The organism is Lysinibacillus phoenicis (assembly GCF_047238325.1).
Taxonomy (GTDB): domain Bacteria; phylum Bacillota; class Bacilli; order Bacillales_A; family Planococcaceae; genus Lysinibacillus; species Lysinibacillus irui.
Genome location: NZ_JBDFMP010000002.1, coordinates 2,657,501 through 2,715,171, shown reverse-complemented (window position 1 = coordinate 2,715,171; position 57,671 = coordinate 2,657,501). Strand labels below are relative to the sequence as shown.

At 38.3% G+C, this 57,671-nt stretch carries 55 protein-coding genes, 3 tRNA genes and 2 rRNA genes (2 of these 60 running past the window's edge); 55 read left to right on the top strand and 5 right to left on the bottom strand.

Features of this window, described 5'->3' with window-relative positions:
- The 10 genes from ABC382_RS14995 to rsmI form a co-directional block, all read left to right on the top strand.
- Positions 1–574: the final stretch of an aminotransferase class I/II-fold pyridoxal phosphate-dependent enzyme gene (locus ABC382_RS14995; RefSeq protein WP_445928398.1), read on the top strand. It extends 851 nt beyond the left edge of the window; only the last 574 of its 1,425 coding nucleotides appear in the window; its start codon lies off the left edge, out of view; the stop codon is at positions 572–574.
- A gap of 17 nt (positions 575–591) precedes the next feature.
- Positions 592–1,221: a dTMP kinase gene (gene tmk / locus ABC382_RS14990; RefSeq protein WP_274795142.1), complete on the top strand. Its 630-nt coding sequence runs from the start codon at positions 592–594 to the stop codon at positions 1,219–1,221.
- Between the two features lie 158 nt (positions 1,222–1,379).
- Positions 1,380–1,709 (top strand): cyclic-di-AMP receptor, encoded by a 330-nt coding sequence (locus ABC382_RS14985; protein WP_155594094.1) that lies wholly within the window; start codon positions 1,380–1,382, stop codon positions 1,707–1,709.
- A 141-nt stretch (positions 1,710–1,850) separates the two neighbouring features.
- Complete coding sequence (locus tag ABC382_RS14980) at positions 1,851–2,291, top strand: YaaR family protein (RefSeq protein ID WP_274795143.1); 441 nt, start codon at positions 1,851–1,853, stop codon at positions 2,289–2,291.
- 156 nt (positions 2,292–2,447) lie between these two features.
- On the top strand, positions 2,448–3,452 hold the full coding sequence (holB, locus tag ABC382_RS14975) for a DNA polymerase III subunit delta' (RefSeq protein WP_274795144.1): 1,005 nt from the start codon (positions 2,448–2,450) through the stop codon (positions 3,450–3,452).
- Positions 3,445–4,260: a PSP1 domain-containing protein gene (locus ABC382_RS14970; RefSeq protein ID WP_274795145.1), complete on the top strand. Its 816-nt coding sequence runs from the start codon at positions 3,445–3,447 to the stop codon at positions 4,258–4,260. The genes holB and ABC382_RS14970 overlap by 8 nt, the downstream gene beginning before the upstream one ends.
- Positions 4,261–4,287: 27 nt before the next feature.
- Positions 4,288–4,644 (top strand): DNA replication initiation control protein YabA, encoded by a 357-nt coding sequence (yabA, locus tag ABC382_RS14965; RefSeq protein ID WP_274795146.1) that lies wholly within the window; start codon positions 4,288–4,290, stop codon positions 4,642–4,644.
- 63 nt (positions 4,645–4,707) lie between these two features.
- Positions 4,708–5,457 carry a tRNA1(Val) (adenine(37)-N6)-methyltransferase gene (locus ABC382_RS14960; protein WP_322605669.1) on the top strand — a complete coding sequence of 250 codons (750 nt, stop codon included), beginning with the start codon at positions 4,708–4,710 and terminating at the stop codon, positions 5,455–5,457.
- Positions 5,441–5,704: a GIY-YIG nuclease family protein gene (locus ABC382_RS14955; RefSeq protein WP_274795148.1), complete on the top strand. Its 264-nt coding sequence runs from the start codon at positions 5,441–5,443 to the stop codon at positions 5,702–5,704. Before ABC382_RS14960 ends, ABC382_RS14955 begins: the two co-directional genes overlap by 17 nt.
- Entirely contained in the window at positions 5,701–6,573 is an 873-nt protein-coding gene (rsmI, locus tag ABC382_RS14950) for a 16S rRNA (cytidine(1402)-2'-O)-methyltransferase (protein WP_274795149.1), read from the top strand. The genes ABC382_RS14955 and rsmI overlap by 4 nt, the downstream gene beginning before the upstream one ends.
- Before the next feature lie 226 nt (positions 6,574–6,799).
- Here the strand turns inward: rsmI and abrB are convergent, their stop codons facing one another.
- Positions 6,800–7,078 carry a transition state genes transcriptional regulator AbrB gene (gene abrB, locus ABC382_RS14945; protein ID WP_274795150.1) on the bottom strand — a complete coding sequence of 93 codons (279 nt, stop codon included), beginning with the start codon at positions 7,076–7,078 and terminating at the stop codon, positions 6,800–6,802.
- A 334-nt stretch (positions 7,079–7,412) separates the two neighbouring features.
- Here abrB and metG point away from each other — a divergent pair, with 334 nt between their 5' ends.
- From metG to ABC382_RS14820, 25 genes are all read left to right on the top strand, one after another.
- Positions 7,413–9,404, top strand: a complete 1,992-nt coding sequence (gene metG, locus ABC382_RS14940; protein ID WP_409264035.1) for a methionine--tRNA ligase — start codon at positions 7,413–7,415, stop codon at positions 9,402–9,404.
- A 253-nt stretch (positions 9,405–9,657) separates the two neighbouring features.
- A complete protein-coding gene (locus ABC382_RS14935; protein ID WP_322611844.1) occupies positions 9,658–10,428 on the top strand; it encodes a TatD family hydrolase in 771 nt (256 codons plus the stop codon).
- A gap of 135 nt (positions 10,429–10,563) precedes the next feature.
- On the top strand, positions 10,564–11,775 hold the full coding sequence (locus ABC382_RS14930; protein ID WP_274795153.1) for a resuscitation-promoting factor: 1,212 nt from the start codon (positions 10,564–10,566) through the stop codon (positions 11,773–11,775).
- Between the two features lie 410 nt (positions 11,776–12,185).
- Positions 12,186–12,752, top strand: a complete 567-nt coding sequence (gene rnmV, locus ABC382_RS14925) for a ribonuclease M5 (protein WP_322605666.1) — start codon at positions 12,186–12,188, stop codon at positions 12,750–12,752.
- On the top strand, positions 12,745–13,626 hold the full coding sequence (rsmA, locus tag ABC382_RS14920) for a 16S rRNA (adenine(1518)-N(6)/adenine(1519)-N(6))-dimethyltransferase RsmA (protein WP_274795155.1): 882 nt from the start codon (positions 12,745–12,747) through the stop codon (positions 13,624–13,626). The genes rnmV and rsmA overlap by 8 nt, the downstream gene beginning before the upstream one ends.
- A gap of 156 nt (positions 13,627–13,782) precedes the next feature.
- On the top strand, positions 13,783–14,043 hold the full coding sequence (gene veg, locus ABC382_RS14915) for a biofilm formation stimulator Veg (RefSeq protein WP_004229199.1): 261 nt from the start codon (positions 13,783–13,785) through the stop codon (positions 14,041–14,043).
- A 114-nt stretch (positions 14,044–14,157) separates the two neighbouring features.
- Positions 14,158–14,337, top strand: a complete 180-nt coding sequence (locus ABC382_RS14910; RefSeq protein WP_004229193.1) for a small, acid-soluble spore protein, alpha/beta type — start codon at positions 14,158–14,160, stop codon at positions 14,335–14,337.
- A 222-nt stretch (positions 14,338–14,559) separates the two neighbouring features.
- Positions 14,560–15,426 carry a 4-(cytidine 5'-diphospho)-2-C-methyl-D-erythritol kinase gene (gene ispE / locus ABC382_RS14905; protein ID WP_274795156.1) on the top strand — a complete coding sequence of 289 codons (867 nt, stop codon included), beginning with the start codon at positions 14,560–14,562 and terminating at the stop codon, positions 15,424–15,426.
- Positions 15,427–15,482: 56 nt separating this feature from the next.
- A complete protein-coding gene (gene purR / locus ABC382_RS14900) occupies positions 15,483–16,316 on the top strand; it encodes a pur operon repressor (RefSeq protein ID WP_274795157.1) in 834 nt (277 codons plus the stop codon).
- A complete protein-coding gene (locus tag ABC382_RS14895; RefSeq protein WP_322611845.1) occupies positions 16,313–16,687 on the top strand; it encodes a RidA family protein in 375 nt (124 codons plus the stop codon). Before purR ends, ABC382_RS14895 begins: the two co-directional genes overlap by 4 nt.
- A 222-nt stretch (positions 16,688–16,909) precedes the next feature.
- Complete coding sequence (gene spoVG, locus ABC382_RS14890) at positions 16,910–17,212, top strand: septation regulator SpoVG (protein WP_274795159.1); 303 nt, start codon at positions 16,910–16,912, stop codon at positions 17,210–17,212.
- 262 nt (positions 17,213–17,474) lie between these two features.
- Positions 17,475–18,845: a bifunctional UDP-N-acetylglucosamine diphosphorylase/glucosamine-1-phosphate N-acetyltransferase GlmU gene (gene glmU / locus ABC382_RS14885; protein ID WP_274795160.1), complete on the top strand. Its 1,371-nt coding sequence runs from the start codon at positions 17,475–17,477 to the stop codon at positions 18,843–18,845.
- Positions 18,846–18,869: 24 nt separating this feature from the next.
- Positions 18,870–19,829 carry a ribose-phosphate diphosphokinase gene (locus ABC382_RS14880; protein ID WP_274795161.1) on the top strand — a complete coding sequence of 320 codons (960 nt, stop codon included), beginning with the start codon at positions 18,870–18,872 and terminating at the stop codon, positions 19,827–19,829.
- Positions 19,830–20,084: 255 nt separating this feature from the next.
- Positions 20,085–20,675 (top strand): 50S ribosomal protein L25/general stress protein Ctc, encoded by a 591-nt coding sequence (locus ABC382_RS14875; RefSeq protein ID WP_274795162.1) that lies wholly within the window; start codon positions 20,085–20,087, stop codon positions 20,673–20,675.
- Between the two features lie 145 nt (positions 20,676–20,820).
- Positions 20,821–21,387 carry an aminoacyl-tRNA hydrolase gene (pth, locus tag ABC382_RS14870; RefSeq protein WP_274795163.1) on the top strand — a complete coding sequence of 189 codons (567 nt, stop codon included), beginning with the start codon at positions 20,821–20,823 and terminating at the stop codon, positions 21,385–21,387.
- 247 nt (positions 21,388–21,634) lie between these two features.
- Positions 21,635–21,862 (top strand): anti-sigma-F factor Fin, encoded by a 228-nt coding sequence (locus ABC382_RS14865; protein WP_016993788.1) that lies wholly within the window; start codon positions 21,635–21,637, stop codon positions 21,860–21,862.
- A 263-nt stretch (positions 21,863–22,125) separates the two neighbouring features.
- Complete coding sequence (gene mfd / locus ABC382_RS14860; RefSeq protein WP_274795164.1) at positions 22,126–25,638, top strand: transcription-repair coupling factor; 3,513 nt, start codon at positions 22,126–22,128, stop codon at positions 25,636–25,638.
- A 243-nt stretch (positions 25,639–25,881) separates the two neighbouring features.
- On the top strand, positions 25,882–26,418 hold the full coding sequence (spoVT, locus tag ABC382_RS14855; RefSeq protein WP_274795165.1) for a stage V sporulation protein T: 537 nt from the start codon (positions 25,882–25,884) through the stop codon (positions 26,416–26,418).
- A gap of 157 nt (positions 26,419–26,575) precedes the next feature.
- Positions 26,576–28,195, top strand: a complete 1,620-nt coding sequence (locus tag ABC382_RS14850) for a putative polysaccharide biosynthesis protein (protein WP_322611847.1) — start codon at positions 26,576–26,578, stop codon at positions 28,193–28,195.
- Positions 28,196–28,204: 9 nt separating this feature from the next.
- Positions 28,205–29,665 (top strand): bifunctional methyltransferase/pyrophosphohydrolase YabN, encoded by a 1,461-nt coding sequence (gene yabN / locus ABC382_RS14845; RefSeq protein ID WP_322611848.1) that lies wholly within the window; start codon positions 28,205–28,207, stop codon positions 29,663–29,665.
- Between the two features lie 4 nt (positions 29,666–29,669).
- Entirely contained in the window at positions 29,670–29,960 is a 291-nt protein-coding gene (locus tag ABC382_RS14840; RefSeq protein WP_322605661.1) for an RNA-binding S4 domain-containing protein, read from the top strand.
- Between the two features lie 147 nt (positions 29,961–30,107).
- A complete protein-coding gene (yabP, locus tag ABC382_RS14835; protein ID WP_004229167.1) occupies positions 30,108–30,407 on the top strand; it encodes a sporulation protein YabP in 300 nt (99 codons plus the stop codon).
- The gene (gene yabQ, locus ABC382_RS14830) at positions 30,404–30,895 is read left to right on the top strand and encodes a spore cortex biosynthesis protein YabQ (RefSeq protein WP_312507368.1); all 492 of its coding nucleotides are present in this window, start codon (positions 30,404–30,406) and stop codon (positions 30,893–30,895) included. The genes yabP and yabQ overlap by 4 nt, the downstream gene beginning before the upstream one ends.
- 17 nt (positions 30,896–30,912) lie before the next feature.
- Positions 30,913–31,317 carry an FtsB family cell division protein gene (locus tag ABC382_RS14825; protein WP_274795170.1) on the top strand — a complete coding sequence of 135 codons (405 nt, stop codon included), beginning with the start codon at positions 30,913–30,915 and terminating at the stop codon, positions 31,315–31,317.
- A 134-nt stretch (positions 31,318–31,451) separates the two neighbouring features.
- Positions 31,452–31,880, top strand: coding sequence for a S1 domain-containing RNA-binding protein (locus tag ABC382_RS14820; protein WP_274795172.1), 429 nt, complete (start codon positions 31,452–31,454; stop codon positions 31,878–31,880).
- A gap of 85 nt (positions 31,881–31,965) precedes the next feature.
- Here ABC382_RS14820 and ABC382_RS14815 read toward each other — a convergent pair whose 3' ends face one another.
- The 4 genes from ABC382_RS14815 to ABC382_RS14800 all read right to left on the bottom strand — a co-directional run bounded on the left by ABC382_RS14815 (position 31,966) and on the right by ABC382_RS14800 (position 32,623).
- Positions 31,966–32,217 (bottom strand): hypothetical protein, encoded by a 252-nt coding sequence (locus ABC382_RS14815; RefSeq protein WP_312507367.1) that lies wholly within the window; start codon positions 32,215–32,217, stop codon positions 31,966–31,968.
- 166 nt (positions 32,218–32,383) lie between these two features.
- A tRNA-Glu gene (locus ABC382_RS14810) sits at positions 32,384–32,455 on the bottom strand.
- A 5-nt stretch (positions 32,456–32,460) separates the two neighbouring features.
- A tRNA-Met gene (locus ABC382_RS14805) sits at positions 32,461–32,537 on the bottom strand.
- Between the two features lie 11 nt (positions 32,538–32,548).
- A tRNA-Gly gene (locus tag ABC382_RS14800) sits at positions 32,549–32,623 on the bottom strand.
- Between the two features lie 419 nt (positions 32,624–33,042).
- Here ABC382_RS14800 and ABC382_RS14795 point away from each other — a divergent pair.
- From ABC382_RS14795 to ABC382_RS14700, 20 genes are all read left to right on the top strand, one after another.
- Positions 33,043–35,430 (top strand): SpoIIE family protein phosphatase, encoded by a 2,388-nt coding sequence (locus tag ABC382_RS14795; RefSeq protein WP_322611849.1) that lies wholly within the window; start codon positions 33,043–33,045, stop codon positions 35,428–35,430.
- A 34-nt stretch (positions 35,431–35,464) separates the two neighbouring features.
- The gene (gene tilS / locus ABC382_RS14790; protein WP_322611850.1) at positions 35,465–36,871 is read left to right on the top strand and encodes a tRNA lysidine(34) synthetase TilS; all 1,407 of its coding nucleotides are present in this window, start codon (positions 35,465–35,467) and stop codon (positions 36,869–36,871) included.
- Positions 36,872–36,938: 67 nt separating this feature from the next.
- Positions 36,939–37,481: a hypoxanthine phosphoribosyltransferase gene (gene hpt, locus ABC382_RS14785; RefSeq protein WP_274795176.1), complete on the top strand. Its 543-nt coding sequence runs from the start codon at positions 36,939–36,941 to the stop codon at positions 37,479–37,481.
- A gap of 281 nt (positions 37,482–37,762) precedes the next feature.
- Positions 37,763–39,793, top strand: a complete 2,031-nt coding sequence (gene ftsH, locus ABC382_RS14780) for an ATP-dependent zinc metalloprotease FtsH (RefSeq protein WP_274795177.1) — start codon at positions 37,763–37,765, stop codon at positions 39,791–39,793.
- A gap of 142 nt (positions 39,794–39,935) precedes the next feature.
- A complete protein-coding gene (locus ABC382_RS14775) occupies positions 39,936–40,769 on the top strand; it encodes an aldo/keto reductase (RefSeq protein WP_274795178.1) in 834 nt (277 codons plus the stop codon).
- 317 nt (positions 40,770–41,086) lie between these two features.
- Complete coding sequence (locus ABC382_RS14770) at positions 41,087–41,854, top strand: type III pantothenate kinase (RefSeq protein WP_274795179.1); 768 nt, start codon at positions 41,087–41,089, stop codon at positions 41,852–41,854.
- A 21-nt stretch (positions 41,855–41,875) separates the two neighbouring features.
- On the top strand, positions 41,876–42,757 hold the full coding sequence (hslO, locus tag ABC382_RS14765) for an Hsp33 family molecular chaperone HslO (RefSeq protein ID WP_274795180.1): 882 nt from the start codon (positions 41,876–41,878) through the stop codon (positions 42,755–42,757).
- Complete coding sequence (locus ABC382_RS14760) at positions 42,741–43,712, top strand: peptidyl-prolyl cis-trans isomerase (protein WP_274795181.1); 972 nt, start codon at positions 42,741–42,743, stop codon at positions 43,710–43,712. The genes hslO and ABC382_RS14760 overlap by 17 nt, the downstream gene beginning before the upstream one ends.
- A 240-nt stretch (positions 43,713–43,952) precedes the next feature.
- Positions 43,953–44,882, top strand: coding sequence for a cysteine synthase A (gene cysK, locus ABC382_RS14755; RefSeq protein WP_274795182.1), 930 nt, complete (start codon positions 43,953–43,955; stop codon positions 44,880–44,882).
- Between the two features lie 149 nt (positions 44,883–45,031).
- Positions 45,032–46,441 (top strand): anthranilate synthase component I family protein, encoded by a 1,410-nt coding sequence (locus ABC382_RS14750; RefSeq protein WP_396631776.1) that lies wholly within the window; start codon positions 45,032–45,034, stop codon positions 46,439–46,441.
- Entirely contained in the window at positions 46,438–47,019 is a 582-nt protein-coding gene (gene pabA, locus ABC382_RS14745) for an aminodeoxychorismate/anthranilate synthase component II (protein WP_322605671.1), read from the top strand. The genes ABC382_RS14750 and pabA overlap by 4 nt, the downstream gene beginning before the upstream one ends.
- The gene (gene pabC, locus ABC382_RS14740) at positions 47,020–47,859 is read left to right on the top strand and encodes an aminodeoxychorismate lyase (RefSeq protein WP_322605659.1); all 840 of its coding nucleotides are present in this window, start codon (positions 47,020–47,022) and stop codon (positions 47,857–47,859) included. It abuts the gene before it with no gap.
- Positions 47,860–47,872: 13 nt separating this feature from the next.
- On the top strand, positions 47,873–48,727 hold the full coding sequence (gene folP / locus ABC382_RS14735; RefSeq protein ID WP_322605658.1) for a dihydropteroate synthase: 855 nt from the start codon (positions 47,873–47,875) through the stop codon (positions 48,725–48,727).
- The gene (gene folB, locus ABC382_RS14730) at positions 48,727–49,092 is read left to right on the top strand and encodes a dihydroneopterin aldolase (protein ID WP_274795186.1); all 366 of its coding nucleotides are present in this window, start codon (positions 48,727–48,729) and stop codon (positions 49,090–49,092) included. The genes folP and folB overlap by 1 nt, the downstream gene beginning before the upstream one ends.
- The gene (gene folK, locus ABC382_RS14725; RefSeq protein ID WP_322611851.1) at positions 49,092–49,604 is read left to right on the top strand and encodes a 2-amino-4-hydroxy-6-hydroxymethyldihydropteridine diphosphokinase; all 513 of its coding nucleotides are present in this window, start codon (positions 49,092–49,094) and stop codon (positions 49,602–49,604) included. The genes folB and folK overlap by 1 nt, the downstream gene beginning before the upstream one ends.
- A gap of 92 nt (positions 49,605–49,696) precedes the next feature.
- Positions 49,697–50,737: a tRNA dihydrouridine synthase DusB gene (gene dusB / locus ABC382_RS14720; RefSeq protein WP_322605656.1), complete on the top strand. Its 1,041-nt coding sequence runs from the start codon at positions 49,697–49,699 to the stop codon at positions 50,735–50,737.
- A 173-nt stretch (positions 50,738–50,910) separates the two neighbouring features.
- Positions 50,911–52,413, top strand: a complete 1,503-nt coding sequence (lysS, locus tag ABC382_RS14715) for a lysine--tRNA ligase (protein ID WP_322611852.1) — start codon at positions 50,911–50,913, stop codon at positions 52,411–52,413.
- A gap of 196 nt (positions 52,414–52,609) precedes the next feature.
- Complete coding sequence (locus tag ABC382_RS14710) at positions 52,610–52,891, top strand: hypothetical protein (protein WP_274795190.1); 282 nt, start codon at positions 52,610–52,612, stop codon at positions 52,889–52,891.
- A 738-nt stretch (positions 52,892–53,629) separates the two neighbouring features.
- Positions 53,630–55,181 (top strand): 16S ribosomal RNA (locus ABC382_RS14705).
- Positions 55,182–55,486: 305 nt separating this feature from the next.
- Positions 55,487–57,671, top strand: a 23S ribosomal RNA gene (locus ABC382_RS14700) (it continues 743 nt past the right edge of the window).
- Together the 16S and 23S rRNA genes form the textbook arrangement of a ribosomal RNA operon.

The following is a 57,671-nucleotide window of genomic DNA, read 5'->3' as shown; positions in this document are numbered from 1 at the left end:
AATAGAAAAAAAGAAACAATGGGTTGAGGCTTTAAGGTCGATTGGTTCATTGGAAGTAATTGAGGTAGATGATCCATTAAAACTATTGTTACGTGTCGATGGTTATAGTGGTTTTCAGCTACAAGAAGCATTAGAGGCACAACATGTCTATGGGGAGCTAGCTGATGCGAATCAGGTCTTACTTATGTTACCTTTGCTGAAGCAAGGACATACCTACCCGTTTGCTGAAATAAGAGTCCGTATAAAAGAAGCAATAACAACGCTATTAGGCACAGCTAAAATAAATAGCAAAACAGTTTCTCAAACTGCCTATCATTTTGTACCAATTACAGAGCCTACCTTTACCTTTAGTGAGATTGCATCATTAGAAAAAGAATGGTTACCATATATGCGTACAATAGGTCGAATATCTACGAATATGATTATTCCGTATCCACCTGGTATACCGTTACTTGTTCCTGGAGAAAAAATAACAGTGGCAAAGCTAAGTCAATTGGAAGAATTACTAGCTGCAGGTGCAACATTCCAAGGAAATCATCGTTTAGCAGAAAAAATGATTCAGGTCATTAAATAGTGGAGGCAAATAACAACATGAATAGCAATTTATTTATTACATTCGAAGGTCCAGAGGGGGCAGGAAAAACAACAGTCATTCAAATGATTGCAAAGCGACTTACTGAAAAGAATATTGATGTTCTAGCAACGAGAGAACCAGGTGGTATCGAGATTGCGGAGAAAATAAGAACGATTATTTTAAATCCTGAACATACGGCAATGGACGAACGGACAGAAGCCTTATTATATGCTGCTGCAAGAAGTCAGCATTACTTTGAAAAGGTACGACCTGCTTTAGATGCTGGGAAGTTAGTCATATGTGATCGTTTTATTGATTCATCTTTAGCTTATCAAGGTTTTGCAAGAGGAATAGGTGTCGATGAAGTTCTATCTATTAATGAATTTGCTATCGGTAAAAAATTACCTGACTTGACCATTTTATTTGATCTTGCTCCAGAGGTAGGCTTAGCTCGTATTTATGCAACGGACAATCGGGAAGTAAATCGTTTAGATGTTGAAAGTTTGCCATTTCATCAGAAGGTACGTGAAGGATATTTACAATTAGTAGAACGATATCCAGAACGTATCCATGTAGTGAATGCAGACCAAGATATTGAAAGTGTTGTTGAAGATGTATGGTTATTATTATTGAAAGCAATGCAGTAAAAGCATGAAGTTGTCTACAACATTGTGATATAATGATACTATCCATTCATTTATCTTCATACGGATATCTATAGTGGATTATAAATGTTTATAAATGCTGATGCTTAGGAATAGTATTAAACCTAACTAGGTTAATTTTATAAAAGGGGTGAGTGCGAATGAAGTTAGTCGTAGCTGTAGTGCAAGATCAGGATAGCAACCGCTTATCAAATGCTTTAACGAAAAATCAGTTTCGCGCAACTAAATTAGCGAGCACAGGAGGATTTTTACGTTCAGGAAATACGACGTTTCTGATAGGAACTGAAGACTCTCTCATACCCAAACTTTTAGATATTATTCGGGATAATTGTCGAGCACGAGAGCAAATGGTTGCACCCGTTTCTCCATTAGGAGGAAATGCTGATTCCTATATACCTTATCCTGTGGAGGTAGAGGTAGGGGGAGCTACTGTGTTTGTTTTACCAATTGAACAATTCCATCATTTTTAAAATTAGCCTCCTATGTTAAACCACCAGAGGTCATTTAATTAAAGTAGGATAAATATGAAACTAAATAGAAAAGCTTCATATTTATCCTCATGCAATCACGCCAAGGAGAAATAGATAAAGATTAGTGGGGGCGAAACCACCTTGAAGATTAATCAAGATATACGTGTCGGGTTAAATACAAATCGCAAAGAGCCACTACAAAATAATAATCAAAATAACCGATTTGGGGATATGGTCGTCAAGCAAGGGAACAAGTTGCAAACAGAACAACTAACACGTTTGTTAGGAGATATATCGAGTGCAGGAGATCGCGTTGCAAGATCACGTAATTTACGAGAACTTGCTAGATTTAAAATGCTTGTGAAACGATTTCTACAAGAGACAGTAGAACATGGTATGGATTTAAAACAATCACATACATGGAATCGTTTTGGTGAAGGAAGACGCCTTAAAATTATTGAAACTATTGATACGCGTCTCGTTGAACTTGCCCAAGATATTTTAGATGAAGAAAAGGAAGCAATTGACCTCCTCGATAAAATCGGTGAGATTAAAGGCTTACTAATTAATTTATATATGTAAAACCCGTGTCTCGATCTTATTAGGCGCGGGCTTTTTTTCAAATTTGATTTTGGCAAATTGTCAATAACATAGGGACTACAGTAACGTTCCTTTACAGCAAGCAAGGATTGGAAACAATCACACTTTTGTTGTATATATAGGAAGGAAATTAAATTTATGGCCAAGAATGTTGAAGAGCTATTCACGCTACAACCAGTCGTAATGAAGCAACTTCAAACGATTTTTGACAAAAATAGATTAGCACATGCATATATTTTTGAAGGCGAAAAAGGGACAGGCAAGGCTGATATTATGCACTTTTTTGTCAAATTAATGCTATGTGAGCAACCTAGTGAAAATGTTCCATGTGAAACATGTCGAAATTGCAGACGTGTTGATTCAGGAAATCACCCAAATATTCATCATATTTATCCAGATGGTCAATTTATAAAAATTGATCAAATGCGAGAACTCATTGGAGAAATGAAAATGATGGGCGTAGAAGAAGGACGTAAAATCTATGTGCTTCATCATGCAGACCGTCTAAATATAGCTTCAGCAAATATGATACTTAAATTTTTAGAAGAGCCGGATGGAGAGGTAACTGCAATTTTATTAACAGAGCAAATGCAGTCAATTCTCCCAACAATCCGTTCTCGTTGCCAACATATTAAATTCCAAAAAATGCCGCGACATGTTTTACTCAAACATTTACAAGAAAATAATGTTTCGCATTCGATGGCTTCAACAGTAAGCATGATGACAAACGAGCTCGAAATGGCCATATTTTTGGCAAATGATGAGCAGTTTGCACTTGCTCGAAAAACAGTGTTAAAATTAGTAGATGCCATTCAACAAAATGTACATGAAGCGATGCTCGTTGTACATGAAGATTGGTTACCGAACTTTAAAGAAAAAGGCGAGATGGAGCAAGCATTGGATTTACTACTATTTGCTTACCGTGATATAGTGTCAATAAAAGCTAATCCCGAAGCAGCTTGTACTTATCCAGACATGTTACCACTATTTAAAGAAGTTGCGTTATATTCCACTTATGACCGATTATCAAGTCAGCTGGAATCTATTTTGCAAGCACGCGCCTCTTTACAACGTAACATGAATAGGACGTTATTGATGGAGCAGTTAATGCTAAATCTGCAGGAGGGATATACATTTGTATAATGTAGTAGGAGTCCGCTTTAAGAAGGCGGGTAAAATATATTATTTTGATCCGGCATCATTTCTACTAGAAAATAATCAATATGTTATTGTAGAGACAGCACGCGGTGTAGAATATGGAAAAGTAGTTGTCCCTCAAAAAGTGGTAGGTGATAATGATGTTGTATTACCACTCAAACAAGTACTTAGACCAGCCGATGATCGTGATCGTATTCAAGTTGAGGAAAATGCAGCAGAATCGAAACGTGCATTTGATCTCGCTAGTACTAAAATTATAGAGCATAATCTAGAAATGAAGCTTGTAGATGTTGAATATACATTTGATCGTAATAAAATTATTTTTTATTTTACAGCTGAAGGACGAGTTGACTTTAGGGATCTTGTAAAAGATTTAGCTTCGGTTTTTAGAACACGTATCGAACTTCGCCAAATCGGTGTGCGTGATGAAGCAAAATTATTAGGTGGCATTGGCCCGTGTGGAAGAATGCTTTGTTGTTCCACATTTTTAGGTGATTTTGAGCCAGTTTCTATTAAAATGGCTAAAGATCAAAACCTATCATTAAATCCTTCGAAAATATCAGGTCTTTGTGGACGTTTAATGTGTTGCTTAAAGTATGAAAATGATGAATATGAAGAAGCAAAAGAGGGCATGCCAGATATTGGTGAGGTAACGATGACACCAGATGGCCGCGGTAAAGTTGTAGGGTTAAATGTGCTAGAAAGACTGATACAAGTATATTTACAAGAGCAGGAACGCACAGTTGAGTATACACTAGAAGAACTACTAGCATGCGAAAAAAATCTTATTTAAGATAGAGAATTTAACGAGGTGGCTTGGGTGAAGGACCGTAATTTCTTAGATACCGTTATGGAGTTCGAACAACAGCTCGAAGCAATGCAGGAGCAATTCGGTGCATTGAAACAATTTGTAGCGTTAATGATGGAAGAGCATAAAGCGCTTGAGACAGAAAATCATCATCTTCGTACACGTCTAGAAGAACTACTTTCTAATACAAACTCCGTACAAGCTGCTGAAGTAAAGAAAGAGAGTCCGTTAGATATAGGTGAAGGTTATGATAATCTTGCTCGCTTATATCAGGAAGGCTTCCATGTTTGTCATGTTCATTTTGGAAGTTCACGTAAAGGTGAAGATTGTCTGTTTTGTCTATCATTTTTAAATAAACAAAATGCGTAATAGAAGGCTGATTCCCACTAAGGTGGTATCAGTCTTTTGTTTTGTAGAGTAGGAGGAATAAGCATGGAAAACTGGCTAAAGGATGATGAACGATTAGACTATTTGTTGGCTGAGAATTTGCGTATTATTCAAAGCCCCTCCGTCTTTTCGTTTTCATTAGATGCAGTATTGCTTTCAAAGTTTGTTAATATTCCCTACCATAAGGGGAATATTGTTGATTTATGTTCAGGGAATGGTGTAATCCCTCTCTTTTTAAGTGCACGTACAAAGGGACAAATAAAGGGAGTAGAAATTCAGCCACGTTTATTTGATATGGCAGAGAGAAGTATCCGTTATAATCAATTAGAACATCAAATTCAAATGATTCTTGGCGATGTAAAAGAAATACCGAAACAATTAGGCATTGAAAAGTATGATGTTGTTACCTGCAATCCACCTTATTTTTTGGCTCATGAGGCAAGTGATAAAAATCTCAGTGAACATCATGCCATTGCAAGACATGAACTATATTTAACATTAGAAGAAGCTATTCAATCAGCCAGTAAGTTATTAAAGCAAGGTGGCAAAGCTGCATTTGTGCATCGTCCAGGTCGATTATTAGATATTGTTACAGCGATGCGAGCAAATCGCTTAGAGCCTAAAAGGATGCAACTCATTTATCCGAAAGAAGGTAAAGAAGCCAATACGTTACTAATAGAAGGAATAAAAGATGGGAAGCCAGATTTAAAAATCTTGCCACCTTTGTATGTCTATGATGCCAATAATGAATATACAGAAGAAGTGAGAGAGATCCTTTATGGAAAAGAGCAATAATCACTACTTTTACGTACTAGAGTGTGCGGATCAAACACTTTATGCTGGGTATACAAATAATATAGAAAAACGTGTTGCTATACATAACGCTGGTAAAGGGGCAAAATATACAAGAGCTAGAGGTCCAGTGAAATGTATTTATAATGAAATGTTTGAGACAAAGCAAGAAGCTATGCGTGCTGAATATGCATTTAAGCAATTAACAAGAACACAGAAAATAAATTATATAAGGAGGGGTGAATCGTGAAATCTCAAAAAAGTACAATACACGATTTGACAGGCTGTTTATATCTGGTAGGAACACCTATTGGGAATTTAGAGGATATGAGTGTACGTGCATTGCGCATTTTAAAAGAGGCCGATATTATAGCAGCAGAAGATACAAGAAATACAAAGAAGCTATGTAATTACTTCGATATTGAAACCCCATTAATCAGCTACCATGAACATAATTTAGCAGTAGGTGGAGAAAAATTATTAACTTTACTACATGAAGGGAAAACAATTGCCTTAGTAAGTGATGCAGGCTTACCTTGTATTTCTGATCCGGGAGCGGATATAGTCGAAAAAGCAATTGCTGAAAACTTTCCTGTTGTGCCTGTACCAGGTCCGAATGCAGCGATATCAGCATTAATTGCTTCTGGATTGACGCCACAGCCATTTTTCTTTTATGGCTTTTTGAATCGTGGAAAAAAAGAACGTCGGCAGCAATTAGAGCAACTAAAAAAACGTCAAGAAACTATTTTATTATATGAGGCACCACATCGCTTAAAGGATACATTAAAAGATATGGAGGCTATACTCGGTAACCGTCGCATTGTCTTAGCCCGAGAGCTAACTAAGAAATTTGAAGAATTTTTACGTGGTACATTGGTTGAAGCTGTAGAATGGTCACAGACAGAGGAAATACGAGGAGAGTTTTGTATAGTCCTTGAAGGTAATAGCTCTGTCGAAGAGGAAAATGAAGAAGAAGCCTATTGGCAAACGATGTCGGTTGTGGAACATGTAGATTACATTATTAATCAATCGAATGTTACATCAAAAGAGGCAATTAAGGAAGTAGCCAAGCTAAGACAAGTCGCGAAGAGAGATATTTATAATGAATATCATAGTTAATAATAGTAAAGGGTTACCTTATTAGGTAGCTCTTTATTTTAATTTGAAGCTTCTTGCTACAAAGCGTCGACATAACTAATTTTAAATTGATAAGAATTGTAAATAATAGTAACCTTGAGTAGAAAGGTCTGACATGGACATTATAAGGGGTATAGAAATTGGGTATATTAATTTGTATACAAATAGAAACACCTAAATCACTGAGTTGATTTAGGTGAGTAAGAAGTTATTTTTTTAAGTTAGCTTGGATTTCTTTTACTAACATTTCAGCGCCTTCTGGACTTAAAATTAATTTGCCTCCAACTAGACGGAAGTTATCATCTGAAACTTCACCAGTAACGGCACATGTCATATTAGGCATATATTTTTTTAAGATGATTTTATCATCATCGACATAGATTTCTAAAGCGTCCTTTTCAGCAATACCTAGCGTACGACGTAACTCGATAGGAATTACTACACGACCTAACTCATCGACTTTACGAACAATCCCTGTTGATTTCATAATAGATTTCCTCCTAATTTATAAAAGTTATATTTGTATTTCGTCAAATTTCGACATTATTTCCTTGTCTGATAGTTATCATACCAAGTAATGCCATAAACGTCAATTAATTAATACACTAATATTATGGTTTTAGAAAAAATTTTTTGAGAAGAATGCAGATATTTTAATTATTTTAAAAGGTTTTTAATAAATATTTTCTATAATAGTAAAAAAGGTTCTTATTTAAGTCATTTAATGGATTGAATATATTATTCGACAATTTTCGCATGTAATAAACTTTCATTGAAACGAATTTCGTACTTCGTTAGAATAGAGAGTATATTGTAGAACAATGGAGGCAGTTCTTGTGAGTGAACAACAAAAAACATTCTATATAACAACACCCATTTACTATCCAAGTGGGAAATTTCATATTGGTACGGCATATACAACAGTTGCATCTGATACTATTGCACGCTATAAACGTTTACGTGGCTATGATGTTCGTTTTTTAACAGGTATGGACGAGCATGGACAAAAAATACAGGAAAAAGCAGCAGAGGCAGGTAAGCACCCTCAAGATTATGTAAATGAAATCGCAGATGCTGCTAAAAAGCTATGGGCTTTAATGGATATTTCTTACGATGACTTTATTCAAACAACGCAAGAACGACATACTAAAGCTGTCGAAAAGATCTTCCAGAAGTTTTTAGATAATGGAGATATTTATAAAGGCGAATATGAGGGCTGGTATTGTACACCGTGTGAATCATTCTTTACAGAGACTCAATTAGTTGATGGAAATTGTCCAGACTGTGGTCGACCAGTGCACAAAGTAAAAGAAGAATCGTATTTCTTTAATATGAAGAAATATGCCGATCGTTTATTAGCTTATTATGAAGAAAATCTAGAATTCATTGAGCCCGAATCACGGAAAAATGAAATGATTAACAACTTTATTAAACCAGGACTTGAAGATTTATCTGTATCAAGAACTTCCTTCGATTGGGGAATTAAAGTACCTGGGGATCCAAAGCATGTCATTTATGTGTGGGTGGATGCATTAACGAATTATATTACATCTCTAGGATATCTTTCAGATGATGAGACATTGTTCAACAAATATTGGCCAGCAGATGTACATGTAGTAGGAAAAGATATTGTTCGCTTCCATACTATTTATTGGCCTATTTTCTTAATGGCATTAGATTTGCCATTACCAAAAAAGGTATTTGCCCATGGTTTTATTATGATGAAAGACGGTAAAATGTCTAAATCAAAAGGAAATGTCATTTATCCAGAAATGCTAATCGAGCGTTATGGCCTAGATGCGACACGTTATTTCCTTTTACGTGAATTGCCATTTGGCTCTGACGGGGTATTTTCTCCAGAATCATTTATCGAACGTACAAACTTTGATTTAGCAAATGATTTAGGTAATTTATTAAATCGAACTATTTCCATGATTAATAAATATTTTGATGGCATTATTCCTACAGAAAATCTTCAACCAACAGAATTTGATGCAGCTTTAAAAGAGCAAGCTGAGTCAGTACGTATTAAATATGAAGAAAGTATGGAAAAAATGCAATTTAGTGTCGTACTTGCCGATCTATGGACACTAGTTTCACGTACTAATAAATATATAGATGAAACCCAGCCTTGGGTGTTAGCAAAAGAAGAAGCGGATAAGCCAAAACTAGGTGCTGTTATGCGAAATTTGGCAGAAAGCTTACACCAAATAGCTGTCATGTTACAACCATTTATGACAACAACACCAAAACGTATGATCGATCAGTTAGGTTTAGATGACAAATTCTTAGCATGGGATACAATTGAAACATTCGGCAATACTATTCCAGCAAACATTAAAGTGGTAGAAAAAGGGATACCTATTTTCCCACGCTTGGAAAATGAAGTTGAAATTGCTTATATTCGTGAGGAAATGCGTGGTTCTGTGAAAACACCACAAGAAGAAGAAACTAATAAGGTTGCCAAGTCTAACGAACATCCAGATATTCCTGAAATTACTATTGATGATTTTATGAAAATTGATTTGCGAGTGGCAACTGTAACTGCATGTGAAACCGTCCCAAAAGCTGATAAATTATTAAAGCTTCAAGTTGATCTAGGATACGAGCAACGCCAAGTTGTTTCAGGTATTGCGAAATTCTATAATCCCGATGAATTAATTGGTCAAAAGGTGATTGTCGTTGCGAATTTAAAACCAGTTAAATTACGAGGAGAGTTGTCACAAGGTATGATTTTAGCTGGTGAAAAAGATGGAATTTTAAAATTAGCATCAGTTGATCCGAAACTTGAAAATGGTGCAAAGGTAAAGTAAAAAAACTATGAAAGGCCTGCTGAATAGAAAATATTCGGCAGGCTTTTCAAATCTGGTTGTAAAAAGGACTATTTATTATTCTGAAATAGTTTGTGCTTTGTGAAATAAAGGGATTTTTAGGTATTTTGTATTATAAGTAGAGTTGTCGATTAAGTGTAATGTCACATTACCAAATAGTTTGTAACAAATTTGTAATGCTTACGAAAAATATGAAATAATAAATTTTAATAAAATCGATGTTAGGAGAATGAAGATGTTTATAGATAGCCATGTACATTTAAACGCAGATCAGTATGATGAAGACCTTCAGGTGGTAATAGATAGAGCCCTTGAAGCTAAAGTAGAGAAAATGGTTGTAATTGGTTTTGACCGTAAAACCATTGAAAGAACTATGCAATTGATAGAGCAATATGATTTTGTTTACGGTGTTATTGGCTGGCATCCAGTAGATGCCATTGATTGTACGCAAGAAGATTTGGAATGGATTGAAAAGTTAGCATCACATCCAAAAATAGTTGGCATTGGTGAAACTGGGTTAGACTACTATTGGGATAAATCCCCAAAAGACGTTCAACAAGCACTTTTCCGCAAACAGATTCATTTAGCACAAAAGACCGGTTTGCCAATTATTATTCATAACAGGGATGCAACAGGAGATGTTGTAAGAATATTACGCGAAGAGAACGCAGCATCAGTAGGAGGTGTTATGCACTGCTTTAGTGGGAGTGTAGAAACAGCGCGTGAATGTATAGCTATGAATTTTATGATTAGTCTTGGTGGACCAGTAACATTCAAAAATGCACGTCTGCCAAAGGAAGTGGCTACAGAAATACCTCTAGAGCACTTGATGATCGAAACAGATGCCCCTTACTTGGCGCCACATCCACATCGAGGTAAGCGCAATGAACCAGCATTTGTACCCTTAGTTGCGGAGGAAATTGCGCGTTTAAAAGGGTTGACAATTGAGGAAATTGGACAAGCAACTACAGACAATGCGAAAAAATTTTTTGGGATTGACAATTAACTAGCTTAGATGCCTCCAATACAGGGTTTATGGTTGGCAAAAACAAAGAAGTCAATTTTCAGAGAAATACTTTCGGGTTGACAGTGCCAAAACTAGTCCGTATAATCCAACCTTGTATTAAGGAGGCGTTTTTTCATGTCAAATAATTCCATGAAAAACTTGTTCTTAGGATCATTGAGGAGTAAGCAAACAGTGATAAGAATTATTTCACTTGTCCTGTTTGTATCTGTAATCTCTTTCGTACTCTACCAAGGTACGAAAAAAGCCGTAACGCTTGAAGCAAACGGAGAAACAATCGAAGTATCAACACATGCCAAAACTGTAGAACAATTATTACAAGATCAAAATATAGATGTAGCAGAGCATGACAAAATATCACCCTCTCTGAACACCAAAATTGTTAATGGATTAGCAATTCAATGGGAACAGGCAAAAGAAGTAACTATTTCAGTTGATGGAAATCAGTCAAAAGTTTGGACAACTGAAACACTTGTGAAAGACATTTTGAAGGAAGCAAATATTAAAGTATCTGAACATGACACTTTAGCACAGGGTCTAGATACTGAACTAGGCGCAGAAAACAAAATCGATATTCAAAAAGCGTTTCAAGTAGCGCTTGTCGATGGCGTAAATAAAAGACAAGTATGGTCCACTTCGACTACGGTCGCTAACTTTTTAAAACAACAAGGAATTCAGTTAAATGAATTCGATCGTGTCGAAAATAACCTGGAGGACGTTATTACTCCGGCGAGTAAAATCACAGTAGTTCGCGTAGAAAAGGTTATCGATGTAGTGGAAGACTCTTTAGATTTCGCAGTTGAAAAGAAGCAGGATGCTTCATTGCAAAAGGGTAAACAAAAGGTAGTGGCAACAGGCGAGAATGGCTCAGTTTCTCGTACGTATGAGATTGTCAAAGAAAATGGTAAGGTTGTAGCGAAAAATTTACAATCTGAAAAAGTTTTAAAAGAGCCGAAAAAGAAAGTCGTTGCAGTTGGCACTAAAACAGTTGTTGCAAGTGCACAAACTGTATCACGTGGTTCAGCAGAGCCAGCTAGCGGCAAAGAATTTTATGTAACGGCAACAGCTTATACACCATATTGTGACGGTTGTTCAGGTACATCAGCAACTGGTATAAACTTACGTTCAAATTCTGGATTAAAGGTAATTGCAGTTGACCCATCTGTTATTAAATTAGGCTCAAAAGTATGGGTTGAAGGCTACGGTACAGCTATTGCTGGGGATACTGGTGGCGCAATTAAGGGTAATAAGATCGATATACTTGTACAAACAGATGCCCAAGCACGTAACTGGGGACGTAAGAAAGTGCGTATTAAAGTATTAAATTAAAAAAATTGTAAAATTAATCAAAATGTTTTTTCACAAATGGAGCTTTCCTGTTTTGACTGGCAGGAAAGCTTTTTAATTTGACTATGAAAATTGATAATGCAAGGAAAAGAGTCAAGTACATAAGATTTTTTGTTCTTGAGGGGCAGGTATAGTAGAAAAAATCACGGGTTTTGCTGCGTATTTGCTGTCTCAATTCAATTAGCTTTAACTGCTATTGGTCAGAAAAATCGGCACAAGCAAGGCAAGGCATTTTGAGCTATTTAGCAAAAGATTTTGTAAGCACTGTATAATGATAAACTCTGTAAGCTGAAATGATATTAGGCTCGTTCCAGCCTTGTATTTCTGTACAAACAGTATCATGCAGTTGTAAAATGGTCAGAAGATAAGGTAGATAGAAAAGAGGAGCCTTTTTGCAAATAAAAGAAATCATAGTTGTTGAAGGAAAAGATGATACGACTGCTATTAAGCGTGCCGTACATGCAGATACTATAGAAACAAATGGGTCTGCTATCTCTGAGGAAACATTGAAGCGAATTCAGCATGCCCAAGAAAAACGTGGTGTTATAGTATTTACGGATCCTGACTATCCAGGACGTCGAATACGTGCCATTATTGAAGAGCATGTTCAAGGTGTGAAACATGCCTTTTTACCAAAAACCAAAACGATTGCCAAGAACGGTAAAGGGTTAGGGATTGAACATGCTGCTGACGAAGATATAAGAGAAGCTCTACAACATGTTTATACCCCTCAGTATGATGTGCCAAGCGAAGATGATATTACACTAGAAGATTTAATGACAGCACGATTGATTGGGCACCCTCAATCTAAGCAGCGTCGTGATCGTCTAGGAGAAATCTTAAATATTGGAGCAACAAACGGTAAACAGCTTCATAAAAGGTTAAAAATGTTTCAGATTACAGAAAAGCAATTTGGTGCGGCGGTCGCACAGCTAGATCAGGAGGAAAATAATGCATAAGGATATTGCAACACCTATTCGTACTCAAGAAATTTTAAAAAAGTATGGATTTTCATTTAAAAAAAGTTTAGGTCAAAATTTTTTAATTGACCCTAACATTTTAAGAAATATAGTGAGTCATGCAGATTTAACAGAAAACAGTGGTGCAATTGAAGTTGGTCCTGGTATTGGAGCATTAACAGAGCATCTGGCAAGAAGTGCAAAAAAGGTTGTTTCCTTTGAAATTGACCAACGCTTATTACCGGTACTAGAAGATACACTTAGTCCATATAATAATGTGTCTATTATTCATTCTGACATACTTAAGGCTGATGTCGCGAAGGTTATTGCAGATGAAATGCCAGGAATTGAAGATATTATGGTCGTTGCCAATCTACCGTATTATGTCACTACACCAATCTTAATGAAATTGCTCAATGATCGACTGCCAATTCGCGGTTTTGTTGTTATGATGCAAAAAGAGGTAGCTGATCGTATAACGGCTAAGCCAGGAACGAAGGAATATGGTTCATTATCTATTGCGATTCAGTATTATGTGAAGGCCGATATTGCTATGACTGTGCCAAAAACAGTTTTCATGCCACAACCAAATGTAGATTCAGCAGTACTTCGTCTTATCAAGCATGATGAACCACCTGTAAAAGTAATAGATGAGGACTTTTTATTTGTCGTGACTCGTGCTTCATTCGTACAGCGAAGAAAAACAATTTATAATAACCTACAATCAGGGTTGCCAAACGGTAAGGCACATAAGGATTCGATCTTAGAGGCATTAGAGGCAGCTAATATTGAACCAACTCGTCGTGGAGAAACACTTTCTATTCAAGAGTTTGGAAAATTAGCAGATGCACTGTATCCTGTGTTTGCAAAGTAAAAATTTTTGTTAACAATTTTTCTTTGATGTAAAAAAATATATATTTTTTATAAAAAATAAGTTGACAAGTTTTATAAGAGGCTGATAAAATATTATATTTTGTTGACATTTTTGGGCGTTTCGCTTATACTAGTTATTAGTGAGGTGTAAGCGAAAATGCCAAAAACTTTAGCGGACATTAAAAAGTCGTTGGATTGTCATTTGGGTAAACGTTTGCAATTAAAAGCAAACGGTGGTCGCAAGAAAACGGTTGAGTGTGCAGGGATATTACGTGAAACATATCGCGCTATCTTTGTAGTAGAGCTCGATCAAGAAGACAATACGTGCAAGCGCGTATCGTATAGTTACACAGATATTTTAACTGAAGCAGTAGAGATTACATTTTTAGACGAAGCAAAGGCTGCTGTCGCAAAATAGTTTCTAGTACTTATTTCTATATTTTCAAAACACTCATGTATGTTAAAAACTACATGAGTGTTTTGCGTTTTCGCGGGCATACTAAATTCGTCAGTTGTTAAAGGAGGAGTTTATATGCCTAGAAAAGGTATCATGTCACCTCGATTAAAAGAAGAGATCGCAAAAGAACTTGGATTTTATGATGTTGTGCAAAAGGAAGGCTGGGGCGGCATAAAAGCTCGAGATGCTGGTAATATGGTTAAACGTGCCATTGAAATGGCTGAACGGGCAAGTAGTGAGCAAGAGCGTAAGTAGGCTATTTTTGTTAAAGTAGGCGACTTATAAAGTTTCATTCAGCAGGGATGAAAATCCTTACTGACACAACAAATACAACTGACGAAAGAGAACCGATACACCGAAGAGGGTATACGGTTCTTTTTTTCCATTTTCGTATGCCCAATATGGTAAAATAAAATGAATAACCTTGCGCGAAAAAAAGGAACTGTTTATACGTGTAGCTATAAGGGAGGAAGAAATATGCTTTATGTAAAGGCGCCTGCAAAAATCAATTTAACATTAGATGTGCTTTATAAAAGACCAGATAATTTTCACGAAGTAGAGATGGTCATGACAACAGTCGATTTAGCTGATCGTATTAGTCTTGAATCTCGAGAAGATGGAGAAATCCAAATAATCTCTACTGATAATTTTGTACCAAATGATCATCGTAATTTTGCTTATCAGGCAGCGCGTCTCATTAAAGATACATACGGCATTAGACAAGGTGTATCCATTACAATTGAAAAGGAAATTCCCATTGCAGCAGGGCTAGCGGGCGGTAGTAGTGATGCAGCCGCTACTTTAAAGGGTCTCAATGAGCTGTGGGATTTAGGTTTATCGATAGATGAATTAGCAGAATTGGGAGCTAAAATTGGCTCTGATGTTTCATTTTGTGTCTATGGCGGCACAGCATTAGCTACAGGCCGTGGGGAAAAAATAAAGGAATTACCAGCCCCACCAAACTGTTGGGTGGTCTTAGCAAAGCCTAAAATTGGTGTATCTACAGCTGAGGTATATGGAGGATTGAAGGTTGAAGGCTTAGAACACCCAAATACTAAGCAGATGATACAGGCTATTGAAACAAAAGATTATGAGCTATTATGCTCTTCATTAGGTAATGTTCTGGAAACTGTAACATTTAAGTTACATCCAGAAGTTGTGATGTTAAAGGAACAAATGAAGCGTTTTGGTGCAGATGCCACATTGATGAGCGGAAGCGGTCCGACGGTGTTTGGTCTGGTGGATAGTGAAGCTCGAGTAAGCCGCATCTATAATGGTTTACGTGGTTTTTGTGAGGAAGTTTATGCAGTTCGGATTTTAGGTGAGCGAAATACACTTGCTTAGAAACGCAAATTTGTGTTAATTTTACCTATAAATATTCGTGTTTAGGAGAGGGTCGCATGAAATGGAAACGTAGTGAACGACTAGTTGATATGACGTACTATTTACTAGAACATCCACATCAGCTGATCCCGCTAACTTATTTTTCAGAATTATATCAATCTGCGAAGTCATCCATTAGTGAGGATTTAACGATTGTAAAAGAAACTTTCGAAGAAAAAGGAATCGGGTTATTGATGACAGTGCCGGGCGCCGCAGGAGGAGTAAAATATATTCCGAAAATGTCCGAGACTGAAGTACGTTTAGTAATTCAGGATTTAAAGGCAGAGCTTGAACATTCAGATCGATTATTACCAGGTGGGTACCTATTCATGACAGACTTGCTAGGGAACCCAGATTTAATTAATAGAGTAGGGAAGGTATTTGCCTCTGCTTTTGCTGATCAACAAATTGATGTCATAATGACTGTAGCAACAAAGGGTATTTCTATTGCTCACGCGATTGCAAGACATTTAAATGTACCAGTGGTTGTTGTGAGAAGAGATAGTAAAGTAACCGAGGGCTCTACAGTAAGTATTAACTATGTATCTGGTTCTTCCAGAAGAATTCAGACAATGGTATTATCAAAAAGAAGCATGAAAAGTGGACAACGTGTTTTAATTACTGACGACTTTATGAAGGTCGGTGGTACGATGAACGGTATGAAAAATCTATTAGAGGAGTTTGATTGTCAGTTAGCAGGTATAGCGGTGCTTGTAGAGGCTGAACATGCGGACGAAACTTTAGTAGATGATTATTATTCACTTGTAAAGCTTCATGAAGTTAATGAAAAAGATCGAACAATTGCATTAAGTGAAGGTAACTATTTTTCTAGAAGGGGACATGACAAATGAAAGTAGTAGCAACAACAAATGCACCAGCAGCAATTGGACCATACTCACAAGGAATTATTGTTAACGGAATGTTTTATAGCTCAGGGCAAATTCCATTAACAGCATCAGGGGAATTGGTAGAGGGCGATATAACAGCTCAAACAAATCAAGTTTTCGCTAATTTAAAAGCAGTTTTAGCAGAAGCAGGATCTTCTTTAGAAAATGTTGTAAAGACAACTGTTTTTATGAAGGATATGAATGACTTTGTAGCTATGAATGAGGTTTATGCAAGTCATTTTGGTGATCATAAACCAGCTCGTTCAGCGGTAGAGGTAGCTCGACTTCCGAAAGATGTAAAAATAGAAATAGAAGTAATTGCTATCGTTAAATAAACATAAATTGATAAGCTCACTAAAGGGAACTACGCGTTCTGTTTAGTGAGCTTTTTTAATACTGACAAACAATTGTCAAAAATTCCGTATATAAGAAAAAATATTATTCTAATAAGTATTCAAATTTTTTAGAAAATTTGATAGACTATAAAAAGGAAAATATTCGGTAATCGAGAATATGATATTTTCAATTAGGCATCTAAGAAGAGAGGTGGTGAGAAAATGGAAGTTACTGATGTGAGATTACGTCGGGTACAGACGGATGGTCGCATGCGTGCGATTGCTTCCATTACACTTGACAATGAATTCGTTGTTCACGATATTCGTGTAATTGATGGAAATACTGGTTTATTCGTCGCAATGCCAAGTAAAAGGACGCCGGACGGGGAGTTTAGAGATATTGCACACCCAATTAATTCGGATACTCGCAATAAAATTCAGGAGATCATTTTAAACGAGTATCATAACTCTAGTGAAATAGAGGAAACGACTAAAGAAGAAGAATTAGAAGGAATTGGTGTCTAATCAAAAGGAAATAAATACCTCACTGGGGATTTGCTACAAAATGAATCTATGAAAAGATATAAAGAACTCTTCATGTATGAAGGGTTCTTTTTATTTTGATAAAAAGAGAATATGAGCAGTTTTAGGATATACTTCATGACATTCGAGCATATGGTGCAGTGGTTTTTGTAATTCATCTTTTTGTCAACTCTACATGCCTTGAAAATAGATGAATTTTGCTATATAGTCATAAGAGAAAATGAGCGTATTGGAGGACTTACAGATGAGCAATGTTTTTGCTGTCATTTTGGCTGCAGGTCAAGGTACACGTATGAAGTCCAAATTATATAAAGTGCTCCATCCAGTATGTGGGAAACCAATGGTACAACATGTGGTGGATCATATTCAAACGTTAGATGTAAATCGCATTGTAACGGTTGTAGGACATGGTGCAGAAAAAGTGCAATTACAGCTAGGAGATAAAAGTGAGTATGTTCTGCAGGCAGAACAGTTAGGGACAGCACATGCTGTTCAACAGGCTGAAGAAATTTTAGGTAATGAAGAAGGTACAACTTTAGTTGTCTGTGGAGACACACCCCTTATTCGACCTGAAACAATGCAGGCTTTATTCGAACATCACCAAGCTAAAAATGCTAAAGCAACAATTTTAACAGCGATTGCTGAAAATCCAACTGGCTATGGTCGTATTTTACGTGGCGAGAACGGACAGGTGGAACAAATTGTTGAGCAAAAGGACGCATCGGCAGAACAGCAATTAGTAAAAGAAATAAACACTGGCACATACTGCTTTGATAACAAACTGTTATTTGAAACATTAAAGCTTGTGAAAAATGATAATGCACAGGGCGAATTTTATTTACCTGATGTCATTGAAATTTTACAAAAACAAGGCGATATTGTAGAAGCATATGTGACGGATGATTTTGAAGAAACGTTAGGTGTCAATGATCGTGTAGCTTTGTCACAGGCAGAGACATTAATGCGTGCAAGAATTAATGAAAAACATATGCGTAATGGTGTGACGATTATCCACCCAGAAACAACTTATATTAGCGCAGATGCAGTAATTGGTCGTGATACAATCATTCAACCAGGTTCAATGATTGAGGGTGCTACTGTTATTGGTGAGGATTGCATTATTGGACCAAACACTCAAATTGCAGATAGTCGTATCGGTGATCGTACAACTGTACATTCCTCTGTAGTACGTGAAAGCGCTATTGCAGAAGATACAGCAATTGGACCATATGCTCATATTCGACCGCTTTCAGAGATCGGTAGTCATGTGAAAATTGGTAACTTTGTAGAAGTGAAGAAAAGCAAGCTAGATAATGACACGAAAGTATCGCATTTAAGTTATATTGGTGATGCTGAAATCGGTAGTAACGTCAATATTGGCTGTGGTTCCATTACAGTAAACTATGATGGAAAAAATAAGTTCAAAACGATTATTGAAGATGATGTATTTGTAGGATGTAATACTAACTTAGTAGCACCAGTGAAAGTTGGAAAAGGTTCATTTATTGCAGCAGGTTCTACAATTACAAAAGAAGTTCCTGAAGATGCACTTGCAATTGCGCGTGCAAGACAAGAAAACAAACCTAATTATGTAAGCAAATTAAATTCAAAATAATTATCAACTAAACAGGAGGCCATCATGCCGTATCATTATGCAAACTCACAATTAAAAATATTTTCTCTTAATTCTAATAATCCATTAGCTCAAGAAATTGCGCAGGAAATGGGTGTTGAATTAGGAAAATCTTCTGTTAAGCACTTCAGTGATGGAGAGATTCAAATTAGCATTGAAGAAAGTATTCGTGGTTGTGATGTGTTTATCGTGCAGTCTACTTCTGCACCTGTAAACGAACATTTAATGGAGCTTTTAATTATGGTGGATGCAGTTAAACGCGCATCTGCTCGTACAGTAAACGTTGTAATGCCTTATTATGGCTATGCACGCCAAGACCGAAAAGCAAAAGCGCGCGAGCCAATTACAGCTAAATTAGTGGCGAACCTTCTAGAGACTGCTGGTGCAACACGTGTAATCGTACTAGATTTACACGCACCTCAAATTCAAGGTTTCTTTGATATCTTAATCGACCACTTAATGGCAGTACCTTTATTATCAGATTACTTCAAATCTAAAGGTATTCCAGCAGAAGAAATCGTTGTTGTTTCACCTGACCATGGTGGGGTAACACGTGCTCGCAAAATGGCTGAACGTTTAAAAGCACCGATTGCAATTATTGACAAGCGACGTCCAAAACCAAATGTTGCGGAAGTTATGAACATTGTTGGTAATGTAGATGGTAAAGTGGCAATCTTGATTGATGATATTATTGACACAGCAGGTACGATTACAATTGGTGCTGACGCATTACGTGCTGCTGGTGCAAAGGAAGTTTATGCATGCTGTTCTCACCCTGTATTATCTGGTCCAGCAATCGAACGTATTGAAAACTCTGCTATTAAAGAGTTAGTTGTGACAAATACAATTCAGCTTGCAGACGAGAAAAAGTCTCCGAAAATTACTGAGCTTTCTGTAGCAAAATTGATGGCTGATGCGATTTCTCGCGTTTATGAAAACAAATCTGTAAGTACACTATTTGATTAATAATAAATATAGACAAATCCATCTTTTTAGATGGATTTGTTTTTTTTTATGTTAAATGATTCGGACATAAGTTCATCTTGGGAATAAATAATCGAGTGTTTTTTGTGTGATTCTTCATATAAAGGGGTATAATAGAAAATGTGACTTAATAATATTTACTCTATCAAATAATAAGAGATAAATATTATCATAGCCTACAACATATTGCTTGTTGATAAGGCGTAAATAATTTTCTTGGAAGGGGAATAAAGAAGTATGAGTACAGTATTAAGTGTTAAAAAGCGCGAAACTGGGCATCGTTCGACATTAACCCAACTTAGAAAAGGGGGAGCCATTCCTGCGGTTATTTACGGCTATAAATTAGATTCAACCCCAATTTCTATTTCTGCAAAAGAATTTGTTAAGTCCATTCAGAGAAATGGACAAAATAGTGTGTTTTCACTTGAGTTAGAGGGGCAAAAAGTGAATGCTGTTGTGTCAGAAATACAGCAATGTTCATTAAAGGATGAAGTAAATCATGTCGACTTTTTAGCCATTAATATGGCTGAGGAGTTAGAAGCTGATGTTCCGATTAAACTAATGGGTCAGTCAGTCGGTGTGAGTGAGGGCGGTATTTTAATGCAGCCTAACTTAGAATTGAAAGTGAAGGTAAAACCAGCAGAGTTACCTGAATCGATTGATGTTGATATTTCAACATTGAAAATTGGAGAATCCTTAACTGTAAAAGATATTAGAGATCATATACCTGTTGAAGTTATTGATGAAGATGATTATATATTAGTAACGATTATAGCGCCTGCTTCAGTAGAAGAAGAGACTATAGACGGTGTGGAAGAGCAAGAATAAAAATAAATAATAGGTAAGGCTAGTAAGAAAGTTGAGCTTTCTTATTAGCCTTATTTTTTATGCGGTTTAAGAATTGTACAAAATGCTTTCTATGTGTGCTGTATGGTAAAATAATGACTATTAGATTGAAAGAAGAGAGGTACTTATGAAAATTATTGTTGGTTTAGGAAACCCAGGTAAACCTTATGAGCATACAAGACATAATATTGGCTTTGATGTAATTGATGCGATAGCAGAAAAATGGGGGACGCCTTTAACAAATTCAAAATTTAATGGAATGTACACAACTGTACATCGACCTGAAGGAAAGGTTCTACTTGTTAAACCTTTAACATATATGAATTTATCAGGGGAATGTATTGGTCCCCTTATGGATTATTTTGATATTGATGTAGAGGATTTAATTGTAATTTATGATGACTTAGATTTAGAAACAGGAAAATTGCGTCTGCGACAAAAAGGTAGTGCAGGCGGCCATAACGGCATTAAATCTTTAATTCAACATTTAGGTACCCAGGAATTTAATCGTATTCGAGTAGGAATTAATCGTCCACCTGCGGGCATGAAAGTTGCAGACTATGTCTTAGCGAAATTTTCAAAGGACGATCAGGTTCTTATGGAAGAAGCCATCGAAAAATCTGTAAATGCAGTCGAAGCATCTCTTTCAAAGCCGTTTCTTGATGTGATGAATCACTTTAACACTAGCAAATAAATGGAACACAACTAAAAAATTTTTGTTAAAGTCAGTGGATAATTGGAATGGTTTAAGGATGAGCTACAATGTGCCTTATACTATAACCGCAGCTAAATGCTTGTTTTGAATAGTGTTAACTACAAGCACAAAATAATTCTCTAATTTTGAAGTGATTGCAATGTTGACGACATTGGAAAGTGCATAATCCTTTTTATAAATGTCTATACTTTAAGTAGAAAGTTGCTTAAAGGAGGATGATTTGGAGATGTCAGTTCGCTACCGATGTCGGCATTGTGAAGTAGAAATAGGGACACTACCATTTGATGCAGATGATACAATTCGAAAACTGCATATTTTCGAATTGGGAGAAGCAGATGATTATGTTGAGAAAGATCAACATGGACAAACGACTGTGCACTGCATTTGTGAGCAATGTGAGGATTCGCTGAGACAATATCCAGATTATCACGCACTCAATAAATGGATTCAATAATTGGAAGGATGCTTTGACGCACTCATGTGTGTTCAAGGCCTTTTTCCATTTTATAAAATAGCCAATAATAGAGATATTTAAAATAGCACTAGAGTAATAGAAAGACTACGCCTCGGTGCTATGTATAGAATTTTTCATGCTTGATCGAAAAATTCTGCGATCACACTGAAAAAATGAATACAAGTATCTTCCCTTATAGAAGTATGAGAAGAATACTGAAAAAAGATACAAATAGAAATTTATGCTGAAAGGAGCTTTTGACTGTGGAGGTTTTACGACAACTTGTGTCGCAGGATAAACATATTACATCATTTTTACAGGAAATTCAGAGCGGTCAAACTGCATCACAGCTTATTACAGGTTTAACAGGAAGCGCACGACCAGTAATGGTTGATGCGTTATTTGAATATGTTAAGAAGCCCATCTATATTGTTTCTCCTAATCTATTGCAGGCACAAAAAATGGTTGATGAGCTTGCTGGATTATTAGGTGAAGAATATGTACATTATTACCCTGCTGATGAATTCATTGCAGCAGATCTTTCTGTGGCATCACCTGAATTACGTGCAGAGCGAATTGCAACACTTGATTGTTTAGCTAGAGGTGAGAAGGCTATCTATGTAATACCCGTAGCAGGTTTAAGGAAAATTATGCAGCCAAAGGAACATTGGCAACAATATTTTTTACAAACAGCTATAGGTGATGATATCGAAATTGATAAGTGGTTACAAACATTAGTTGAGATGGGTTATGTTCGTAATTCAATGGTGACAACACCTGGAGAATTTGCGTTGCGTGGAGGCATTTTAGATATTTATCCTCCTTATTTAGAATCGCCTATTCGTATTGAATTGTTTGATACAGAGGTTGACTCTATACGGACATTTTCAGCAGACGACCAACGCTCTATTGATAAATTGCAAAAAATTCGTATTCTTCCTGCTGCAGAGGTTATTCTGACTAAAGCAGAAAGACAGTCGCTATCTGGTCGTTTGGAATCCGCCTTAGCAGCCAGCTTAAAGAAGGTCAAAAAACAGGAAACTAAGGAGTTACTGTATCAGCATATTCAGTATGATATTGAACTGTTACAACAAGGAAACTTACCTGATTACGTCAACAAATATGGTTCATTATTATACGATAAAACGGCCTATCTGGGAGATTACTTTGCACAGGATGGCATTGTGCTTTTCGATGAGCTTGGACGCATTCAAGAGGTTATGGATGCATGGGAACGTGAAGAGGATGAATGGTTTTTATCATTAATTGAAGAAGGAAAAATGGTTCATGATGTCAAACCCGCCTTCACGCTAAAAGAAATACTAGCGATGTTGCCACAACAAAAGCTTTCGTTTTCGTTATTTTCACGAACATTTTCAGGGATCACATTTAATAAAACAACTAATTTTTCTTGCAAGCCTATGCAGCAATTTCACGGGCAGATGGCATTGCTACAAAGTGAAGTAGAACGCTGGTTCCTTGGTAAATTTACGGTACTAATTGTTGCAAGGGATAAAGAACGTGTGAAACGGGTTCAGCAAATGCTTGAAGAATACGATATTCATACAACAATAGGTGAACCAGCAGAACCTGGGATTTATATTGTTGATGGTGGCTTATCGAGTGGCTTTGAATTACCGTTGCAGCGCTTAGCAATTGTGACAGAGGATGAGCTCTTTAAGCAGCAGGCAAAGAAAAAAGCGCGAACAAAAAAAATGACCAATGCTGAACGGATTAAGAGCTATACAGAAATTAAGCCGGGTGATTATGTTGTGCATGTTCATCATGGGATTGGTAAATATATTGGTGTGGAAACGCTAGAGGTCAATGGTACACATAAAGATTATTTGCATATTCGATACCGTGCTGACGATAAATTGTATGTACCTGTAGAGCAAATAGACTTAATCCAAAAATATGTGGCATCAGAAGATCGTGAACCAAAGCTACATAAATTAGGTGGAGCAGAGTGGAAAAAAACTAAGGCGAAGGTATCCTCTGCTGTACAGGATATTGCTGATGACTTAATTAAGCTTTATGCCAAGCGAGAAGCAGAGAAAGGGCATGCTTTTACACCTGATAATGATGATCAGCGTAATTTCGAGGCCATGTTCCCTTATGAAGAAACAGAGGATCAGCTTCGATCTATTGTTGAAGTAAAGCGAGATATGGAGCGAGAACGCCCCATGGATCGTTTAGTATGTGGTGATGTAGGCTATGGTAAAACAGAGGTAGCCATTCGCGCAGCATTTAAGGCTATTCAAGACGGTAAGCAGGTAGCTTTCCTTGTCCCTACTACTATTTTGGCCCAGCAGCATTATGAAACAATCCGTGAGCGCTTTCAGGACTTTGCTATTAATGTTGGATTATTATCCCGTTTCCGCACTAAAAAAGAGCAAACTGCAACATTAAAGGGTTTAAAAGAGGGGCAAGTCGATATAGTTATCGGAACACACCGAATTTTATCTAAAGATTTAATTTTCCAAGATCTTGGTTTGTTAATTGTTGATGAGGAACAGCGTTTTGGTGTGACACATAAGGAAAAAATTAAGCAATTAAAGACTAATGTCGATGTCTTAACTTTAACGGCTACACCAATCCCACGTACTCTTCATATGTCTATGGTAGGTGTTCGGGATTTGTCTGTTATTGAAACACCACCAGCCAATCGTTTCCCAGTCCAAACGTATGTAATGGAACATAGTGGAGCATTAGTGCGAGAAGCAATTGAGAGAGAAATGGCACGTGGCGGACAAGTGTTTTATTTATATAATCGAGTTGAAGATATGGCCCGTAAGGTAGAGGAGATTCAGGTACTCGTTCCTGAGGCGCGAATAGGTCATGCGCATGGAAAAATGACAGAGTCAGAATTGGAATCAGTGATTTTAGCCTTTTTAGAGGGTGACTATGATGTCCTTGTTACGACAACCATTATTGAGACAGGTGTTGATATACCGAATGTGAATACATTAATCGTCCATGATGCTGATCGAATGGGCTTGGCCCAGCTTTATCAGTTACGTGGACGGGTTGGACGTTCAAACCGGGTAGCATATGCGTACTTTATGTATCAACGAGACAAAGTATTGACAGATGTAGCCGAGCAGCGTTTACAGGCAATTAAAGAGTTTACTGAGCTTGGCTCAGGCTTTAAAATTGCCATGCGGGATTTATCTATTCGAGGCGCAGGTAACTTACTCGGAGCGCAGCAACATGGCTTTATTGATTCAGTCGGCTTTGATTTATATTCTCAAATGCTTCAAGACGCCATTGCTGAACGACAAACAGGTGTAAAAAAAGAAGAGAAGCCAGATATCGAAATATTGCTAAGTGTTGATGCGTATATTCCTGACGTCTATATTCCGGATGGATATCAAAAAATCCAAATGTATAAACGCATTAAGGCAATGGATCAAGTAGAGGAATATGATGAAATCATGGAGGAATTAGAGGATCGATTTGGCGATCTTCCAATTGAAACAGAGCGTTTACTGCGAATAGCACGAATGAAGGTTTGGGGTCTTGGCGCAGGAGTAGTATCTGTAAAGGAAAAGCAAAAACTGATTACAATTCTGTTGTCTGAACAGGGAACAGCCAATGTTGATGGCAGTAAAATCATTGAAGAATCGATGAAATTTGAACGTGCTGTCGGTTTTGGTATGGACGGCATGCAGTTAAAATTAACAATAGATGAGCGAAAGTGTGGAAAATATCAACCATTTGATTTGTTGGAAGAGCTCATGCAAATTATTGATAAAGCAAAAAAACAGCACTAGCAAAAAGGCCGGTCTTATCTTTTTCGGAAAAGATAAGATGGCCTTTTTATATACATTTTTTATGAATTAATTATAGAAACTTATTCCTTGGGCAAACTAATATGGAGTTGATTGACGTAATAGCTTATGAAAAAAATTGTTGGTTGCGAAATCCTTTTTCATCAGTTTTTGCATAGATTACTTAAATAAAAACCATACTATAGTTGAATAAAAATTTCATTGTAGCGAAAGCGAGGCATTAGAATGAAGGCAACAGGAATTGTTCGTCGTATTGATGATTTAGGGCGTGTAGTTATTCCAAAAGAAATTCGTAGGACGCTACGTATTCGTGAAGGCGACCCTCTTGAAATTTATACGGACCGTGAAGGTGAAGTCATATTAAAAAAATATTCTCCTATCAATGATTTAGGGGAATTTGCAAGAGAATATGTTGAGACACTTTATGAAACATTAGGAACACCAGCATTTGTCACTGACCGTGATGAAGTAATTGCTGTAGCAGGGATTGGTAAAAAAGAATATATTAATCGTCGCATTACATCCTTTGCGGAAGGTTTCATGGAAGAGCGATCAACAAAAATTGAAAAAATGGAAACAACGATTGAAATTGTCCCTGGACAATATGAGCAGGTAAAATCGTATTGTGCGACACCTATTATGGTAAACGGTGATCCAATAGGCTGTATTATTGTCTTATCAAAAGTACACTTTGTCGGTGAGGTAGAAGTCAAAGTAGTGGAAACAGCTGCTAACTTCTTAGCTAAACAAATGAATAGTTGATGCATGGAAAAGTTATTGCGATGACCTTTTAGGCTGAACAATAACTTTTTTTGCGTACATAAATAAGTCATTATAGGAACAGTAGTGCTACCTGGCGCGTCAAACTTTGGAGATATGCTATACTATGGGCATTGTTAAGAAGGAAAGAGGGCAATTTATGTCGCAACGTTTTGGCATGAAAAGCTACATGAAGGGTGCAGCTTTATTGACAGTTGCTGCCCTTATTGTAAAGGTTCTTAGTGCAATTTATCGTGTACCTTTTCAAAATCTAGTTGGAGATGAAGGCTTTTATATCTATCAACAGGTGTATCCCGTTATATCAATTTTCGTTGTTTGGACATCTAGTGGCTTTGCTGTGGCCATTTCTAAAATGCTTGCAGATAATGATTGCATTGCTGATACAGTAGAACGTCAGAAACGACGAAACACCATAATACGTGTGGTTTTCCGATATTTGACGATATTATCGCTATTATTTTTTGCAATTTTATTTGGAGGTGCTGAAATTATAGCCCGGTGGATGGGTGATGTTCAATTGGCACCTTTAATACGTACAGGCTCCCTTGTAGTATTGGTTATGCCAGCACTAGCAATTATGAAAGGTGGCTTTCAATCTAGAGGCATTATGGAGCCTATTGCATATGCCCAAGTTCTCGAACAAACGATTAGAGTAGCTGTTATTTTAATAGGCACCTTTATTATAATGACAACAACAAAATCACTTTATGATGCAGGGAAAATGGCTGTTATCGGTACAGTAATTGGTGAAGTTACGGCCCTGTTATTGCTTGCTTATATCTTTTATAAACGATTTGGACTTCGAAATAATCAACACCTACATCAGGTGAAAAGTATTTCAATTATTAAAGAAGTAACATGGTTGAGCTTAAGTGTCAGCATGAGTGGTCTACTATTACTTGGATACCAGCTGGTCGATTCATTTACGATTTATACATCATTGATTGACAATGGTATGGCACCTACATTAGCGAAGGAAACGAAAGGTATTTATGATCGTGGACAGCCGTTAGTACAATTAGGGGTTGTTATCGCTTCTTCGTTGTCGCTTGCTATTGTGCCACTTGTTGCTCATTTGTCGAAAAAACAAGAGGGGCGAAGTGCTATACCATTTATACAGTTAACATACAAAGCATCGATACTATTTGGCTGGTCAGCCTCATTAGGTTTAATGCTTGTCATGCCTTATATAAATGAAATGCTTTTTAAAACCAATACTTTATCAGAAGTTTTAATCGTCTATGTATTCCAAATCGTCCCATTGTCAATTATTCTTACATTTACGGCAATCTTACAAGGATATGGTAAATTAAAAAAGCCAGCATTATTTTTAATCATTGGCTTTTTGTTAAAAATCATATTGAATGTACGGTTAATTGGTTGGTTGGGTGTATTAGGTGCAGCTGTTGCGAATGATATTGGATTATTAGTAACAGCCTTCTTGCTTATTGTTTATTTGAAAGGATTGACTGGTATTCAATTTGCATCAGGAGACTTTTATAAAAAAGTAGGGGTGGCATCATTAAGTATGGCAGCTGTTGTACTCGTATGGTTACAAATAGCATCAGCGTTTTTAAGCCATTTGATGTCTTCACGTTTGATGGCGGTGGTGGCAGGTCTAACAGCTGTATTTTTTGGCGCATTTGCTATGCTAACGATTATTGCTAAGAAACGAGTGTTAGTAGAAAAAGAGTGGTATTTATTGCCGTTTGGACGCAGAATGGCTGTCTACCAATTATGGCTAAATTCAAAGAAGTAGGTGTGAATATTGAATACATTAACAATTATAGGCTTAGGTGCGGGGGATTTTAATCAGCTGCAAATGGGCGTTTATAGAAAATTAAAGGCTGCTAAAAAATTATATGTACGAACAGTGGATCATCCAGTATTAAAGGAATTAGAAGCTGAGGGAGTACAATTCGAAAGCTTTGATAAGGTTTATGAAAAACATGATGCATTCCAGCCAGTCTATGCAGAAATTGCAGATGCTCTTATTGAAGCTACTGCTGTTGAGGATATTATGTATGCTGTGCCAGGCCACCCATTGGTTGCAGAACAAACAGTACAATTACTTATTGCAGCGGCTAATAATAGTCGAATTAATTTAGTCATTGAGGGTGGTCAAAGTTTCCTGGACCCAATCTTTGGCGCATTAAAAATTGACCCAATTGAAGGCTTCCAATTACTTGATGGTACTAGTTTTTCAATGCATGACATCAACATGCGTCAACATATCTTAATTGCTCAAGTATACGATACATTTAGTGCTTCAGAAGTGAAGCTAACATTGATGGAAAAATACGCTGATGAGTACCCTGTGACAGTTGTTACGGCTGCAGGGTCTTCACAAGAAAAGATTGTAACGGTACCTCTCTATGAGCTCGATCAAAGTGTCGAAGTAAATAATTTAACAACAGTGTACGTTCCGCCTGTAAAATCTCAGGAAGAAGCATTGAGAGATTGGACAACATTCCGCCAAATTATTGCCACGCTAAGAGGTCCGAATGGCTGTCCTTGGGATCAAAAACAAACACATGAGTCATTAAAAAAATATTTACTTGAAGAAGCACATGAATACTTGGCTGCTGTAGATGCTGAGGATGATTTTGCAATGATTGAGGAACTTGGTGATGTGCTATTACAAATATTTTTACATGCCCAAATTGGTGAAGATCAAGGCTACTTTACACTAGAGGATGTTTTAGCTTCAATTAGCGAAAAAATGATTCGTCGCCATCCGCATGTTTTTGGTGATGTAGCAGTAGAGGATGCTGATGCTGTAGTTGCCAATTGGGAGGTAATCAAAGCTAAGGAAAAGGGTACTAGCGATAAACCATTATTAAAAGAAGAGTATAGAGCATCCTCTTCATTACAGACAGCCTATAACTACCAAAAAAGAGCTGCCAAAGTAGGTTTTGATTGGCCTGATGTGGAGGGAGCATGGGATAAGTTTGCTGAGGAATGGCAGGAATTCCGCCATGAGGTGACAAAAGGCTCAAATGCCTCCCGTCTTGATGAGTTTGGTGATGTATTATTTACATTAGTGAACTTAGCGCGTTTTTACAAGCTGTCTCCAGAAGAGGCCATGTTACATGCAAATGAGAAATTTGCTAGACGATTTGGTTATGTAGAGGAACAGGTGAAAATTAGTGGAAAATCATTTGCTGATTTTACATTAGAACAATTAGATGCATTTTGGAATGAAGCAAAGCAATTAGAAAAGGAGTAAAAAGATGAGACTAGATAAATTTTTAAAAGTATCCCGTTTAATAAAACGCCGCACTTTAGCTAAAGAGGTGGCAGATCAAGGGCGTATTACAGTCAATGGAAAGGTAGCAAAAGCTAGTAGTGCTATAAAAGCTGGGGATGAGCTAGCTATCCGTTTTGGTCAAAAAATAGTAACAGCTCGTGTTGAAGAATTACGTGATACAGTGAAAAAAGAAGATGCAGCAAAAATGTTTACAATTTTGAAAGAAGAAAGACTAGAAAAAGTTGAACCTGAATTTATCGATGATGAAGAATAGCGTTAAATTTATTTTCTAACTTACCTAATGTTGCCCTACCTTTCTTTTGTGGATGAAAGTAATGCACAACTTAAATAAAGTTTGTCATGCTTTGAAGGTTGTCCGCATAAAGTGAACAGAAGCTAGGACGACTAAAGGAGGAAGAAAATGACGCTACATCAAGAAAGTAATCGTTACACAATTCCATCTGGAGAGCATATTTTAACGATTCGTAATCGTAAAAGAATGGACATGACTTCTGTAAAATCAATTGAACGCTTTGATCAGGAAGAGTTTTTTATTAAGACGTCCCAAGGGCACTTGTTAATTCGTGGTGAGGAACTGCATATCGTTCATTTAGATGTTGACAAAGGATTATTGACACTTGAAGGAACTGTAAAAACCTTGCAGTACGACGAGGAGGAAAGTGGCTTCTCGAAAGGTTTCCTTCATAAGTTATTTGGATGATTGTTAGTGAACAATTTTATCAATTAATTGTCATGGTTTTGAGCGGTATAGCAGTTGGTTTCATAATTGATAGTGTAAGACTTATTGTTTTTTCAACTCCAAAAAGGTCAAGCCTTCGCAAGTGGATGATGATTTTTGAAATATTAACATGGATTCTACTTGGAGGATTGACATATTATTTATTATTTTGGCTAAAAGACGGCGCTTGGCGGGCTTATGACCCGCTAGCGCAAATAGCCGGAATTTTTTTGTATCAATCGTTTTTTCAAACTTTTTTACGTTTCGTAGCTAGAATTTTGGTGAATATAACATGGAGGCCCTTCTGGTTCATTGTACGTTTCATTGTCACTGTAATTCGACATATTTTGCAGCTATTATTAAATATAGTAATGTTTGTTATAAGACCTTTTGTCAAAATTTATTCGTATTTGTCCTACACTTTTTTTAAAAAATTACGATATTTGAAGTATAATAAAAAGCAACAATAATTTTCGGAGGTGCGGGCATGACTAGACGTCATTCATCAAATGATGAACAACAGAACTTCACAAAGCTTGATAATGACTATGTCCGTAACACGGATAGAGCTATAAATCGCAAACAACAAGCTCGTAAACGTAAAATGCGTCGTATTGTCTTTTTTGCGATTGTACCAGTCATTATTATCGCTCTTCTCTTAAATGTGCTGTCACATCAAAATGAAACATTAGCGGCAAAAGAGAAATCAAAAGAAGAAGCGAATAAGCATCTCACTGAATTGAAAGAGGAACAAGAAACATTAAACCTTAAAATCAAACAATTACAGGATGATGAATATATCGCGAAACTACTAAGAAAAGAGTATTACTTATCCGAAAAAGGTGAAGTTATTTTCATTATGCCAGATAAGAAAGATAAAAAGGACGACTGAAAAGCTATGTATTGTTGACACTCTTTTATTGTTATATATAATGAAAAGAGAAGCTTATAGTAGTAAAAGGTTTGATTAAATTGATTACATGGCTCAAAAGAGTCGCTTAATTTTTAAGGAGGAGCATTTTTTTTATGTCAATTGAAGTAGGCAGCAAGGTACAAGGTAAAGTAACAGGAATCACAAATTTTGGAGCATTCGTTGAGCTGCCAGATGGCAAAACAGGCTTAGTTCACATTAGTGAAGTTGCTGACAATTATGTAAAAGATATCAATGAGCATCTAAAAGTTGGAGATGAAGTTGAAGTAAAAGTGATGAATGTTGAAGCGGACGGAAAGATTGGTCTTTCAATCCGTAAAGCAAAGCCTCAAGCTGAGAGACCAGAGCGACCAGCACGCCCACGTCGTGAGAATCGTTCTAATGATCGCAACGAACGCCACCAGCCAAAAGAAAATTTTGAGCAAAAAATGGCACGCTTCTTAAAAGATAGTGATGAACGTCTAGCAACACTTAAACGTGCTACAGAATCAAAACGCGGAGGTCGCGGAGCTAGAAGAGGGTAGTTTGCTGACTGTTTTAATCGTAGAAAAAGTGTATGAAATAGAGTTGGGATTAGCTTGTTCATAGCTAATCCCTTTTTTCATGTCCCTATAGCGTAGAAGAAGGCCTTCTCTTCTTTTTTATAGGTGTTATATCCTTTTCGTCAGCAGGAGCGATAATTGCCTTTTCTGCTGGATGGGTCACCATTTTGACAAGTAAAAAAACACCATATATACTTACCGCAAGTCCGCAAAGTAATAGTGCTATTTGAACAAAAAAAGGTAAATTAATAAGAATTGAAATTAAAATAATCATCGAGCCGCTCCCACAAATTAAAGCAGCCTTCGTTAATGCGCCCAAGGAAAATGAACCCCCCTAAAAATAAATCTTTTATTTAGTATGCCATATTTTAAACTTTGTTACATAGAATTTTCAACGTAATGAGTGAATTCTAGGAGCCCATAGCTTACATTTTTAGAATAAAAATAGGCGCCTCAGAAGTAGATTCTGAGACGCCTATTTGAGATGACCCGTACGGGATTCGAACCCGTGTTACCGCCGTGAAAGGGCGGTGTCTTAACCACTTGACCAACGGGCCTACTATGGTGGCGGCCGAGGGGATCGAACCCCCGACCTTACGGGTATGAACCGTACGCTCTAGCCAGCTGAGCTAGGCCGCCAATATAGTAAATGGAGCGGAAGACGAGGTTCGAACTCGCGACCCCCACCTTGGCAAGGTGGTGTTCTACCACTGAACTACTTCCGCATGTCGTTAAGCAACAAGTTAAATAATACAAGCCAATTGCGTTAGTGTCAAGTAAGTTTATTAAAAAAATAATAAAAAATATAATTAATAAAAATTAGTGTAGAAGTGTTATTTTAGCGGATTTTTTGTTCTTACGTAGAAATGTATCGGTGCAGTAGTTTAATGAAGTACGAGATAGTACATAGAATGCCATTTAAGTATGGTGAGGTAAAAGTATAGACATTATTATTTTGTATCAATAAGGTGGTTTTTCAACGTTTTTCATAAATATAAGGCAACTGTGAAAGAAATTGTTGCCAGTTCTCGTATTTATGTATATCTATTAGTCGAAATATTTTAATTTTTTTCTGTCAACGTCAGACAATCTTTCCACACATAATTTTTTATAATAGCCAAAAGTGCGGAAAGGGGAAAGTTATATGACAAGTATTGAATGGTATAATACAACGAATGTAGAAGGCCGAAAAATAGGTATAAAAAAGAAACAAATACTGATAGGCTCTCTATTTTTCTTAACCGCTTTTTTTCTAGCTCAATCCGTTGTGTTCGAAGCAGCTGTACCGTTCTCTGTTCCTTTTTGGGCCATCATTCGAACGAAATATAGGGAGTATGCAAAATATGTTCTATTTGGTAGTTTAGTTGGTTGTTTTTTCCTTGGCTTTGGACAAGTCCTTATTCTAGCTTTACAGATCGTTATGTATGAATGTATTATGCGTTTCCGTTACTGGCAGCTGCCACAAAGCATTGCCGTATCTTTAGCTGTATTGCTAGTACAAATAATGTGGCAAGGAGTGATGTATCAAGGCTTACCACCAGTGCTTGTACAATTTTATGTAGGCTGTGAGGTAGCTCTAGCTCTTATTATGACGCTGTTTATGCAAGTGCTATTTGTTAACTCGTATGAATGGTTTACGAGTCATTGGACATATGAGAAGCTGGGTTCTGGATTAGTGGTGTTTGCCGCCATGCTTACAGGGATGCAAGCAGTTGTGTTTAGCTATTTTTCTCTCCCCATTTTTTTATTGCAACTCTTTATCTGTTTTGGTGCATTAGTTGGGAGTGTTCCCTTGGCAACTGTAATCGGGGCTGTGCTAGGGACGCTAATCGGTGTGGCAAAGCTTTCATTTACCGGCATGCTCTCAGTTGCAACTTTAACAGGGCTGTGTGCGGGTATGGGAGCGAAGGGTGGTAGATTTGGGGTTGCCATCGGAAGTATTTTACCAAGTGTGTTCTTTTTATTTTATGACGCCACATTGCCTTTAGATAGCGTTTATTTTACCTCTATTGCTATTGGTAGTCTTCTTTTTCTAATGATTCCTAAAAAATATTCAGATAAGGTAAGGGACAAGCTCTTCCCACAACGTGAGGAGGTTTTACTGGCACGTCAGAACTGGTTAACAGATCATGTAACATATAAGTTAGAGCATTTTCAGCATTTTGTTCAATTCATGAAGGAGCTTGTGTTTGATCGTTTTATGACGGCACCGGTTGAAGAAGCGAAGGAAGTTTCTCCAATGAATACTTGTTTAAGTTGTTTCAGATACGAACATTGCTGGGGAGCTAAAAATAATGGGATGGACAAGCTGATGACTGATTGGTTTCATATGAAAGGAGTAGGTAAAGAATCAGCTATCCACCGTGTAGAAGAACAAATACGCTATAAATGTGTGAAATCGACGAAGATTTTTGAGGAGTTAGATACGGAGCTCTATAGAGAACGGATTAACGGGCAGTATTTCCATGGCAAAAAAATGATTGCTCTGCAACTTCGTGATATGAGTAATCATTTAAACCAGTTAATTGCTGAGATGAAGGAGGATACGATTTCATTTGTAAGTGTTGAAAAAGAAATCGCTGAACGTTTAAAGGAGGCCCATATTGAATGTTTTCAACTTGATGTGCTTAGCAATAAGCCAGGAGCAAGAAAAATTGTCTGTGCTTTAGCGCCAGCACGGGTCAACTGGGAGGAAGATACGACACTAGCTGAACGTATGATATTGCCAATTCTTTATGAAATTTTTGATGAACCTTTTGAAATTGAAAAAGTAACAGCCTGTGAAATACCGTTTCGTCATGTACAAATATGCTTTAGATCAGCTATTAGCTTTGAAGTAGAGTATGATATATATAGCATGTCTAAAAATGCTACCTTATACTCTGGGGATTCACATGCCCTCTTCCAATTGCATCCAGGGTTATTTGCGATATTGTTGTCTGATGGTATGGGGCAAAGTAAAGAAGCACAACATGAAAGTAGAAAATTGATACATTTGATGAGAGAGTGTCTCAATTACAATATGAATCCGGAAACTGCGATGCATACATTGCATTATGTCATGTCATTAAAGCAACAAGATGATATGTACGCAACACTTGATTTTGCTCTCGTTGATTTACAGCATGGTGATTTGTGGTCGTGGAAGGCTGGAGGAATGTCGACCTATATTTTACGTGGGAAAGAAGTACTGAAAGTTGAAAGTAATGCAGCACCTGTAGGATTCTTATCAATTTCAGCAGTGGAGGCTGAGAAAAGGAAACTGAAGGCAGGAGACGTCATTTTAATGCATTCAGATGGTCTATTTTCAAGCGTAGCTGATTGGAGTGAGCAGGAGGAGGCGTTTTTAGCTTTTGCACAGCAGGTCGCAAGTACAAATAAAACCATTCAAGAAAAGTTAACTACGATTATGCAATCATTTCAAAGTTATTATGACATTGAGGACGATTGTACAGTACTAATGTTAGAGGTGACACATGTTGTACCGACATGGTCTGTTTTTAGACCAGCTCAATATTCTATGAGTCACTGATGATCAATAACAACGAAAAGGGGAGGAGAAGCGTTTGTCATTTGAATTAAAGGTCAAAACATTTATTGAAGAAGAGCAATTATTACAGCAAGGCGACCATCTTCTCATCGCCGTTTCGGGTGGAGTGGACTCAATGGCATTACTCCATTACTTTGTACAGACACAGGAGCAGTGGAATATTCAAGTAGAAGCAGTGCATGTTGATCATATGTTGAGAGGACAAGCTTCAGCTGAAGATAGAGCGTTTGTCCAAAAGTATTGTGACGACAATGGTGTTTCCTTACATGCTACCGAGATTCCAGTACCTACAATTATGGCACAGGAAAATGGTAATACACAGCTCATTTGTCGTAGAGAAAGGTATCGATATTTCAAAGAAATCTTGGGAAAAATAAATGCAAATAAGCTTGTAACTGCACATCATGCGGATGACCAACTGGAGTCAGTATTAATGGCCCTTACGAAAAACGCAACAATGAATAGTATGCAAGGCATACGTCCCCAACGACTTTTTGAAGGAAAATCATTAATTCGTCCGTTTTTAACGGTTACAAAGTCTGAAATAAGGGAATATTTACTTAGAAAAGGTTTGGATTATCGAGAAGATGCTAGCAATTCCAAAGATACTTATGTACGCAATCGATTTAGACATCATGTAGTGCCTTTACTGGAGGCGGAAAATCCTCGGGTAACTGAACAAATCACCCATTTCACAAAGCATTTACAAGTAGACGACGCCTTTTTAATGTCATTAGCCCAAGATGTATTTTCTCAAACCGTAATAAGAAGTAACGAAAATACATATAGCCTAGAAATTGAGGCTTTTCAATTGATACCACTTGCTTTACAAAGGAGGCTCATTTTAATACTATTAAACTATCTTTACAAAGATTCAAATACGATACAAAGTTTTGCTTTATTGACTTCAATTTTAAAGCTTTGTGATACAACAGCAGGGTATGCTGAAATTCACTTGCCTGAAGATTTTCTAGCAGTTCGCCGTTACGGGAAATTAACGATTCAGAAGAATAAACCATTAGAGGATCAAACATCTCCTGAGAAACAGATTATTTCAATTGCTAATGGATGGACAACACTGATAAATGGTGAACGCTTATGCGTAGTCAATTTGCATGATTTATCGTCTGAATTGCTGACGGATACTGCACAACTTTTTTATTTTAACGCTAGCAAACTCCATCTACCGCTTTACATTCGAGCACGGAAGGATGGAGATAAAATGCTGTTAAAAGGAATGGATCAGCCAAAACGCTTATCTCGCCTTTTTATAGATGAAAAGATTCCTTTAAATGAGCGAAATAGCTGGCCGTTACTGATTTCTCAAACTGATGAGGTGGTAGCGGTAATTGGTGTGCGTATGGGAATATTTTTTTCAACCACTCCGCAACCAAACGATGATACAGTGCTCATCGTAGACTAAGGTCTTTGTAAAATATTTCAACGTAATAGGTTGAAGATTTTTTGATACATCACGAGGAGGAATCGATATGTTACAAAATGACATCGAAAAAATTATGATTACAGAAGAACAATTGCAAGAAAGAATTGCAGACTTAGGAGCACAACTAACAGCGGAATACAAAGATGCATTCCCATTAGCTGTAGGTGTTCTTAAAGGGGCAATGCCATTTATGACTGATTTAATGAAACGTTTCGATTCTTTCATTGAATTAGATTTTATGGATGTTTCTAGTTATGGTAACGCTACTGTTTCTTCTGGTGAAGTAAAGATTTTAAAGGATTTAAATACAAGCGTTGAGGGACGTGACGTATTAATCATCGAGGATATTATTGATAGTGGTTTAACGTTAAGCTATCTAGTGGATTTATTTAAATATCGCAAAGCAAAATCCATCAAAATTGTTACATTACTTGATAAACCATCAGGTCGCAAAGTAAACCTATCTGCTGATTATGTTGGCTTTGAAGTGCCAGATGGCTTCGTTGTAGGGTATGGTTTAGATTACGCAGAAAAATATCGCAACTTACCTTATATTGGTATCTTGAAGCCTGAAGTTTATTCTTTCTAAGATACAAAAAGACCAGCTATTAAAGTAAGACCTCCAGCGCAAGTCACGTATTTTTCGTTATGTTTAACATAATTCAAAATCTTGACACAATGTTCAGCTAAATCAAGTCCAAGGAACAGGTACAATTACGCTGGGACGTATAAAGATGGCCTAAAAACTGTTTTGATAACGGCAAAAAGTGAACGAAACATTTTTTAAGTAGGGCTTTTCGTTGTATGATGAAATCATGATATGTTAAGATTTTACTTATAATTTTTCTGTTTGTAATGAGGAGGCTGGAGATGAATCGAATATTTCGATATACCATATTCTATCTACTGATTTTCCTAGTGATTATCGGTATTTTTGGTACTTTCAATGGTGGAAATTCACCAACGAAAGAATTATCTTATCATGAGTTTCAAGAAGCTCTAGATAAAAAAGAAATAACAAGTGCAACAATTCAACCTGATAAATCAGTTTACGTCGTTGAAGGTACACTGAAAGGTTATGAAAAGGGTCAAAGCTTTACAACGAATATCCCTCGTGATAACCAATCTTTAATGGACCGTATCGATGAGGCTGCTAGGGATAAAGATAGTAATATTAGTTATTTAGCAGCACCAGAAACAAGTGGATGGATCCAATTCTTTACGGGAATTATTCCTTTCATTATCATCATTTTCTTATTCTTCTTCCTAATGAGTCAATCTCAAGGCGGCGGAAATAAAGTGATGAGCTTTGGTAAAAGTAAAGCTAAGCTTTATGACGATCAAAAGAAAAAAGTACGTTTTACAGATGTAGCAGGTGCTGATGAAGAGAAAGCAGAGCTTGTTGAGGTTGTAGAATTTTTAAAAGACCATCGCAAGTTTACTGAAATTGGTGCGCGTATTCCAAAAGGTATCTTACTTGTAGGTCCTCCAGGTACAGGTAAAACATTACTTGCCCGTGCAGTAGCAGGTGAAGCAGGCGTTCCTTTCTTCTCAATTTCGGGTTCTGATTTCGTAGAAATGTTTGTAGGTGTCGGTGCATCACGTGTCCGTGATTTATTCGAAAATGCTAAGAAAAACGCACCATGTATCATCTTTATTGATGAGATTGATGCGGTTGGTCGTCAACGTGGCGCAGGTCTTGGTGGTGGACATGATGAGCGTGAACAAACACTTAATCAATTGTTAGTTGAAATGGATGGTTTCGGAGCAAACGAAGGTATTATTATTATCGCTGCAACAAACCGCCCAGATATTTTAGATAAAGCGTTATTACGTCCTGGTCGATTTGACCGTCAAATTACAGTAGGACATCCTGATGTAAAAGGACGTGAGGCGATTCTTAAAGTACATGCACGCAATAAGCCATTAGCAGATACAGTTGATTTAGCAGCAGTTGCACAACGTACGCCAGGTTTCTCAGGTGCAGATTTAGAAAACTTATTAAACGAAGCAGCGCTTGTTGCGGCTCGTAAAAGTAAACGCACCATCAATATGGCAGATATCGATGAAGCTTCTGACCGTGTAATCGCTGGTCCAGCTAAAGCTAGCCGTGTATATTCAGCCAAGGAGAAGAAACTTGTATCCTTCCATGAAGCCGGCCACGTAGTTGTTGGTCTTGAGCTTGATGAAGCAGATACAGTACACAAAGTAACAATTGTTCCGCGTGGTCAAGCGGGTGGGTATGCGATTATGTTACCGAAGGAAGAGCGCTTCTTTACAACAAAGCAAGAGCTTTTAGATCGTATTGCAGGTCTCCTTGGTGGTCGTGTAGCTGAAGAAATTGTTCTTGGTGAAGTTTCTACTGGGGCACATAATGATTTCCAAAAGGTTACAAGCATTGCTCGTGCAATGGTTACTGAATACGGAATGAGTGAAAACCTTGGTGCTATGCAATTTGGTTCAAGTCAGGGCGGTAATGTATTCCTTGGTCGCGACTTTAATTCAGACCAAAACTACTCTGATTCTGTAGCTTATGAAATCGATAAAGAAATGCAAAAAATTATTGATACTCAATATGAGCGTACAAAACGTATCCTAACGGAAAAACGTGAGCTGCTTGATTTAATTGCCAATACTTTAATGGAGAAAGAAACGTTAAATGCACAGGAAATCGAGCATTTGCGTGACCATGGTGTTTTACCAGAGCCAGAGGCTGTAGAAAAAATTGAGGATAATACGCCGAAAATTGAAGCGAAGCCAACATTAGATACAATTGGTAAACCAGTTGTTGAAAAAGAGCTACTGAGTAAAGAGCCGAATCCAACAACTCTTGATTTAGCTAAAGAAAATAAAGAACAACAAAATGATGCTCCTAAAGGTATCGATGAAAAACGTGATTAAAAGTAGGAAGACTGTTTACTAATTTGGTAAGCAGTCTTTTTCTTTGCCTTTTATTACTAATAAGCATTAGGATATAGGAGTGAAAGATAAGCTCTATACGAATCTTCGTTAGAGGATATTTTATAGATAGGAGTGTTTAAGCATGGGAAATGTAACATTGAATAATGGACTTAAAATGCCTTTAGTTGGTTATGGCGTTTTTAGAGTACCTGAAGGAGATGACTTAGCTGAAGCTGTAAAAACAGCAATTGCAAAGGGTTATCGTAGCATTGATACAGCACAGGTATATCGTAATGAAGAAAGTGTTGGACGAGGAATACGTGCAGCCATAGAAGAAGGTTTAGTAACTCGTGATGAACTATTTATCACATCAAAAGTTTGGAACGATGGTCTTTCCTATGACGAAACACTTGCTGCTTACGATAGTAGTTTAGAAAAAATCGGGTTAGACTATTTGGATTTGTATTTAGTGCACTGGCCAGGGATTGACGAAAATTACATTGAAGTTTATAAAGCACTAGAAAAAATATATCAAGATGATCGAGTACGTTCAATTGGGGTTAGTAATTTCCACGTACACCATTTAGAAAAGCTTTTGAAGGAAACTACTGTTGTCCCTGTTATTAATCAAATCGAATTCCATCCGCATTTAACACAAGAGGAAGTTCGTGCTTATTGTCAGGATAAAGGCATACAGGTGGAGGCGTGGTCTCCATTGATGAATGGTTCCCTACTAGAGGAAGCCTTAATTCAAGAGTTAGCATCTAAATACGATAAAACGCCTGCGCAGATTGTATTACGCTATGATGTACAACATAATGTAGTTACGATTCCAAAAACGATGACACCTACACGTATGGTCGAAAATCTAGATGTTTTTAACTTTTCTTTAACAGATGAGGAAATGGCGCAGTTAGATGCGTTAAATGATGGATTACGTTGCGGTCCAGATCCAGAAACATTTAATTTCAAATAATTTCAATGGGGCTTCCTACTTTAAGGAAGCTCCTTTTTAAAGAACAATGTTTTTTGATTACTCTTCAAAATTTATGACATTCATAAGAGGTATTGAGGTAAATGTGGGCTTTTGACGGTGTTCCGTTTTTCTGCGTGTGTTTGACAACTGATTATCAAACAAAAAGCGTTCATTTCCACCATTTAGACGAGAGGGACATCTGCTGAATCAAGATAAAAAGTGTGGTATCATTTTCTAAAGTATATTCACTTTTTTTAGACAAAAGTTGTAACAATAGAGTGGCGAAAGTTACAATGACGATATGGGAGGTGTTAGCCTTGATTTTAGTTTTAGATGCAGGGAATTCTAATATTGTATTAGGTGTCTACAATGACAACGATCAATTAGCCTTCCATTGGCGTATGGTAACAGACCTTCATAAAACAGAAGATGAATATGCTATGCAAGTTCTTTCTTTTTTTAATCACGCAGGCATTTCATTTGAACAAATTACAGGCATTATTATATCCTCAGTTGTGCCACCAATTATGTTTTCATTAGAGGCAATGTGTCAGAAATATTTTCAAAAAAGGCCTTTGGTAGTTGGTCCTGGTGTAAAAACAGGTTTAAATATTAAATACGAAAATCCGCGTGAGGTAGGGTCTGACCGCATTGTGAATGCCATAGCAGCTCTTGATTTATATAAAGCCCCTTGTATCATAGTTGATTTTGGTACAGCGACAACCTATTGTTATTTGAACGAAAAGGGCGATTACATGGGTGGTGCTATTGCACCGGGCATAACTATTTCTACAGAGGCTCTTTATACACAAGCTGCGAGATTGCCGCGTATTGAAATAGTTCGACCTACACATATTATCGGGAAAACGACCGTTTCTGCCATGCAGGCAGGAATTTTTTATGGCTTTGTAGGACAAGTGGAGGGCATTGTAAACCGAATGAAAGCACAAAGTAAAGAGGAGCCGTTAGTGATTGCTACAGGTGGACTAGCAAATCTGATCGCAGGGGAGACACAAATAATTGATGTTGTGGATCCATTTCTAACTTTAAAGGGTTTATATAAGCTATATAAACGTAACCAATAGGAAATGAGGGACATTCTATTTATGAATGATTATTTAGTAAGAGGTTTAGGTTTTAATGGTCAAGTACGTGTATTTGCAGCCCGTACAACAGCCACAGTAGGAGAAGCACAACGTCGTCATAATACATGGCCGGTTGTATCAGCAGCTTTAGGTCGTTCAATGACAGCCGCTGTCATGATGGGAGCTATGTTAAAAGGCGAAGAGAAAATCACTATAAAAATTGAGGGTAATGGCCCAATTGGACCAATGGTGATTGATAGTAATGCACATGGTGAAGTACGTGGGTTTGTGACAAATCCTCATGTTCACTTTGATTTAAACGAACATGGTAAGTTAGATGTTCGTGCAGGTGTTGGAACAGAAGGAGCTCTTACAATCGTAAAAGATCTTGGATTAAGAGATATGTTCTCTGGACAAACACCAATTGTTTCGGGTGAAATTGCTGAAGATTTTACTTATTATTTTGCTACTTCTGAGCAAGTACCGTCATCTGTTGGATTAGGTGTACTCGTTAATCCAGACAACACTATTCTTGCAGCTGGTGGATTTATTTTACAATTAATGCCTGGTTGTGAGGAAGAAACGATCAAAGAAATTGAACAACACCTTGCTACAATAGAGCCTGTTTCAAAAATGATTGAAAAAGGGTTTACGCCAGAGCAAATTCTAGAAGCTGTTTTAGGAAATGGTCACCTGCAAATTTTAGATTCCATGCCAATTGAATTTAAATGTCAATGTTCTAAAGAGCGGTTTGGTGCAGCAATTTTAGGTTTAGGAACTGCAGAAATTAAAGAAATGATTGAAGAGGATGGCGGAGCTGAAGCAGAGTGTCATTTCTGCTTAGAAAAATACAGCTTCTCTAAAGATGAGTTAGAAGGGTTTATCGATGAGCTCAACGCGTAATCGAAGACCCTCAACCACTGTATCACCAAACCAAACGCCTTTACTGCAACGTCGTTTAAAGACAAAACCTGCTTTAGCTGTTATATCGATTTTGTTATTAGGAAATATTTTGTGGTTCATTAGTTGGTTGATCCCGAATAAAGGTCAGGAAATTGGTAGCGATGAGCAGGTCGCTACCATTGACGGGGATGTAATTACACGCCAAGAATGGATGATTGCCATGGAAGAACGATATGGTAAAGAAACACTCCAAAATTTAGTGAATGAATCGGTCATGGAAAAGGCAGCTAAAACATATAAAATAAAAGTTACAGACAAAGAAATTGACCTTGAACTAGCGCTAATGCGTTCTGCTCAAGATAAGTTTGATACGGCCATGCAAAATCTTTCAGCAGAGCAGCTACGCCAAAAAATTCGATCACAGCTTATATTGGATAAAGTACTCACAAAGGACGTAGTGATAGAAGAAGAAAGTGTTGAAAAGTATTATGAGGAAAATCAAGGATTATATAATACAAAAACAAGCTATCGTACCAATTTTATTGAAGTCGATTCAAAAAAGGCTGCTGACGAAGCATTGGGTGAATTAAAAAATGGCTCTGATTTTATGGTGCTGGCACGTGAAATTTCCGTTGATAGTGCCTCAGCTAGTCTAGGGGGAGATATTGGCTACCTTACAGAGAATCAGGAAAATATAGACCCCGCAATTATTAATGCTGTGAAATCTCTTAAGACAAAAGAGGTAAGTAAGGCCTTTAAATTAGATAATGGTCATTACGGAATTGTTCAAGTGCAAGAGGTATTAGAAGGACAATCCTTTACATATGACGATGTGAAAGAACATATAGAGCGGGAATTGGCTTTAGAGCAATTACCACAATCCGTAACACCAGAAGCATTTTGGTCTGAATTTAATGCTACTTGGTATTATGGTGAGTCTAAAAAGGAAAAGTGATAAACGAAAAGAGTCTGCAATTTTTTGTGGGTACAACGAGTCTGATCAAACTTGCAGGCATTTGTAGTGACAAACCCAAATAAAAGAGGCAGATTCTTTTTATCTTTATTTAAAAACAAAGTATCAGATAAATATTCTGAAAATATACGGTTTATTTATTGACAATCGAATGGAAAAATTGATAAAATACAAAATAAGTAAAACCTATAAAAATAGTAGGGATTGGGAGTGGATTATTAAATGAGTAAAATAGCAAACTCAGTAGCTGAATTAGTTGGTAAAACACCAATCGTAAAATTAAATCATGCAACAAGTGAAAATGAAGGTACTGTATATGTAAAATTAGAATATTTTAATCCAGGTAGTTCAGTAAAAGACCGTTTAGCCTTAGCAATGATTGAGGCGGCCGAAAAAGATGGAACATTAAAACCTGGCGGTACAATTATTGAGCCGACATCCGGTAATACAGGTATTGGTCTTGCAATGATTGCAGCTGCTAAAGGATATAAAGCCATTTTAGTTATGCCAGAAACAATGAGCTTAGAGCGTCGTAACCTTTTACGAGCTTATGGCGCAGAGCTAGTGTTAACTCCAGGTCCAGCAGGTATGAAAGGTGCAATCGCTAAAGCAGAGGAATTATCTGCAGAGCACGGCTACTTCCTGCCACAACAATTTACAAACCCAGCGAACGCTGTTATTCACCGTCTAACAACTGGTCCTGAAATTGTAGAAGCATTTGATGGTCTAACACTAGATGCATTTGTAGCTGGTGTTGGTACGGGTGGTACAATTACGGGTGCTGGTGCTGTATTAAAAGAAAAGTATCCAAACATTGAAATCATTGCAGTTGAGCCAAAGGATTCACCAGTACTTTCTGGTGGTCAACCAGGGCCACATAAAATTCAAGGTATTGGTGCTGGATTTGTTCCAGCAGTATTAGATACTGACATCTATTCTTCAGTATTCCCTGTTGAAAATGAGATTGCTTTTGAAGTAGCGCGTAAAGTGGCTCGTGAAGAAGGGATTTTATGTGGTATCTCATCTGGTGCTGCTATCTATGCTGCAATTGAAGCAGCAAAACGTTTAGGTAAGGGTTCAAATGTTCTTGCGATCGTTCCTTCAAACGGTGAGCGTTATCTATCAACACCTTTATACCAATTTGAAGATTAATTTTTAATTTTTATGTTAGGACTCCTTTATAAAAGGGGTCCTTTTTAATGCCTAGAAATGGACACTATTAAAATTATAAAAATATTCGCTTCTATGTACTATTCAAGTTAAGATGGAATCACATCATATGTTTAAAGGGGAAAGAAGACTTGAAGACTATACTTACGAAAACATTAACGATGGATGCAGATTCATTTTTTTATAGCTACAAGAAACAAACAGAGACACAACAAGCACATGTATTTTTAGAAAGTGGACGTGGTGGACATTTTACGATTGCTGCTTGGAATCCATTAGCCATTGCACAATCGGTAGAGGATGGACTGTCAGTCAATTGGAGAAATGGTAGACACGAAGTTTTACAGGGTGAATCTCTGGCCTTACTGGAAGAGCTCGTGGCAGAATATAAAATTCCTTATCATGCGGAGCTTCCTGTTTTTCAAGGGGGAGCCATTGGATTTGTCACATATGATTATGCACGTAAAATTGAAGTGCTTCCTAATACAGCGAAGAATGACTTAGAAATACCAGACAACTATTTTTATATATTTGATTGCTGGGCAGTGCATGATGTGAAGACCAATATAGTGACGCTTATGAAGATAGACGAAAGTGATGTTAACTTGGAACAGTGGGCTCATAACTGGCAGGTTGCAGCACAAGATGGACTAGCTACGCGAAAATTTGAAAAAACAAACGCTGTAGAAGTTATCAATGATGAAAATGAACTACTTGTTTCATTTGCTGGAACAGATTTTGAGGCAGCCGTAAAAAAAATACAAACCTATATAGCACAGGGTGATGTGTTTCAAGTGAATTTGTCTGTTCGACAGTCCAAGAAATTAAATGCTTCAGCTATGGATGTCTATGAGGCATTACGAGCATTTAATCCATCACCGTACATGGCTTATATTGAAGCACCAGATTTTGCTGTTGTTTCTGGATCCCCGGAGTTATTAGTCAAACGCCATGGAAATGAATTATCTACAAGGCCAATTGCTGGTACTCGACCAAGAGGGAAATCAGAGGCGGAAGATTTAGCATTAGCACAAGAATTAATTGATAATGATAAAGAACGTGCTGAGCATGTGATGCTAGTGGATTTAGAGCGCAATGATTTAGGTCGGGTGTCAACCTATGGAACAGTGGAAGTGGACGAGTTTATGGTCATTGAGCGCTATTCTCATGTAATGCATATTGTGTCGAATGTACGAGGCGAAATAGCGGAAGGTAAAACAAATGCGGATGTTATTCGTGCAATGTTCCCAGGAGGGACAATTACAGGAGCTCCGAAGATCCGCACTATGGAAATTATTGAGGAACTAGAGCCTGTGCGCCGTGGTTTATATACAGGTTCGATTGGTTGGCTCGGCTTTACAGGTGACATGGAGTTTAATATTGTCATTCGGACAGCGTTTATAAAAGATGGAGTTTCACATATCCAGGCAGGGGCAGGCATTGTCATTGACTCTGTTCCCGAAAGAGAGTATCAGGAATCGTTAAATAAAGCGAAGGCAATGTGGCAGGCAAAGGCAATGGCAGAGGAGCGAGCAAAATGATTTTAATGATTGATAATTATGATTCTTTTATCTATAATATCGTCCAATATTTGGGTGAATTTGGTCATGAGATAGTGGTGAAGCGCAATGATGTTATAACGGTAGAGGAGATAGAACAACTAGCACCAGATATAATTGTTATTTCACCGGGACCATGTAGCCCAAATGAAGCAGGTGAAAGCTTGAACATTATTAAATATTTCGCAGGAAATATTCCGATTTTGGGTGTTTGTCTTGGTCATCAGGCGCTTGCACAGGTATTTGGCGGCAATGTCATACGGGCCGAGCGTCTAATGCACGGAAAGACATCACCTGTACTCCACGCTGAAGTAGGTTTGCATAAAGGCATGCCAAATCCATTCCTGGCGACTCGCTACCACTCCCTTATTGTAGAGAAAGAGACATTACCAGCTTGTCTTGAAATCACAGCTTGGACTGAGGAGGGAGAAATTATGGGGCTACGTCATAAAGAATATCCAATTGAGGGTGTACAATATCATCCAGAATCCATTATGACTGAGCAAGGTAAAAGACTCCTTCGCCAATTTATAGAAACCCACGTCGAAGGGGTGAAATAGATGCAATGCTGGATGAATGGGCACTATGTGGCTGCACGGGATTTGCGTATTTCTCCATTTGATCATGGATTTTTGTACGGATTGGGTTTTTTTGAAACGTTTCGGACATATGGAGGTCAGGTATTTGGCTGGGAAGAACATATGGAAAGATTACAGCTTGCATTATCACAATACCACATTCATTTAACCTATCCTGAAAATGTTTTACTAGAGGTAGTGCAGCAATTAAATGAACTTGCAGGCGGGCAAGATGGCTACTTCCGTTTAAATGTATCAGCTGGAGAGCATAATATTGGACTACAGCCAACCGAATATAAACAACCCAATGTCATCATCTTTCGTAAAGAACTTCAGGACATACCGCGGGGGACTGAGAAAATAGCCCAATGGCTTTCAACTCCACGCAATACACCTGAACAAGGATTACGTGTTAAATCACATCATTATGGCAATAACGTACTCGGTCGCTTTGAAATGCCGTCATTGGCACAGCAAGAAGGTTTCTTTTTAACGCAAGAGGGTTATGTAGCTGAAGGGGTAACATCAAATGTTTTTTGGGTAAAAAATGATATACTATATACGCCTTCTTTAGAGACAGGCATTTTACCAGGGATTATTCGAGCATGGGTCTTAGAGAAGGCCAATGCTCTTGGTCTTAAGGTGATGGAAGGCTTTTATACAAAAGAAGAGTTACTACGAAGTACAGAATGCTTCATTACCAATTCTGTGCAAGAGCTTGTGCCTATAAGTAGCTTAGAAAACCTACAATTTTTAGGCAATAAAGGGCCAATTTATTCGTGTTTACATGAAGCATTTGTTCAAGAAGTGGAGCAAGGATAGAAGGAGCGTTTTCATGCTAGAAAAATATACGAAACCATTAACCATTAATGGTATTACATTAGACTATACAAAAGAAACATTTGTTATGGGCATTCTAAATGTTACACCAGATTCCTTCTCAGATGGTGGCAAGTATAACAATGTTGAAGCTGCTGTTGCTCAAGCGAAAAAAATGGTTGCTGATGGAGCTAAAATAATTGACGTTGGTGGGGAATCTACTCGTCCAGGGTATGAACGAATTTCAGATGAAGATGAGATTGCACGGATCGTACCTGTTATTCAAGCGTTAGCCAAAGAAGTAAAGGCGATTATTTCCGTTGATACGTATAAAGCAAATGTAGCACGTGCCGCAATTGAAGCGGGGGCACACATCATTAATGATATATGGGGAGCAAAAGCGGAGCCGGAAATTGCCCAAGTTGCTGCAGATTTGCATGTTCCCATTATTTTAATGCACAATCGTGAAAATATGGACTATGGTATTGATTTTTGGGCCTCGGCAAAAGCGGATTTAGAAAGAAGTATCGCTATTGCACATCAAGCCGGCGTTCCTGATCATCATATCATCTTAGACCCAGGTATCGGCTTTGCTAAAAATACTGCACAAAATATTGGTATGATGCAACATTTAAGGGATTTAGTAGCTATGGGCTATCCAGTGTTATTAGCGACGTCACGTAAATCAATGATTGGTAATGTCTTGAACCTACCTGTCGAGGAGCGTCTAGAAGGGACTACTGCAACAGTAGTTTACGGTATTGAAAAGGGTTGTCATATGATAAGAGTCCATGATGTAAAAGAAATGGCACGTGCGACGCATATGACTGATATTTTAGTAGGAAAACGTTTGTTTAAGGAGGAAGCGTGATGGATTATATTCACTTAAAGGACATGCAGTTTTACGGCTATCATGGTGTATTAGCAGCAGAAACGACTCTTGGTCAACGCTTCAGAGCAAATGTTTCTCTTGCTGTAGATATGACAAAGGCTGGGGAAACTGATGATCTCTCTTATACAGTCAATTATGCAGAGGTATATGCGATATGTCGTGATATCGTAGAGGGCGATCCATTAAAGCTTATTGAAGCTCTTGTTGTGAAAATAGCGAATGCAGTATTAACAACCTACCCTGATAAAGTAAAGGGCGTTCGAGTAGAGCTAATTAAACCAGACCCACCTATTCATGGTTATTATAAAGAGGTGTCTGTTGAGGTAACGAGAGGTGATTTCTAATGAAGGATGTCTACCTATCTATCGGAACTAATATGGGAGAGAGATATGAGAATCTTCAGCATGCCGTTGCCCTATTAAAGGAAAAAAGTAATATTGAGGTTGTTCGTATTTCATCTGTTTATGAAACAGCTGCAGTGGGGTACACAGATCAGGCAGATTTTTTAAATATAGCTGTTCATATAAAAACGAATGTCTCATCTGCTGATATGTTGGAGATTTGCCAATCAATTGAACAGGAATTAGGGCGTATAAGAGAATTCCGCTGGGGCCCACGAATCATTGACCTTGACATTTTGCTTTACAATCACGAAAATATTAAAACTGAGAGCTTAATTGTTCCCCATCCAAGAATGTACGAGCGAGCGTTTGTCTTAGTACCCTTAGTTGAGATTACACCATCACCTCTTGGTGAACAACTACAACAAGCACATAATCTGTTGCAGCAAATGGATTGCGAAAATGAAGGTGTAACCTTATGGAAAACGTTTAAAGAACCTTCGACGGTACATTAAGCTATAGAAATACAGTATCAATGAATTTTAATGCACAGCATTAACATAGATAGCGAAGAAGAGGAAAGAGCCTTTAGAGGAGGAAGACAACGTTGAGTCATACAACAGAGAAGCCATTTCAAATTGGCGATATTGTTATGGACAATCGAGTAGTTTTAGCGCCCATGGCAGGGATTTGTAACTCTGCTTTCCGATTAACAGTTAAAGAGTTCGGAGCAGGGCTTGTCTATGCCGAAATGATTAGTGATAAGGGCATTGTCCAAAAAAATGAGAAAACATTAGGTATGCTTTATATCGATGAACGTGAAAATCCTCTGTCACTACAAATTTTTGGTGGAGATAAAGCAACCTTAGTGGAAGCGGCGAAGTATGTGGATGAAAATACTACTGCTGATATTATTGATATCAACATGGGGTGCCCAGTTAATAAAATTATAAAATGTGAAGCAGGAGCTCGCTTGTTATTAGATCCAAATAAAGTATATGAAATGGTGGCAGCTGTTGTTGATGCAGTTAAAAAACCTGTCAGCGTAAAAATGCGTATTGGCTGGGATGATGAGCATATTTTTGCCATTGAAAATGCACAAGCTGTTGAGCGTGCAGGTGCCTCTGCAGTAGCAGTCCATGGACGTACTCGTGTACAAATGTACGAGGGTAAGGCGAATTGGGATATCATTCGCCAAGTAAAGGACAACGTGAAGATTCCTGTGCTTGGTAATGGTGACGTGGAAACGCCACAAGATGCTAAACGGATGCTCGATACAACAGGAGTAGATGCTGTTATGATTGGTCGTGCAGCATTAGGTAATCCATGGATGATTTATCGTACCGTTCAATACCTAGAAACTGGTGAGCTAAAGGAAGAACCGAGTATCCGTGAAAAGATAGATGTATGTCTATTGCACTTTGAACGTTTACTCCAGTTAAAGGGCGAAGGAATAGCAGTACGTGAAATGCGTAAACATGCTTCATGGTACTTAAAAGGAATTCGCGGTAATGGTAAAGCGCGTAATGCGATTAATCAAACTGAAACAGCAGCGGATCTTCGTGTACTATTAAATAGTCTTGTACAGGAATATGAAGAGGTCGAATCTAATTTAATCGTTCCTGAAGCAAAAGAATTAATAATATAGTTTTTTATGGCGTCTCACTATTATAAGAGACGCCTTTTTGTGCTGACTTTAATTTTTAGAATTATTAATCATCTTGTGTTGAATTGAAAATAAACTGAAAGAGATGATTACAGCACTAAAATTGTGTACAATAGAAATATTATGGACGTAAACACGGACAATTTACTTAAGGAGTGAAACAAGTGTCAAATATAGAAGAATTAAATGATCAGCTATTGGTGAGACGCCAAAAAATGACGACGATACTAGAAAACGGACAAGATCCATTTGGAAGCCGTTTTGTGCGTACACATTTATCTGCAGAAGTACGTGAACAATTTGCAGACCAAACAAAAGAACAACTTGAAGAAAACCTTCAAGAGGTGATTATTGCGGGACGTATTATGACGAAACGCGGTAAAGGAAAAGCTGGTTTTGCCCATATTCAAGATTTAGCAGGACAAATCCAAATTTATGTTCGCCAAGATCATGTAGGTGAAGAAGCATATGAGTTGTTTAAACAGGCTGACTTAGGGGATATCGTAGGTGTACGTGGAAATGTATTCCGTACGCAAGTTGGAGAGCTTTCAGTAAAAGCTGAGGACTTCACATTCCTTACAAAAGCTTTACGTCCTATGCCGGAGAAATTCCACGGCTTACAGGATGTTGAGCAACGTTATCGCCAACGTTATTTAGATCTAATGACAAATGAAGATAGCAAAAAAACGTTTATCACTCGTTCTAAAATTATCCGTGCAATCCGAAATTATTTAGATAACGCTGGATATTTAGAAGTAGAAACACCAATGCTTCATACAATTGCTGGTGGCGCAGCTGCTCGTCCATTTATTACGCATCATAATGCACTTGATATGGAATTATATATGCGAATCGCCATCGAATTGCATTTAAAACGTTTAATAGTTGGTGGTTTAGAAAAGGTTTACGAAATTGGTCGTGTGTTCCGTAACGAAGGAATCTCTACACGTCACAATCCAGAGTTTACAATGATTGAGCTATATGAAGCATATGCTGATTATCAAGATATCATGTCTCTAACTGAAAACCTTATTGCACATGTTGCTCAAGAAGTGCTTGGTACAACAACGGTTCAATATGGAGAAGATGAGATCAACCTTGCAGTAGGCTGGAAACGAGTTCATATGGTAGACGCTGTAAAAGAGGCAACTGGTGTGGACTTCTGGCAGCCAATGACAAAAGAACAAGCTCAAACACTTGCTAAAGAGCATGGAGTAGAGGTAAAAGATGTTCATGAAGTAGGTCATATTATCAATGAATTCTTTGAACAAAAGGTAGAAGAGACACTTGTACAACCTACATTTGTATATGGCCACCCAGTAGAAATCTCTCCTCTAGCGAAGAAAAATCCAGAGGACGAGCGTTTCACAGATCGCTTTGAGTTATTTATCGTTCGTCGTGAGCATGCAAATGCCTTCACAGAGCTAAATGATCCTATCGACCAACGCCAACGTTTTGAAGCACAATTAGCAGAAAAAGCGGCAGGTAACGATGAGGCACATGAAATGGACAATGATTTCATTGAAGCGTTGGAATACGGTATGCCTCCAACAGGTGGTTTAGGAATCGGTATTGACCGTTTAATTATGCTCCTTACAAATTCACCATCAATTCGTGACGTATTATTGTTCCCAACAATGCGCCATATTACAAAGTAGTTGGTTTTTTTCATAGAGCAATAAAACAAAAGAAATAAATAAAGAGGAGAATTCACGGGATAAGTGGGTTCTCTTTTTTTATGCTTTGAAAAAAATTAAGTTGTTTAAAGGTTGATTAAATTTAGGTTATACTTTTATAGTTCTATGTTTTTTAAATTACTAAGTAAAAAAAGAAGTATTTTATTGGGGGCTTATAATGAATTACAAAATTATTAACAAACAAGTGTTTGAACAGGCACAATTACGATCAGTTTCTGATGTTCCATTTACTGAAGAAGAACTTGAGCATGGTATGAAATTAGTAGTGGCTAAGAAAGACGAAAACCTTACATTATATTTAGTGGAGATAGACGGTCAGAAGAAATTCGACGTGCGTTGGGATGATTCGTCGGAAATTTTCAGTGGCTGGTATTCCGCTTGGGATAATTTCTTATGGTGCTTAAATATAGTTGATCCTCAAAGTGACGATTTAAAATAGGACATAATAGAAATAAGCGCTAAAGTGTAGTAAAAGCACTTTAGCGCTTATTTTCGATACGGTACATATAAAACGTGTACATGTAAATACGTTGTTGCCTTGAATGAAAAAAGTTTGTATGAAATGAACGACACAATAACATTTGCTCTATCGAAAGCCTTTAGTTTTCTAGAGGTTTTCTTATATAGTAAACTGTAATGCACTTTTGATTTGAAAAATAGTAGGATAAAATGTTGTGATTTGAAAGAAAGAGATGTATAGTAAAACAAATAATTAAGTGGGCAAAGGAGAATATATAATTTCCGTATTCTCGTAAATGCGTAAAATAGCTTATTAATTCGTTATTTTTAAATAAAGTAGATTTTGTTTAAAAAAACACTTGCGATGTCTAAGTTAACATGATAAATTATTACTTGTCGTTAAGACGATGCAAGAAACAACATCAAAGAAATTTAGATGAAAAAGATGTTGACTTACGAAAATGATTATGATATAGTTTAAGAGTTGTCTCTTCGGACTTAAAAACTTTTTAAAAAAGATGTTGACAACGAAAAACGAAATATGTTATAATTTAAAAGTTGCTGTCGATGAGATGGTTAACAAAATGAACCTTGAAAACTGAACAAGCAAAACGTAATCAATAAAGTTTTAAGTAACTAGTTTCGGCTAGTGAACAAAACAAAATTTTGGACATCAAAATTGATGCCAGCAAAACAATTTGAGCTAATCAAATTTCTTTTTATGGAGAGTTTGATCCTGGCTCAGGACGAACGCTGGCGGCGTGCCTAATACATGCAAGTCGAGCGAACAGAGAAGGAGCTTGCTCCTTTGACGTTAGCGGCGGACGGGTGAGTAACACGTGGGCAACCTACCTTATAGTTTGGGATAACTCCGGGAAACCGGGGCTAATACCGAATAATCTGTTCCACCTCATGGTGGAACACTGAAAGACGGTTTCGGCTGTCGCTATAAGATGGGCCCGCGGCGCATTAGCTAGTTGGTGAGGTAACGGCTCACCAAGGCGACGATGCGTAGCCGACCTGAGAGGGTGATCGGCCACACTGGGACTGAGACACGGCCCAGACTCCTACGGGAGGCAGCAGTAGGGAATCTTCCACAATGGGCGAAAGCCTGATGGAGCAACGCCGCGTGAGTGAAGAAGGTTTTCGGATCGTAAAACTCTGTTGTAAGGGAAGAACAAGTACAGTAGTAACTGGCTGTACCTTGACGGTACCTTATTAGAAAGCCACGGCTAACTACGTGCCAGCAGCCGCGGTAATACGTAGGTGGCAAGCGTTGTCCGGAATTATTGGGCGTAAAGCGCGCGCAGGCGGTCCTTTAAGTCTGATGTGAAAGCCCACGGCTCAACCGTGGAGGGTCATTGGAAACTGGGGGACTTGAGTGCAGAAGAGGAAAGTGGAATTCCAAGTGTAGCGGTGAAATGCGTAGAGATTTGGAGGAACACCAGTGGCGAAGGCGACTTTCTGGTCTGTAACTGACGCTGAGGCGCGAAAGCGTGGGGAGCAAACAGGATTAGATACCCTGGTAGTCCACGCCGTAAACGATGAGTGCTAAGTGTTAGGGGGTTTCCGCCCCTTAGTGCTGCAGCTAACGCATTAAGCACTCCGCCTGGGGAGTACGGTCGCAAGACTGAAACTCAAAGGAATTGACGGGGGCCCGCACAAGCGGTGGAGCATGTGGTTTAATTCGAAGCAACGCGAAGAACCTTACCAGGTCTTGACATCCCGTTGACCACTGTAGAGATATAGTTTCCCCTTCGGGGGCAACGGTGACAGGTGGTGCATGGTTGTCGTCAGCTCGTGTCGTGAGATGTTGGGTTAAGTCCCGCAACGAGCGCAACCCTTGATCTTAGTTGCCATCATTTAGTTGGGCACTCTAAGGTGACTGCCGGTGACAAACCGGAGGAAGGTGGGGATGACGTCAAATCATCATGCCCCTTATGACCTGGGCTACACACGTGCTACAATGGACGATACAAACGGTTGCCAACTCGCGAGAGGGAGCTAATCCGATAAAGTCGTTCTCAGTTCGGATTGTAGGCTGCAACTCGCCTACATGAAGCCGGAATCGCTAGTAATCGCGGATCAGCATGCCGCGGTGAATACGTTCCCGGGCCTTGTACACACCGCCCGTCACACCACGAGAGTTTGTAACACCCGAAGTCGGTGAGGTAACCTTTTGGAGCCAGCCGCCGAAGGTGGGATAGATGATTGGGGTGAAGTCGTAACAAGGTAGCCGTATCGGAAGGTGCGGCTGGATCACCTCCTTTCTAAGGATTATTTCGGAATACAAACCTTGGGTTTGTAAGATTACGTTTTGCGTTCAGTTTTGAAGGTTCATTCTTCCGAATGAAATACTTCAAAACTTGTTCTTTGAAAACTGGATAAAACGACATTGAAATTGTAACAAACACATTTATTTTTTAAGTTTTTTATAGGCTTAATAACATTAGTAAGGTTTCAAGACACGAGCAGTTCTAGGAAGCAATCGAGTGAATGAAGGAGCGTACTTCAGTACGTGACTGATTGAACGAGTGAAGCTGACAACGAAATGCGATGTGTATTGAAAGCTGTAGGTTAAGTTATTAAGGGCGCACGGCGAATGCCTTGGCACTAGGAGCCGAAGAAGGACGGCACTAACACCGATATGCTTCGGGGAGCTGTAAGTGAGCTTTGATCCGGAGATTTCCGAATGGGGGAACCCACTACGTTTAATCGCGTAGTATCTTGACGTGAATACATAGCGTCTTGAAGGCAGACCCAGGGAACTGAAACATCTAAGTACCTGGAGGAAGAGAAAGAAAAATCGATTCCCTGAGTAGCGGCGAGCGAAACGGGAAGAGCCCAAACCAAGAGGCTTGCCTCTTGGGGTTGTAGGACACTCTATACGGAGTTACAAAAGAGCGAGTTAGATGAAGCGACTTGGAAAGGTCCGCCAGAGCAGGTAAAAGCCCTGTAGTCGAAAGTTCGTTCTCTCCTGAGTGGATCCTGAGTACGGCGGAACACGTGAAATTCCGTCGGAATCCGGGAGGACCATCTCCCAAGGCTAAATACTACCTAGTGACCGATAGTGAACCAGTACCGTGAGGGAAAGGTGAAAAGCACCCCGGAAGGGGAGTGAAAGAGATCCTGAAACCGTGTGCCTACAAGTAGTTAGAGCCCGTTAATGGGTGATAGCGTGCCTTTTGTAGAATGAACCGGCGAGTTACGATTACGTGCAAGGTTAAGCTTTAGAAGGCGGAGCCGCAGCGAAAGCGAGTCTGAATAGGGCGAAATAGTACGTGGTCGTAGACCCGAAACCAGGTGATCTACCCATGTCCAGGGTGAAGGTAAGGTAACACTTACTGGAGGCCCGAACCCACGCACGTTGAAAAGTGCGGGGATGAGGTGTGGGTAGCGGAGAAATTCCAATCGAACTTGGAGATAGCTGGTTCTCTCCGAAATAGCTTTAGGGCTAGCCTCGTGATGAGAATACTGGAGGTAGAGCACTGTTTGGACTAGGGGGCCATCCCGGTTTACCGAATTCAGACAAACTCCGAATGCCAGATATTTATACACGGGAGTCAGACTGCGAGTGATAAGATCCGTAGTCAAAAGGGAAACAGCCCAGACCACCAGCTAAGGTCCCAAAGTAATCGTTAAGTGGAAAAGGATGTGGCGTTGCACAGACAACCAGGATGTTGGCTTAGAAGCAGCCATCATTTAAAGAGTGCGTAATAGCTCACTGGTCGAGTGACGCTGCGCCGAAAATGTATCGGGGCTAAACGATTCACCGAAGCTGTGGATTGACATCTACGATGTCAGTGGTAGGAGAGCGTTCTAAGTGCGTTGAAGTCAGACCGGAAGGACTGGTGGAGCGCTTAGAAGTGAGAATGCCGGTATGAGTAGCGAAAGACGGGTGAGAATCCCGTCCACCGTATGACTAAGGTTTCCTGAGGAAGGCTCGTCCGCTCAGGGTTAGTCGGGACCTAAGCCGAGGCCGACAGGCGTAGGCGATGGACAACAGGTTGATATTCCTGTACCACCTCCTCACCGTTTGAGAAATGGGGGGACGCAGTAGGATAGGGTAAGCGCGCTGTTGGTTATGCGCGTCCAAGCAGTAAGGCGTGTGTGTAGGCAAATCCGCACACTGTAACGTTGAGCTGTGATGGCGAGTCCGTATGGACGAAGTTCCTGATTTCACACTGCCAAGAAAAGCCTCTATCGAGGTGAGAGGTGCCCGTACCGCAAACCGACACAGGTAGTCGAGGAGAGAATCCTAAGGTGTGCGAGAGAACTCTCGTTAAGGAACTCGGCAAAATGACCCCGTAACTTCGGGAGAAGGGGTGCTCTTGAGCGTGCAAGCGCATGAGAGCCGCAGTGAATAGGCCCAGGCGACTGTTTAGCAAAAACACAGGTCTCTGCAAAACCGTAAGGTGACGTATAGGGGCTGACGCCTGCCCGGTGCTGGAAGGTTAAGAGGAGTGGTTAGCGCAAGCGAAGCTGCGAATTGAAGCCCCAGTAAACGGCGGCCGTAACTATAACGGTCCTAAGGTAGCGAAATTCCTTGTCGGGTAAGTTCCGACCCGCACGAAAGGCGTAACGATCTGGGCACTGTCTCAACGAGAGACTCGGTGAAATTATAGTACCTGTGAAGATGCAGGTTACCCGCGACAGGACGGAAAGACCCCGTGGAGCTTTACTGTAGCCTGATATTGAATTTTGGTACAACTTGTACAGGATAGGTAGGAGCCAGAGATCTCGGAGCGCCAGCTTCGAAA

Bases quoted from the DNA above. Each gene is read 5' to 3' on its own strand.
- ABC382_RS14865 (WP_016993788.1), top strand. From the start codon at position 21,635: ATGTCAGTTCGCTACCGATGTCGGCATTGTGAAGTAGAAATAGGGACA.
- folK (WP_322611851.1), top strand. From the start codon at position 49,092: ATGAAGGATGTCTACCTATCTATCGGAACTAATATGGGAGAGAGATAT.
- ABC382_RS14710 (WP_274795190.1), top strand. From the start codon at position 52,610: ATGAATTACAAAATTATTAACAAACAAGTGTTTGAACAGGCACAATTA.
- ispE (WP_274795156.1), top strand. From the start codon at position 14,560: ATGCTTTATGTAAAGGCGCCTGCAAAAATCAATTTAACATTAGATGTG.
- ABC382_RS14840 (WP_322605661.1), top strand. From the start codon at position 29,670: ATGAGACTAGATAAATTTTTAAAAGTATCCCGTTTAATAAAACGCCGC.
- cysK (WP_274795182.1), top strand. From the start codon at position 43,953: ATGAGTAAAATAGCAAACTCAGTAGCTGAATTAGTTGGTAAAACACCA.
- ABC382_RS14895 (WP_322611845.1), top strand. From the start codon at position 16,313: ATGAAAGTAGTAGCAACAACAAATGCACCAGCAGCAATTGGACCATAC.
- spoVT (WP_274795165.1), top strand. From the start codon at position 25,882: ATGAAGGCAACAGGAATTGTTCGTCGTATTGATGATTTAGGGCGTGTA.
- ABC382_RS14935 (WP_322611844.1), top strand. From the start codon at position 9,658: ATGTTTATAGATAGCCATGTACATTTAAACGCAGATCAGTATGATGAA.
- ABC382_RS14960 (WP_322605669.1), top strand. From the start codon at position 4,708: ATGGAAAACTGGCTAAAGGATGATGAACGATTAGACTATTTGTTGGCT.
- veg (WP_004229199.1), top strand. From the start codon at position 13,783: ATGCCAAAAACTTTAGCGGACATTAAAAAGTCGTTGGATTGTCATTTG.
- ABC382_RS14930 (WP_274795153.1), top strand. From the start codon at position 10,564: ATGTCAAATAATTCCATGAAAAACTTGTTCTTAGGATCATTGAGGAGT.
- abrB (WP_274795150.1), bottom strand. From the start codon at position 7,078: ATGAAATCAACAGGGATTGTTCGTAAAGTCGATGAGTTAGGTCGTGTA.
- folB (WP_274795186.1), top strand. From the start codon at position 48,727: ATGGATTATATTCACTTAAAGGACATGCAGTTTTACGGCTATCATGGT.
- ABC382_RS14820 (WP_274795172.1), top strand. From the start codon at position 31,452: ATGTCAATTGAAGTAGGCAGCAAGGTACAAGGTAAAGTAACAGGAATC.
- hpt (WP_274795176.1), top strand. From the start codon at position 36,939: ATGTTACAAAATGACATCGAAAAAATTATGATTACAGAAGAACAATTG.
- ftsH (WP_274795177.1), top strand. From the start codon at position 37,763: ATGAATCGAATATTTCGATATACCATATTCTATCTACTGATTTTCCTA.
- hslO (WP_274795180.1), top strand. From the start codon at position 41,876: ATGAATGATTATTTAGTAAGAGGTTTAGGTTTTAATGGTCAAGTACGT.
- pabC (WP_322605659.1), top strand. From the start codon at position 47,020: ATGCAATGCTGGATGAATGGGCACTATGTGGCTGCACGGGATTTGCGT.
- holB (WP_274795144.1), top strand. From the start codon at position 2,448: ATGGCCAAGAATGTTGAAGAGCTATTCACGCTACAACCAGTCGTAATG.
- ABC382_RS14795 (WP_322611849.1), top strand. From the start codon at position 33,043: ATGACAAGTATTGAATGGTATAATACAACGAATGTAGAAGGCCGAAAA.
- ABC382_RS14910 (WP_004229193.1), top strand. From the start codon at position 14,158: ATGCCTAGAAAAGGTATCATGTCACCTCGATTAAAAGAAGAGATCGCA.
- ABC382_RS14850 (WP_322611847.1), top strand. From the start codon at position 26,576: ATGTCGCAACGTTTTGGCATGAAAAGCTACATGAAGGGTGCAGCTTTA.
- ABC382_RS14880 (WP_274795161.1), top strand. From the start codon at position 18,870: ATGCCGTATCATTATGCAAACTCACAATTAAAAATATTTTCTCTTAAT.
- tmk (WP_274795142.1), top strand. From the start codon at position 592: ATGAATAGCAATTTATTTATTACATTCGAAGGTCCAGAGGGGGCAGGA.
- ABC382_RS14955 (WP_274795148.1), top strand. From the start codon at position 5,441: ATGGAAAAGAGCAATAATCACTACTTTTACGTACTAGAGTGTGCGGAT.
- purR (WP_274795157.1), top strand. From the start codon at position 15,483: ATGAAATGGAAACGTAGTGAACGACTAGTTGATATGACGTACTATTTA.
- folP (WP_322605658.1), top strand. From the start codon at position 47,873: ATGCTAGAAAAATATACGAAACCATTAACCATTAATGGTATTACATTA.
- ABC382_RS14875 (WP_274795162.1), top strand. From the start codon at position 20,085: ATGAGTACAGTATTAAGTGTTAAAAAGCGCGAAACTGGGCATCGTTCG.
- metG (WP_409264035.1), top strand. From the start codon at position 7,413: ATGGAGGCAGTTCTTGTGAGTGAACAACAAAAAACATTCTATATAACA.
- ABC382_RS14760 (WP_274795181.1), top strand. From the start codon at position 42,741: ATGAGCTCAACGCGTAATCGAAGACCCTCAACCACTGTATCACCAAAC.
- pth (WP_274795163.1), top strand. From the start codon at position 20,821: ATGAAAATTATTGTTGGTTTAGGAAACCCAGGTAAACCTTATGAGCAT.
- glmU (WP_274795160.1), top strand. From the start codon at position 17,475: ATGAGCAATGTTTTTGCTGTCATTTTGGCTGCAGGTCAAGGTACACGT.
- ABC382_RS14825 (WP_274795170.1), top strand. From the start codon at position 30,913: ATGACTAGACGTCATTCATCAAATGATGAACAACAGAACTTCACAAAG.
- yabP (WP_004229167.1), top strand. From the start codon at position 30,108: ATGACGCTACATCAAGAAAGTAATCGTTACACAATTCCATCTGGAGAG.
- rsmA (WP_274795155.1), top strand. From the start codon at position 12,745: ATGCATAAGGATATTGCAACACCTATTCGTACTCAAGAAATTTTAAAA.
- yabQ (WP_312507368.1), top strand. From the start codon at position 30,404: ATGATTGTTAGTGAACAATTTTATCAATTAATTGTCATGGTTTTGAGC.
- ABC382_RS14985 (WP_155594094.1), top strand. From the start codon at position 1,380: ATGAAGTTAGTCGTAGCTGTAGTGCAAGATCAGGATAGCAACCGCTTA.
- pabA (WP_322605671.1), top strand. From the start codon at position 46,438: ATGATTTTAATGATTGATAATTATGATTCTTTTATCTATAATATCGTC.
- spoVG (WP_274795159.1), top strand. From the start codon at position 16,910: ATGGAAGTTACTGATGTGAGATTACGTCGGGTACAGACGGATGGTCGC.
- ABC382_RS14775 (WP_274795178.1), top strand. From the start codon at position 39,936: ATGGGAAATGTAACATTGAATAATGGACTTAAAATGCCTTTAGTTGGT.